Genomic DNA, 55,134 nt, shown 5'->3' with positions numbered 1-55,134 from the left:
CGCCATGGGATTGATGACCAATCTGCTCAATCCCAAGGTGGCCGTTCTCTATCTGTCGCTGCTGCCGCAGTTCATCAGCCCCGGCAAGGGCCATGTCCTGTCGCAGCTTCTGGTGCTGGGCGCGACGCAGATATCGATCAGCCTCAGCGTCAACGCCGTCATCGCGCTGACGGCCGGCTCGATCGCCACCTTCCTCGCCGGACGCCCGCTGTGGCTGGTCATCCAGCGCTGGATGATGGGAACCGTGCTGACGGCGCTGGCGCTGAAGATGGCGACTGACGCGCAGCGCTGAAGCGTCACATCGGCCGGCGCGGCGGCCGGATCTGGGCCGGCTCGACCACCTTGCGGTAGAGATGCCAGGTCGCGTGGCCGAGGATCGGCATGACGACGGCGAGACCGGCAAACAGCGGGATCGAGCCGATCACCAGCAGCACCGCGACGATGAGGCCCCATAGCGCCATCTGCAGCGGATTTGCCATGACCGCGCGCGCCGAGGTCTCTATCGCCGAAACGGCGCCGACATCCCGATCGAGCAGAAGCGGAAAAGCAACGACCGTGGTCGCCAGCACGACCACCGCGAAAACCAGGCCGGCCGCGTTGCCGAGAAGGATCAGCCTCCAGCCCTTGCTGGTCGTCAGCACATCGCGCAGGAAGGCCCCGACCGAAGCCGGCGGCTCGCCGCCGAAAAGGCTGGTGTAGATCGACTGCGCCGTGAACAGCCACAACAGGAACAGCGCGAACAGCATGATTCCGATAACCGCTATCGAGGGCAGCGCCGATGAATGGCGAACATCGAGCGCATGCCGCCAGTTGGTGTTCATGCCGAGCTCGCGCCGGCGGCTGATCTCATAGAGTCCGATCGCGGCGAACGGCCCGACCAGGGCAAAGCCCGACATCAAGGGATAGACGAGCTGGATGGCGTTGGAGCCGGACGTCCACTGCGTCAGGATCAGGCCGGCGACCGGATAGATCAGGCACAGGAACACGTAATGCGAGGGCTTGGCCCAGAAGTCATCGGCGCCAAGTCTGAGCGCGTCCCAGAGGTCCGCCGTGGAAATGCGGCGGACCGCTGGTTGCACATGCATCCCGTACGCGTCCGCCATGACATGAAAGCCGGCCATAACCTTCCTCCGTTTTTCTCGGGGGGCGGTCACCGCCTAGGGTGGCTGCCCGTAGCTGCCACTTCAAGAACGCTGACATAATAGCCGATCTTCCCGGGATTGTCGCCGCGTCTCATAAGGTTTGCTGAGCGGTCATCGTCTGGCGAACCACTGAGTTGATTTTAGAATCCATGCATTTTAGCTATTGCTTAAATTACTCGTAGAGACCCAGAGCGTATCACCTGAGCTTTACAAACGTTGGCGAGGGGCGATGTTCACATTGAAGGGCTTCTGGTCTTGCGAACGCGGCAATTTCGCCATGGCGACCGCCGTAGCCTTGCTGCCGATAATGGCTGTCGTCGCCGGCACCCTCGACCTGACGGGCACGAGCGATGACGCCGCGCAACTGCAGAACTCGCTGGACGCGGCTGGCCTTGCCGTCGGCACCAAATACCTGCCCAGCATGAGCGCGAACGATGTCCAGGGGCTTGGGCTGACATTCTTCGCAGCCAATTTGAGCATTGCCGACCAGCAGGAATATTCAGACAGCGTTTCCGCCTTTTCGGCCACCGCCAGCGGCGATCCGAGCGCCTATTACATCTCGCTGTCGTCCGGCATCAACCGTCCGAGCTTCATCAACGGCGCTGCCCCCTGGCCAGCTCACCGGTCGGCGACGGTCAAGATGCACCCGGGCGCCCAGGCCTGCGTGCTGGCGCTCGATCCGCATGCGTCGGCGGCGGTGAGCCTACAAGGCTCGACCGATGTCGCCATGAGCAACTGCGTGATCGCGGCAAACTCGGACGCGTCCGATGCCGTCAGCAGGGGCGGTTCCGCGCAGGTCTCGGCGGGCTGCGTATCGGCCGTCGGTGGCACTTCCGGGCTTTCTCCGCCCGCTGCCAATCTCACCTGCGGCACGCCGCTCGAACATCAATATGCGTCCTTCGATCCCCTGGCCGACATCGTCCCTCCCCCCTACACACTTTGCCTGCCGGTGCCGAACGGCAAAACCTACACGCTGTCGCCCGGCACCTATTGCGACAAGACATTGTCAGGAAACATCACGTTCAACCCGGGCGTCTACATCTTGCGCGGCGTCACCCTGAAGCCGGGCGGGAATGGCAGCCTGAGCGGCCAGGGCGTAACCATATTCCTCACGGAAGGGGCACAGATCATCATAAATGCCAATGAAAAGGTGAACCTTTCCCCGCCCACCAGCGGACCTTACGCCGGCATCACCATCTTCCAGAGCCGCGGGAACGTTTCGGCCTTGACCCTGAATGGCGGCGCAAATTCCGTGATTAGCGGATTCGTCTATGCGCCTGACGCGGCCGTTTCGTTTGCCGGCAATTCGGACATGAGTGGTCAGGGGGACTGCCTGAGGCTTGTTGGCTTGACCGTGCAGATGACAGGCAACTCTTCCATCAAGACCGACTGCACGGCGGTGTTCGGAAATCGAGAGATGTACTCCAGCCGCCTCATCACGCTTGTGAACTAGGGGCCGCTTCGATCGAGATTTTTCACCGCCTGCCCGGCAAAAGCCATGATCGGGACCGAGTCAGGCACGCATGACCACTTCGAAAATCGATTGCGATCAGATCGCGAACTTGAACAGGCGCACCTGGCTCAAGGCGGCTGGGCTCAAGGCGGCTGGCTTGGCGGCCTTGCTTGGGCTTGCCGCCTGCAGCACCGTCTCGCTGCCGACAGGGCAAGGCGCCGGGGTTTCCTCCTCGGCAACCGGCACGCTGGCAAGCCTGCGCGCCACGGCCGGGCGCGGCCCGCTGACCCCGGACGCGCAGTTGGAGCAAGCAGCATTGCAGCAGGCCGGCTACATGGCGCAGCGTGAAAACATGAGCCACACCACCGGCTGGGGCAAGGATTTCGCTTCGCGCATGAGGGACAATGGCGTGCACGGTGCCGCGGCCGAGAACATCGCGGCCGGCCGTTTCGACCAACAGAAGCTGTTCGATATCTGGATGCATTCGCAGGGACACCGACGCAACATACTCGATCCGGACTTCAACCGCTTCGGACTTGCCTATGTCCGTGACGGCCGCGACCCCAACCTGCGCTACTGGTCGCTGGTGCTCGGCAGGTAGCAAAGACATCGCCGGCAGCGGACATCCGCTGACGAGCAGCCGCTACATCAGTCCATATGAGCGGCGGGCGCACCGCCGCCGGCCGGCGCCGTTTTCGGCTTGCGCAGCAGGAAGACGAACGGGATAGCGGCCAGCGTCATGATCATCAGGATTTTGAAGTCGTTGACGTAGGAAATCATCATCGCCTGCAGATTGACCATGCGGTCGACCTGCGACAGTGCCGTCGGGTCGCCGCCGGCGGCTGCCGGCGAGACCGCCCAGAGATTGGGATTGAACGGGTTGATGAAGGTTGAAAGCTCGGCATGGTTGATCTGCGTGTTGCGCACCAGCAGCACGGTCACGACCGACACGCCGATCGACGAGCCAAGATTTCGCACCAGGCTGAACAGCGAGGTTGCATCGGTGCGGTAGCGGGCGTCGAGCGTGGCGAAGGCAACCGTCGACAGCGGCACGAACACCATGCCCATGCCGAGGCCCTGGATCACGCCGGAGCTGAGGATCAGCCAGTTATCCATCTGCGGGGTGAAGCTTGCCATGGTGTAGAGCGACTGCGCGGTCAGGAGGAAACCGATGACGACGAGAATCCTGGCATCGACCTTGCCCATGATGCGCCCGACGACGAGCATCGAAATCATGGTGCCGACACCGCGCGGCCCGATGACGATGCCGATGGTGACCGTCGGATAGCCGAAGATGGTTGACAGCATCGGCGGCAGCAGCGACATCGAGGCCAGGATCAGCACGCCCATGACGAAGATGAACGCCAGCCCGGTGACGAAATTGCGGTCGAGGAAAATCTTCGGATCGATGAAGGGATGTTCCGATGTCATCGTATGGATGATGAACACCCAGAAGCCAGTGAGCGAAAGACCGAGCTCGATCCAGATCTCGACCGAGGAAAACCAGTCGACCTCGCCACCGCGATCGAGCATCAGCTGCAGGGCGCCGACGCCGAGCGATATCATGGCAAAGCCGAAGAAATCGAAGCTGCGCACCCGCCGGGCGACCGCCGGCAGATAGGCCGCCATGCCAAGAAAGGCGACGATGCCGACCGGCAGGTTGATGAAGAACACCCAGCGCCAGTTGAAATTCTCGGTCAGCCAGCCGCCGAGCGTGGGGCCGAGGATCGGTCCCAGCATGATGCCGGCGCCCCATATGGCCATCGCCTGACCATGGCGCTCCTTGGGGTTGATGTCGAGCAGGAAGGTCTGCGACAGCGGCACGATCGCGGCGCCGAACACACCTTGCATCAGCCGGAAAAGCACGATGGTTTCCAGGCTCCACGCCAGGCCGCACAACATCGAGAAGATGGTGAAGCCGACCACCGCCGTCAGGAACAGTTCCTTGCGGCCGAAACGGTCGGCGAGCCAGCCGGTGACAGGCGTCATGATGGCGGCGGCGACGATGTAGGAGGTCAGCACCCAGTTGATGTTGTCGGGCGAGGCGCCGAGATCGCCGGTCATGGTCGGCAGCGCGACGTTGGCGATGGTGGTGTCGAGCGCCTGCATGACCGTCGCCAGCATGAGCGCAACCGTGATCAGGCCACGATGCGGCACTTCTTTGAATGGTTCGGACGTGCTCATGGCGCAGAACTTCCAGAAGGTAACAGAAACGTGTACAACGGGTTTCCGGGCGGCAAAGCCTTCCGTTGAGAGACCTTCGTCGCGGTGGGACGCGATTATCGATGTGGGGGTTACATCGACTGAAAGTCTCTGATGAGCGGATGCCTGCCGCCCGGAAACCTGAGGACCGACAGGTCCGTGTCGAAGATTTCAGATTTTGGACGGCTGCCACGCGGCTCGGCCCAAACGCTGATCCTTCCCACCCCTCCCGTCAGACCAATCCTTCAACTCGCTTTCACCCGCCTGGTCTCCGCGGGCTTCTGCCGAGACTACTTCGCGGGCTCGCCGGCCGTAGCGTGACCGAAGATCGACGGCCAGCCACGCGCGACGCCCGTATCGACGGTAACAGAGGCGCTCATGCCGGTGCGCAGCGCCATCTTGGCGTCGGGGTCGGCCAGTTCCAGGCGCACCGGGATGCGCTGGGTGACCTTGACCCAGTTGCCGGTGGCGTTCTGGGCGGGCAGCAGCGAGAAGTCCGCGCCGGTGCCGGCACCGATAGCCCTGACCGTCGCCTCGAAGGTCCTGCCCGGATAGGTATCGACCACGATCTCCGCCTTCTGGCCCGGCTTCATGTTGGTCAGTTGGGTTTCCTTGAAATTGGCGTCGACCCAGGTGTCGCCGGTCTCGACCAGCGCAAACAACGGCGTGCCGGAGCCGACATACTGGCCGACCTTGAAGGACGCGGCTTGATAGACGACCCCATCGGCAGGCGCCTTCACGGTGGTCTGCTCCAGATCATAGGCAGCCTTGTCGCGCGCCGCGAGCGCCGACATCACCGTCGGATGCTTGTCGGTTTCGATGTCGGGGTTGCCGCCGAGTGCCGCCTTGGCGCTGATGATGCCTTGCTCGGCAACAGCCAGTTGCTGCCTGGCTTTGTCGAGATCGTTCTTGGCCTGATCCAGCGATGACTTGGCGTTGATGCCCTTCTGGGCAAGATCGGCGGCGCGATCGAATTGAGACTGCGCATAGTCGACCTCGCTGGCAGCGGACTTCTGCTGCGACTGCGCCTGGCTATAGGCCGCGCGCAACTGCTCGACATTGAGACGCGCGGTAGCGACCGCGGCGTCCGCCTGGGCGAGCGCGATCCGGTAGGGCTCGGGGTCGATGGCGAACAGGAGATCGCCCTGCTTGACCGTCTGGTTGTCCGATATGGCGACCTGGACGATACGACCGGCCGTGTCAGAGGCGATCGACACCTTGGCCTGCTGCAGATTGGCGTTTTCCGTTTCCTGGTAGCGGCCGCCCGTCACCCAGACATAGCCGCCGCCGATGATCAATGCCGCCGGCAAGGCGAACATCAAAAAGAAGCGGCCGATGCGGCGCTTCTTCTTCGGCGCCGGCGCGGGTTGCACGGGAGGAGCGACCGCGACCGGGGTTGATGCCGGCTGGACCGGCGCTTCCATCTCCACCTTGGGAGCGTTTTCTTCTACCTTGGCTACCGCGTTCATGCTGCCGCACCTTCCGCACTCTTGATCTTTTCAAGCGACGAAGCTTCGCTGTCCGTCAGATTTTGCACGATTACATCCAGCGCCCGGATCAGGATGCGCCGGTCTTCCGGCGAAACGCCGCTGAGCGATTCCTCATAGACCTCGCCAGCAAGGCTCTTGACGTCCGCATAGGCCGCATTCGCCTTCTCGGTCGGGAAGATCATGCGCACGCGCCGGTCGGTCGCGTCGGAGCGGCGTTCGATCCAGCCGCCCTCCTCCATCCGATCGACCAGGCGTGAAACGCTGATCGGCTCGATTTCGAGCAGTTCGGCGAGCCGCGCCTGTGCAACGCCCGCCTCCTTGGCAACGCGGACCAGAAGCCGCCATTGCGCCGAAGACAGGCCGAGCCCGCTGGCGCGCGCCTCGAAGCGCTTGCGCATCAGGCGTTGCACGTCGTGGATCAAAAATCCCAATCTATCGATGCCATCTGAAACCATGAGCGATACATATAATAAGCGTGCTTACTATTCAAGATGCCACTTCGCTATGAAAGCCGGCAAATGCGGATGGCGGAAACAGGCGTGTGGTCAATCGCTGTCGCGCGCGACCAGTTCCAGCGGCCAGACCTCCCTGATGGTCTGCGGCCCCGTGGGCCCGGCGAAAGCGGGCAGCGAGGCGAGCAGGATTTCGCCGAGCCGCCGTCCCATCGGCTCCAATGCCGGGCGGAAAGCGGTCAGCGCCGGGGAGAAATAGCGGCAGAGCGGCGTATCGACGATGACCATCACCGCGATGCCCTGACCGGGCATGATCCCCATCTCGGCAAGCGCCTTGCAGCCGCCGAGCGCCATCGCGTCATTGTTGAAGATGATCGCTGTCGGCGGATCCTTCGAGCGCATGACTTGCGGCGTCACCGCGTAGCCGCCGGCTTCGTTGATGAAGCCGTCGGCGATCAGCTCGGGATCGATGTGGATGCCGTGCCGCCGCAGCGCCTTGCGATAGCCGTCAAGAAACAGATAGCCGAAGTTGAGGTCGAGTGACGGCCGGATGGCGGCGATGCGGCGGTGGCCGCGTGCAACCAGGCGGTCGACTGCGTCGGCGCCCGCCTTCTCGAAATCGAGGTCGAGCGAGGGATAGGTCTCGTCACCGGACTGGCTTCGGCCAAGCGTCGCAAAGGGAAAGCCGGCCCTGCTGAGATAGTCGATGCGATCGTCCTCACGCCGGGTCCAGGCCAGCAGCACGGCATCGGCGCGGCGTGTCTCGACGACCCGTCGCAGGCGCTCCTGCTGATAGTCGGCGGGCGCACCCATGACGATGATCAGGTCGAGCCCGTGCTCGGCCAGTGCCGCTTGCAGCCCGCTCAGGAACGGAATGAAAAACGGCTCGCCATATTGCTGATCGCCCGGGTGGGGCTGCAGCATGAACGCGACGGCATGGGTGGTGCCCCGGCGCAGGTTCCTGCCCGACTGGTTGGGTGAATAGTTGAGCAGGCGGGCCGCATCGAGCACGCGCTGCCGCGTCTCGGCATTGACATCGGCGCGCCCATTGAGCGCGCGCGACACCGTGCCGATCGAAATATTCAAATGACGCGCAAGATCGTGAATGCTGGATGCCAAGACCAATCCCCTTCCGTTCCCGCTAACATTAGCGGACCTTGCGGCCAAGGCCACTCAGACGAACGGCCCACAAATCCGGTTGACATTCTACGCCTTCGGGTGTGTCATCGTAAACGTTTACGGAAGAACCGTGAATGCCAACCGGGAGGGGTTGGCGGAGGAGCGCCGGATGCTGCATGTCGTCCTGGTCGGGTGCGGAGCCATGAGCAAAACATGGCTCGAGGCCGCCCGTCAGTCCCCTGAAATCAGGATTGCCGGTCTCGTCGACCTCGACGCCGACAGGGCACGCCAGCGAGCCCGCGAATATGACCTTGCCGGGGCCGCGATCGGCACCGATCTCGACGTCATATTGGATCAAACCAAAGCCGATGCGGTGTTCGACGTGGTCGTTCCGGCCGCCCGCGGCGAGGTGGCCAATTTGGCCTTTGCCCATCACTGTCACCTGCTGACGGAAAAGCCCCTCGCCGACAGTCCGGCCAACGCCCGCGCCATCGTCGACGCCGCGCGGCGCGCCGGCCGCGTCCACGCCGTCGTTCAGAACCGCCGCTATGTCGCCAATGTCCGGCGCATCCGCCGCTTTCTGGATTCAGGCGCCATCGGCGCGCCGACCAGCATCCACGCGGATTTTTTCGTGGCGCCGCACTTTGGCGGTTTTCGCGAAGAGATGCGCCACGTGCTGTTGCTCGACATGGCGATCCACACCTTCGATGCCGCTCGCTACATGGTCAACGGCGAACCTGCCGATGTCTATTGCCAGGAATGGGAGCCGGCCAATTCCTGGTATCGGCAGGGGTCGTCGGCAAGCGCCACTTTCGGGCTCGGCCGAAACAGGATGTTCACCTATCGTGGCAGCTGGTGCGCCGACGGCTTTCGCACCAGTTGGGAGGGCAGCTGGCGTATCGTCGGTGAGCGCGGCAGCCTGATCTGGGACGGCCATGACGAGGTGAAGGCGGAAGTCGTGCTGCCGGAGCGCGAAGGCCTGATCGACAAGGTCGGGCCGGTGACAGTGCCTCCCCTCGATCCGTCCGACCGTATCGGCGGGCATCTCGGCGTCATTGCCGACTTCGTGCAAGCCGTGGAAACCGGCACCGAGCCGGAGACACGGGGCTCGGACAACATCAAGAGCCTGGCCATGGTCTTCGCGGCGATCCAGAGCGCCGAGACCGGTCGTCGCGTGAACATCGCATCACAGGAAGGATGACCATGCCGAACCCGCTTCTCGACATCAGGATCGGCACCATGGTGCGGGCCAATCTCGAAGACCCGGCCGCCTATATCAGGCAAATCCTGCCGCTCGGCTTCGAGAGCATCCAGCCCTTTTTCTGGCAGACGCTCGGCGGCAAGGATCTGCCGCGGCTCGCCGGAGAGATTGAAGAGGCGATCGGCGATGCCGACGTCACCGTCAGTTCGATCGGCGTGTTCGGCAATCCGCTCGAGAGCGGCGACACCGACCGCGGCGTGCTCGATGCCTGGAAAACGGTCATCGACAACGCCCATCTGTTCGGCACCACGTTGGTCAGCGGTTTTACCGGCCGCATCCGCGGAAAACCGCTGACCGACAGCCTGCCGCGCTATCGGGAGGTCTGGGGCGAACTGGCCAGACGCGCCGCCGACAAGGGCGTGCGCATCGCCTTCGAGAATTGCGCCATGGACGGCAATTGGGCCGGCGGGGACTGGAACATCGCCCACAACCCGGATGCCTGGGAGCTGATGTTCAACGAATTGCCCAACGATAATCTCGGTCTCGAATGGGAGCCCTGCCACCAACTCGTCTACCTGATCGATCCGATGCCGCAGATCCGCAAATGGGCGCATCGCATCTTTCATGTCCACGGCAAGGACGCCACGGTGCGCTGGGACGTCATCCGCGAGAACGGCGTGTTCGGCCGCCTGCCCTTCGTGCAGATGCGCACGCCCGGCTTCGGCGACAGCGACTGGACCCGGGTGATCAGTGAACTGAGGCTGGCCGGGTACAAGGGCGCCATCGACATCGAAGGCTGGCACGACCCGGTCTATCGCGGCGACCTCGAGATCACGGGGCAGGCACGCGCCCTGGAGTATCTCAAGCTATGCCGGGGAGGTGCGAGCTACCTGCCAAATCCGGCGTGAGGATCGGTCGGCGGGAGGAGCCGGCCGCAAGTGGCATTGCCAAAGCAATCGTTCAAAGGCCCCTCGGATGACGAGGAAAACAATGGGAGGAACGTGCATGAGCATAGCGATCAGGACGACACTTCTGCGCACGGCCGTCGTGGCGGCGGCCACGGCGCTTACCGCCGCAATCTTCACCTTGCCGGCGCAGGCGCTCGACGCCCAATGGTGCAAGGACGTCCACATCCGCTTCTTCGTCGGCGGCGCCGAGGGCGACGCCTTCGGCACCATCGTCTACAATGGCGCCAAGCAGGCGGCGGCAGATCTCGGACCCAAGGTCGACTACATCTTCTCCCAGTGGGACGCGGAGAAGATGGTGCAGCAATTGCGCGAAGCGGTCGCGGTCAAGCCCCAGGGCATCGCCATGATGGGCCATCCGGGCGACGCCGCGATCATGCCGCTCGCCGAAGAGGCGCATAAGGAGGGCATCAAGATGATGTACCAGAACGTGCCGGTGCCGAAGGTGACGGCGGCGTTCGGTGGCGGCTATGTCGGCGCTCAGCAGGAACAGCAGGGCCGCGCACTCGGCGCCGAAGCGTTCAAGCTGGGCAAGCTCAAGGCCGGCGACAAGGCGATCATGATCGGCCCGTTCGAGAACGAGAGCCGCGGCGCGCGCGAGCGCGGCACGGTGGCGGCCTTGAAGGAGGCGGGCGTCGAAGTCATCCAGCTGTCGTCGCCGCCGAGCGGCGAATGGGCTTCCGACCCCAATCTGGCGATACCGGTGCTTACGGCAGCGCTGCTCAACAATCCTGATGTCAAGGCCGTCGGCTATCCCGGCGGACAGATGCTCGGCAATGTCGCTACCTACATGCAGGCAGCTGGCAGAAAGCCCGGCGATATCTTCAACTTCGGCTTCGACACCAGCCCGCAGATCGTCGAGGGCTTCAAGGGCGGCTGGGTGCAACTGACGGCCGACCAGCAGCCATTCCTGCAGGGCTATCTGCCGATCCTCAGCCTGTGCCAGCAGGCGGTGCTGGGTCTGGCGCCGATGAATGTCGACACCGGCGCCGGTTTCGTCACGCCCGAAAATTACGAGATCGTCGCAGAACTCGCCAAGCAGGCGCTGCGCTGATCTCCCAAGCCGCCGGCCGGGATCAGGCCCCGGCCGGCGGGGCCGCTGGCGAGAAGGCTGGCGCCAGACAATCAAGCGAGGATGCGATGGCCGAACGTCTCATAGAACTGCGCGATATCGCTAAGTCCTACGGCCATGTCTACGCACTTGGCGGGGTCAATCTCAGCGTCGATCGCGGCGAGGTGGTCGGCCTCATCGGCGACAACGGCGCCGGCAAGTCGACGCTGATCAAGATCCTCTCCGGTGTGGTCAAGCCGACCAGCGGCGAGATCCTCATCCGCGGCAAGCCGGTGACCGGATGGAATGCGGCACGTTCGCGCGAGGCCGGCATCGAAACGGTGTTCCAGGACCGGGCGCTGGCCGTGCAGCAGACGATCGTCCGCAACATCTTCATGGGCCGCGAACTCACCGGCCCTTTCGGCTGGCTGAAGGTCGGCAAGGAAATCGAGGAAGCGAGCCGGCTGATGCGCGAGATCGGCTTCACCTCGAAAGTGTTCACGCCGCATTCGATCGTCGGCCAGCTTTCGGGCGGTGAACGCCAGGGCGTGGCGATCGCGCGCGCCATCTACAAGCAGGCGGAACTGATCGTCCTCGACGAGCCGACGACGGCGCTGTCTCTGACCGAGACCGCCAAGGTCTTCCATTTCGTGCGCCAGGTGCGGGCGAGCGGCCGCTCGATCCTGTTCATCGGCCATAACATCCATCATGTCTTCGACATCGCCGATCGCTTCGTGGTGCTGGATCGCGGCAAGGTCGCGCTCACCGCCGATCGCAGCGAGGTCAAGTCGGCCGAAGACCTCATCAACTTCATGGAAGACGTCGCGCATCCGGGCGGGTTGGCCGGGCTGCACGACACCGGCGACGCGGAGCAGAGAGCACGATGAGCAAGACCATGGAGCCCGATCTGCACGAGCCGTCGGCCGGCATTTCCCGCCAAGGCAGTTCCCAGAACGAGTGGAAGCACCCGTCCGATCACTGGATGCGCGGCTTCATCCTTGACAACCGCGCGTCGCTTGGCACGCTCGGCGTGTTCGTCGTCATGATGGCGGTCTTCATGATCGCCAACCCGACGGTCTTCACAACCTGGTATCTCTACAGCGCCGTGCTCACCACGCTTCCCGTGGCGCTGTTCGTGGTCGTGCCGCTGGTCTTCGTCGTCACCTGCGGCGAGATCGACCTGTCGTTTCCCGCGACGATGGGTTTTGCCTCCTGGGTCTTCGCGCTGGTGGTGCAGGCGGGCTATGATCCGTTCCTCGGCATTGCGGCGGCGCTGGTCACCGGCACGCTGCTCGGCTTCCTCGTCGGGTCGCTGGTGGTCTATGGCGGGCTGTCGTCACTGATCGCCACGCTCGGCATGAATTTCCTGCTGCGCGGCCTGATTCAGATCATCAATGAGGGCAGATCGACTTCGCTGACCAGCCTTGCCGACAGTTGGGCCTACAGGATCTTCTCCAGCCAGGTCCTTGGAATTCCGGTGCAGATCTTCTGGGCCATCGCCTTCGTCGTCCTTTCGGCGATGCTCTACAACCGCCACCGCTTCGGCGCGCAGGTGAAGGTGGTCGGTGATAACCCCGACAGTGCCCAGCAGATGGGCATCGACGTCAAGCGCGTGCGGGTGAAAGTGTTCGTCTTCGTCGGCATCGGGGCCGCGATCGCCGGCACGTTCTCGGTAATGATCAACTTCACCTGGTGGCCAACCGCCGGCGACGGTTATCTCTTGCCGGTGCTGGCCTCGGTGTTCGTCGGCGGCACGCCGACCTGGGGTGGCATCGGCACCGTGGCCGGCGGCGCGATCGGCGCCGTCACGGTGTCGTTTATCCAAACTGGCGTCGTGGCGGCTGGGCTCAGCGGCTTCTACGTCCAGTTCTTCAACGGGCTGATCATCATCCTTTCGCTGCTTGGCCACAAATGGAATCAGGCGCGCTACCGCTGAACCAGTCGGCCGTTCAACGGCGATTTGCCGGTCATCCGAGCCAACGATAGACGACGGGCCGGGCGGACGACACCGCGCGGGCCCGATCGCCTATTTGCGCGATGCGCAATTTCGATCAAGCTGGCCGGGCAACGAGGCGCCAGAGTGAGGACGCCACATGCGAGGAACACATGAACCCGACCGAGAAGGCGCTATGGTTTGTCGAAAGCCACCTGCCGGAGGCTGTTACGCTCGACGACGTGGCCCAAAGCAGCGGCGTATCGCGCTTTCATGTGACGCGCGCCTTCGGCGCCGCCACCGGCCGCTCCGTCATGGGTTACATGCGCTCGCGCCGGCTGACCGAGGCGGCACGGAGGCTCGCCGGCGGGGCGCCCGACATCCTGTGCGTCGCGCTCGACGCCGGCTACAACTCGCATGAGGCATTCACCCGGGCCTTTCGCGACCAGTTCGGCACCACGCCGGAACTGGTGCGCGCGCAAGGTTCGACTGAGACCCTCGACCTCGTGGAGCCCATCCTGATGGACAATTCGCTTTTGACCACACTTGAACCACCGCGCTTCGAGACCAGCCGGCCATTCCTCATCGCCGGACTGGGCGAGCGCTACAGTTGTGAGTCCAGCGCCGGCATTCCAATGCAATGGCAGCGCTTCGCTCCCCATATCGGCCACATCCCCGGGCAAGTGGCCGGCGTTTTCTACGGCGTCTGCCTCAATGGCGACGATGCCGGCAATTTCGATTATGTCGTCGGCGTCGAGGTGCGCGACTTCGCCGATCTGCCGAAGGAGTTCCAACGGGTGCGGGTGCCGGCGCAGAGATACGCCGTTTTCACGCATCGCGAACACATCTCGACCATCCGGCGAACGATCAATACGATCTGGAACAGCTGGCTGCCGGCATCCGGCCATGAGGTTGCCGATGCGCCGGAATTCGAGCGCTACGGGCCTGAATTCGATGCCCACACCGGCAATGGCGGGCTGGAGATCTGGGTGCCCGTCAAGGCATGACGCGCTGCTACAGCTCCAGTTCCCAGTTCTGGCCGACCAGATCCTTGCCGAAGGAATGGTGAGGCTCTTCCTCGATCAGCCTGAAACCGGCCGCCTGGTAGATGTGCCGGGCGGCGGTCAGAATATCGTTGGTCCATAGGGTCAGCGTCCTGTACCCCCTGGCGCGGGCAAAGCCGATGCATTCCTCGACCAGGCGCTTGCCGATGCCGAGCCCCCGTGCCGAAGGTTCGACATAGAGCAGCCTGAGCTTGGCCACCTGATCCGACTTGCGCACGACGAAGACCGAGCCGACGACCTCGCCTTCGCGCTCGGCGATCCAGCCGCGCTCCCATTTCGGATCGTAGGATTTTACGAACGCCGCGAGGATTTCGGCGACCAGCGCCTCATAGGTTTCGTCCCAGCCATAATCCTGCGCGTAGAGCATGCCTTGCCGGCGGATGATCCAGCCAATGTCGCCGACCTGCGGCGGCCGCAGCAGATAAGGGATTTTGGGCTCTGCACCGGCGTCCAGCAGACGCTGCACGGTCCGCATGGACTTGACCAGCCGGTCCTGCTCCGACGCAGGCAGACGATCGAGCAGCGCCGCGACCTGATCGTGCGAACCCTGGTTCAGCGGCGCGAAGGCGTTCCTGCCCGCCGGCGTCAGCGCGATCGACGATTGCCGAGCGTCCGAAGCCAGCGTGGCCCTGGAGATGAGGTGAAGGCGCTCGAACTTCTTCAGCAAACGGCTGACATAGCCGGCGTCGAGACCGAGATCGCGCCCGAGATCGGTCGCGGTCAGTCCGTCACGATGCGCCAGTTCGTAGAGCACGCGTGCCTCGGTCAGCGAGAAGGCGCTCTTCAGCAGCCCTTCATCGAGCAGTCCGATCTGGCGGGTGTAGAAGCGGTTGAACGCCCGCACCGCATCGATCAGGCCCTTGTTGGGCGCAGCCTTGTCTGGCTGATGGCGGATTGTCATTCGAGTCATCTCCTGCTGGCACAGGATCGATCATTTACTTGACGGAGTCAACTATCAACGAAGGCGCCCGAGATGCTTACATCATCGGCAACACCGGCCAGCGGTCGACGATCCTGCCACCGGAAAGCACCGCGATCGGTCCGAAGTGCTGCAGCACGGCCTCGCTCTGCGTGGGCCGCAGGAACGCATAGTCACCGGGCCTGACGACGGCCTGGGCGGGCAGACCCATGAATTGCTGGTTGGAAGACAGGCCAAGCAGGCCGTTTGTCGTCATGCGTTCGGGAAACACCGGTTCGGCCATCCACTTGCCGCCATAGAGATAGCAGCCCTTGCGCGGAAACCGGCCCAGCGCCTGCAGCAGGCGCGAGACCGCCGGCGGGCCAGGCAGCATCGGCTCGACCACTTTCAGGATTGGCGTCGCGATGAAGGCCGCCGGCTGGAAGCCCTCAAGGCCGGGCGTGTCGAAATCGACGGGCAGCACGAAGGCCGAGCCCATCGACACTTCATTGGCAATGCCGCCATGATGAAGCAGCGCGGTCTTGCTGCCGCCAATGTTCAGGACATGGCGCTGGTCGGCGCCGAGGCGCGCGACGAAAGCGGCGGCCTGTTCGGAGGCTTGCGCCAACGCCTTGGCCGGTCCACCGAACAGGCCGGGTATGTGCGGCGCATGCGCCTCATAGGCCATGACGCCTTCGCAGCGCAGCCCTTTGTGGATAGGCAGCGCATTCAGCGCCCGCGACAGGGCCGCCGGTTCGGCAAAGCCGCCGCGATGCAGTCCGACATCGATTTCGAAAGCGATGCGCAATTCGGCGCCGAGTTCGTCGGCGAGCGCGCCATATTCCGCCAGTCTCTCCTGTGTATCGATCAGCCAGCAGACCCGCGACCAAGCCACGTCGCCTCTGCAAAGCACCGCCCTGGCCGCGCCAACCGGCATCGGTTTGCCGTACAGCAGATCCGCATCCGGGAACGCCTTAAGCACCGCCTCGGTGATCGGCGGATGGAAGGTCATGAGGCGGTGGGTTCCAAGCGCCTTGCCGATATGGGAGAGCAGCGGCAGGCAAGCGAGCGACTTGTCGACCAAACGGACGGCAAGACTGGGGTCAAGCCGCTTCTTCACCAGGGCAATGTTGCCATCCAGCCGATCGAGGTCGAGCAGCAGGCAGGGTTGGAAAATGTCCGCCTCTCTCAGCGCATCCGAAAGCGTGGCGAAATACGCCTTCATGGCTGGATGCCGAAAGAACTGGGTTCGATGCCGAACAGGTCGGCCATATAGGGCGAGACGAAGCGGTTTTGCGGATCGATGTCGCGGCGCACCGCCATCGCATCGTCCCAGCGCGGATAGAGCTTTTTCAGGTCGGCCGCTTTCAGGCTGTGCATCTTGCCCCAGTGCGGCCTGCCGCCATATCCGCGGAAGATCGGCTCGGCCGCGCGCATGAACGGCAACGGATCGTTCGCCGCGTCATGGTGGATGGCGATGGAACAGGTGAGCCTTTTGTGGAAAGGGGAGAGCCAGAATTCATCCGATGCCACCGACCGCACTTCCATCGGGAAATAGACTTCCGGAAAATGCTTCTCGGTCAGTTCGATGATCTCGGCCAGCGCCTTCGGCCCCTCCTCGAACGGAAGGTGATATTCCATCTCGTTGAACCTGGTCTGCCGGTCGCTGACATAGACGTTGAGCCAGTCCTGCACGTAATCCTCGGCCGGCACCTTGGCGACCGCGCCCAGGATCAGCCTGCGGCGCAGCGAGGGCAGCCAGGCAAGCCCGGTGCGCAGGCGGCGCAGCGTGCGCAGCGAGCCCTCGTCATCGTCGGTGGGGCGCGGGGTGGTCGCCTCGGTGCTGAAGTCGCTGGCGATGAACTGCGCGTAGCCTGAAAATGGGATGTAGTAGAATTCGGCCGACCGGTGCTCGCTCATCATCTTTTCGAAATCGCGCAGCATGTCGGCTATCGGCAGCACCCATTTGCGGCGCCGCAGCCGGTAGGTCGCGATGTTGTTCAACGTCACTTCGCTGAGCACACCGAAGGCGCCAAGCGCAACGCCGATCGCATGGATCGTTTCCTGATCCCCTTCCCGCTTGAAGTCGCGGACCTTGCCAAGCCCGTCGACGATCTGCACCGTTTCCAGCTGTGTGTGATACGCGCCCAGCGTAGGCCCCGAGCCATGGGTGGCCGTGCCCAGCGCGCCGCCAATCGCCTGGCGGTCGATGTCGCCCATATTGGGCAGGCCCTGGCCGATGCCTTGCAGCATGTGCATGAGCGGACCAAGCCGCGTCCCCGCCCGCACGCACGCCTGATGTTTTTTCGCGTCATGCGCGACCAGCCCTTCCAGCTTCTCCAGCGACAGGATGGTGCCTTGGGATTTCACCAATGGCGTGAAGGAGTGACCGGCGCCGACGACGCGGACCGGGCCGGGTGCGGTGCGAATGAGATCGCCGAGTTCGCCGGCATCGGCCGGACTGGCAAGCAGCCGCGGCTCGGCGGTGACAAAGCCGGACCAGTTGCTCCAGCTGTTCGACACGGTGCTCACGCAATCGCGCGGCGACGCCGCGCCGCCAGGACAAACAGGCAAAGCAACGCCACGCTGGCGACAGCGCTTGCGGCGGCGAACTCGGGAACCGGGCGAAACTCCTTGCCGTCGATGAGCAGCGACGCCGCGACCGGTCCGATCGCCAGGCCGAAAAGCTGGGCGGCCGGCACCAGCAGCACGGCGGTGCGGGTCTCGTCGGCGGTGATCGCCAGCCGGATCTGGTAGGGCACGATGAACAGCAGGATAAAACCCATGATCAGGGCGACGACCCAGAACATCGTGAGGCCGGGCCCGCTGGCAAGCACGAGCGAGGCGACAAGCGCGACGAGGCCGATCGCCGTGATGGCAAGCCGATAGTCGATGCGCGCCTCGAACACGGTCGCCGTCATCGCGCCCAGCACCTGCGCCGCGAGGCTGGCCGAGACGATCAGCCCGACGGTGCGGCCGTCGATGCCGAATTGGGCGCCAAGCGGCTCCAGAAAGGCCCATACGGCGCCGAAGAACATGAAGTAGCAGAAGACCGACAACAGCGCGGTGATCGAGGGAACCGTCAGCACATTGGCGAGGTTTTCGTCCTTCGGCAGATCGGCATAATCGGCAGGGACAGCAAAGGCGACCACCAGCGACGCGACGCAGACGACGGCAAGAACGAGGAAGCCGCCAGCCGACCCGGCGGCTGGAATGACATAGAGCGCCAGCACCAGGGCAAGTGCGCATTGCGCCAGGGTCTGCATGGTGACGAAATAGCCGCCGATGCGTTCGGCGCGCCGCGAACGGGCAATCAGTTCGGTGGCGACCGCGACAAGGCCGCCTTCGGCAAGGCCGGCCAGCGCGCGGGCCGCCATCAGCGTGTGGGCGCCGGCGGCATAGGCGGTCCACACATTGGCCAGCGCCAAGAGCAGCAGGAGGACGGCACTTTTCCAGCGCATGTTGTGGGCGGAAAGCAGCATCGCGACGATCGCCGAACCAATCGCGATGGCGATCATCTCGGCGGTGGCGACCAACGCCAGTTCGTCGCCGCTGACATGGCCCTCGGTATAGAGGGCGCCGAGCAGGACGGGCTGCAGACCGAGAATGAGCAGGCCGACCGACCCGATCCACAGGGCCGAGGCGAGCTGCCCGCCGCTGGGATTGCCGACCAGCCAGTCGCCTTCGCCCTGAAGATCAGCGCTTGTCGAAGCCATAGGCGCCTCCCAACGTCCTTGCCGCACGGCAAAAAAGCTGACAGTCTGTCAGCATTCCAGAAACTGATACTTGATCATATTTCTTGTCAACCGGAATTTGGGAACTCGTGCGAAAGATCGGTGCATGACGCAAGCCAGTCGAACGATCACCGAGCCCAGGCGCAGGCCCAAGCAGGAGCGCAGCCGCGAGCGCATCGACGCCATCCTGTCGACCACCATGCGGCTGATCGGCGAGAAAGGCATCGACGCCGTCACCATGAAGGAGGTCGGCATGCTGGCGGGCGGGCCGATCGCCACCGTCTACCACTACTTCCCCAACAAGTCGGCGATCCTGGCGATGCTCTATGAGCGGTTCTCGGAGGTCAGCCGTGCCAGGTTGGCGGCGATCGTCGCCGATGTCCGCGAAGCCAAGGACGTCATCGCCGCGTCCGATCGGCTGCTTGACGACTACCTCAGCCGGGTCGCCGGCGATCCGGCCATCCAGGATCTGCAGAACGCCATCCAGGCCGACAAGGCGCTGAAGAATCTCGACATCGCCGAAACCCGGCATCAAGCCAAGATGTTCTGCGACCACGTCATCGCCTTGCTCGAGCCGGAAAAGCACGAGCAGTTCGAACGCATGGTTCTGCTGATCTTCCAGCTCGCCGGCGGCGTTGTGCGCCTGGCGCTTGCGCAAGGCGAAGTGGAAAGCCGCCGGACCATCGAGGATTACCGATCGATCATCCACACCCAGTTGCGGCTGTTTCTTTAGCGACCGGCAACCGGGGGCCTATCTCGCCCGGCGGATGAGGCCTTCGAAACCATCGGCCAGGTCGGAAGCGCCGGCCGCGAACATCTTCACCAGGTTCTGCGGGCGGCCGGGCGTCTTGTTGGCATCGAGGAGAACAGCCCTGCCCTCATGCATGACGAAATCGAATTTCCCATAGTCGAAGCCGAGTTCACGCCGCCGTTCGCGCAGTTCGTCGGGAACAGCGGCGGGCTCGCGCCGGATCGTTTCCGATGCCTTGACCAGGCTGTTTGGCGAGACGTAGCGGGTGCAGCGCTCGCGCTCTCCGCAAAACACCCAGAAGCGCACCGCAAAGCCGTCAGGTTCTTTTTCCGGGATGAACTTTTCCACGACCAGATCATCGCGATCGAGGACGCCATCGGGAACGTCGTCCCGGGATTGGTAGACCTCGTAGGACGGCATGGCTGGCACGTGCGCAAAGGGTGCCGGTTGGCCGGCACGCCTCGACCGCCGATTGAGCCGTGTCTCCGGAATGCCCTGGTTGTTGAGATTGCTTTTGATGATGACCGGGCCCAGCCAGCCGTCGCCCTCGGCCAGAAGCGCTCCGCTTACCCGCCGTTTCGATATGTCGGCGGCCCCGACATTGAGGCATAAGGGAAAACTCCGCGCATATTCGAGATAATCTGCCGGTGTCGTTGTCGCATCGACGTGCAGAACCGCGACATCGGCGCTGGATTGTCCGGAGAGGCCAGGCTGAATCCGGACCGAATGGCCCCGCCTCTTCAGGTCCTCGAGAATATCGAAAAGCATGTAACGGCTATTCCGGCGCAGCAGAAGGCCGCGGCGACCCAGAAACCGGTCATGCTCATGCGTTATGACAATGATGCGCGCCACCAGCTAACCTCTTGGCTTCCATCCCCACTTCCATTAAGCGGCTCTAATCAATCAATGCCAGACTTTCCTGGGCTCCAACGGGTCTGCATGACGAATCATTGGGACAGTTATCATCGGCACTGGAAGCTCCTGGACGCCCCGCTCCGGCCGACGCCGGAAACCGTCGGCATATTCGAGCGCGAACTCGATCTCGGAAATGCCGATGTACTTCTGCTTGGGGTGACACCTGAACTGGCGGTTCTAGGCAGATCGATGTTGGCGATCGATCAATCGGCTGCCATGATTTCCGGCGTATGGGCCGGCGACAACATCTCGCGAAGGGCGATGGCCGGCAACTGGCTTGACCTCCCGGTCGAGCGGGAATGTTTCGACGCGGTCATCGGCGACGGCTGCCTGTCGGCGGTCGATACCAAGGCCGCGCGCGGTTCGCTGTTCGGTGAAATCGCAAGGGTGCTAAAGCCTGGCCGGCGTGCGGCGATCCGCGTGTTTGCTCGGCCGGAAACCGCGGATGACCTGCGCGGCATCGAAGCTCTGGTCCTGGCCGGCGGAATCGAGAATTTCCACGCGCTCAAATGGCGGATAGCCATGGCGTGCACGACCGGCGACTGCGACAGCAGCGTCGATGTGCAAGCAATCCGTGCGGCATTCGACAAGCTGTTTCCGAATCGGGAGGCCCTTGCCGCATGCACCGGATGGAGTATGGCATCCATCAACACGATCGACGTCTATGCGGGCTCCGAAACGAAGTACAGCTTCGCGACGCTGGCCATGCTGGAGGATGAGGCGCGCGGTTGGTTCGACCAGGTGCGCGTCGTGCCAAGCGGCAGTTATCCCCTGGCGGAACGTTGTCCGCTCCTGGTGCTCGGTTCGGCCAAGCTTCGATAAGTCATCGCCATCCTACCAAGAGGCGCTCCGCGCGCCTTGACTCTGGCAGGTCGGCGGCCTATTTCAGCGCCACGTTAGCACTCGCCTTTGGTGAGTGCTAACTATGTGTCCGGCGCCGCCGGACGGAGGAACTGTTTCTCACCGTTCTCATCGAGGAAGAAAAAATGGCAAAGTCGAAGTTCCGCCCGCTTCATGACCGCGTGGTCGTTCGCCGGGTCGAATCCGAATCCAAGACCGCTGGCGGGATCATCATCCCGGATACGGCGAAGGAAAAGCCGCAGGAAGGCGAGATCATCGCCGTCGGCTCCGGCGCTCGTGACGAAGCTGGCAAGCTGGTCCCGCTGGACGTCAAGGCCGGCGACCGCATCCTGTTCGGCAAGTGGTCGGGCACCGAAGTCAAGCTCAATGGCGAAGACCTTCTGATCATGAAGGAATCCGACATCATGGGCATCATCGGCTGATTATCGGCCTCACCCTCAACTTGAATTTTTCGGGCTCTATCCGAGCCCCTGCCAGGAGCTAAAACATGGCTGCCAAAGACGTAAAATTCTCTCGCGATGCCCGTGAGCGCATGCTGCGCGGCGTCAACATCCTCGCCGACGCGGTGAAGGTCACGCTCGGTCCCAAGGGCCGCAACGTCGTCATCGACAAGTCGTTCGGCGCCCCGCGCATCACCAAGGACGGCGTCACCGTCGCCAAGGAAATCGAGCTTGAAGACAAGTTCGAGAACATGGGCGCGCAGATGGTCCGCGAAGTTGCTTCGAAGACCAACGACATCGCCGGCGACGGCACCACGACCGCGACCGTTTTGGCGCAGTCGATCGTCCAGGAAGGCCACAAGTCGGTTGCGGCCGGCATGAACCCGATGGACCTGAAGCGCGGCATCGATCTGGCCGTCACCGAAGTGGTCGCTGCTCTCGGCAAGGCCGCCAAGAAGATCAAGACCTCCGAGGAAGTTGCCCAGGTCGGCACGATCTCGGCCAATGGCGACGAGTCGGTCGGCAAGATGATCGCGGAAGCGATGCAGAAGGTTGGCAACGAAGGCGTCATCACGGTTGAGGAAGCCAAGACCGCCGAGACCGAACTCGAAGTCGTCGAAGGCATGCAGTTCGACCGCGGCTATCTCTCGCCCTATTTCGTGACCAACGCCGACAAGATGGTTGCCGAGCTGGAGGACGTCTACATCCTCCTGCACGAGAAGAAGCTCTCCAACCTGCAGGCGATGCTGCCGGTCCTCGAAGCCGTCGTGCAGACCTCGAAGCCGCTGCTCATCATCTCGGAAGACGTCGAAGGCGAGGCGCTCGCCACGCTGGTCGTCAACAAGCTGCGTGGTGGCCTGAAGATCGCCGCCGTCAAGGCGCCGGGCTTCGGTGATCGCCGCAAGGCCATGCTGGAAGACATCGCCATCCTGACCGGTGGCCAGGTCATTTCGGAAGACCTCGGCATCAAGCTCGAGAATGTCGGCCTCAACATGCTCGGCCGTGCCAAGAAGGTGTCGATCTCCAAGGAGAACACCACGATCGTCGACGGCGCCGGTAAGAAAGCCGAGATCCAGGGCCGCGTCGCCCAGATCAAGCAGCAGATCGAGGAGACCACCTCGGACTACGACAAGGAGAAGCTGCAGGAACGTCTGGCGAAGCTCGCCGGCGGCGTTGCGGTGATCCGCGTCGGCGGTGCGACGGAAGTCGAAGTCAAGGAAAAGAAGGACCGCGTCGATGACGCCCTCAACGCGACCCGCGCGGCCGTGGAAGAAGGCATCGTTGCTGGCGGTGGCGTTGCCCTGCTGCGCGCTTCGGCCAACATCAAGGTGACAGGCGTCAACGCCGACCAGGCCGCCGGCATCAACATCGTTCGTCGTGCGCTGCAGGCTCCGGCCCGCCAGATCGCGGCCAACGCTGGTGCGGAAGCCTCGATCGTTGCCGGCAAGATCCTTGAGAACAAGGGCGCGACCTTCGGCTACAACGCCCAGACCGGCGAATATGGCGACATGATCGTCATGGGTATCGTCGATCCGGTCAAGGTCGTGCGCACGGCCCTCCAGGACGCGGCCTCGGTCGCCGGCCTGCTCGTCACCACCGAAGCCATGATCGCCGAAGCTCCGAAGAAGGATTCGGCTGGCGGCGGCATGCCTGGCGGCATGGGCGGCGGCGGCATGGGCGGCATGGGCGGCATGGACTTCTGATCCAGCCCTTACCAGCCTTCACATACGGAAAGGGCGGCAGCGATGCCGCCCTTTCTATTTTGGTGCAGGTTGAACCGAGCGTAATCTGTCAAGCAAGGCAGCGGCTTCTCTGTAGTATCTGTGCTTCTCACCTGGGTTCTGACGAAGGAGCGGAACTATCGTTTCAAGTTCGGCGACCGCTTCTTGGTCTCGGTTCTGATTATTCAATATCCCGGCTCGCAACCATCGCGTGCGGAGTGTCACAGGATGTTCCGCACCGTGAACACACTGCGAGACAGGCAGCAGGCCATCAACCTCGTTCAGAGCAGCCGCCATCTTACCCGCGTCCTTCAGCAGCGAAGCATGCAGATAGCGTGTCACCAGTGTCGCCGGATGCTCGGCGCCGCGAACCTGTTCCTCGATCGGCAGCAGGGCATCGAGCTCGCCAAGAGCCGCTACTGTCTGGCCAGCGTCCCTCAGCAGGGAAGCGCGCAGAAAGCGCGTCGCCAGTGTCGCTGGATGTTCGGCACCGCGAATCCGTTCCCTGACTGGCAGAAGTGCATTAACCTCATCCAAAGCCGCTACTGTCTCGCCCATGTCCTTCAGCAACGACACGCGCAGATAGCGCGTCGAGAGCGTGTCTGGATGTTCACTGCCGCGAGCCCGTTCTTCAATCACCAGCACGGCGTCAACCTCATCCAGAGCTTCTGCATTCCGGCCTGCATCCTGCAGCAGCGAGGCGCGCAGAGCTCGCGTCGAGAGCGTGTCTGGATGTTCGTCACCTCGAACCCGTCGCTCGACTGGCAGTAGAGCATCAACCTCGTCCAGAGCTTCCGCCGTCCGGCCCGCCTCCTGCAACAGCGAGGCGCGCAGATAGCGCGTCGAGAGCGTGTTTGGATGGTCAACGCCGCGAATCCGTTCGTTAGTTACCAGCAGGGCGTCAACCTCATCCAAAGCCGTTGCCGTTTGGCCAGCATCCTGCAATAGCGAGGCGCGCAGAGCGCGCGTCACTAGCGTCGCGGGATGCTCGACGCCACGAACCCGTTCCTCTTTTGGCAGAAGCGCATCGATCTCGTTTAAAGCAGCGGCCGTCTGGCCCGCATCCTGCAGCAGCGAGGCGCGCAACGCGCGCGTTCGCAGTGTTTCTGGATGCTCGGCGCCGCGAACTCGTTCCTCTACTGGCAGCAGCGCATCGACCTCGTTCAGAGCAGCGGCCGACTGGCCCGCATCTCGCAACAGCGAGGCGCGCAGAGCGCGCGACCTTAGCGTTTCTGGATGCTCGACGCCACGAACCCGAGCCTCGACCGGCAGCATGGCATCAACCTCGTTCAGAGCCGCCATCGTCTCGCCCGCATCCTGCAGCAGCGCAGCACGAAGATGGCGTGTCGAGAGCGTATTTGGATTCTCAAAGCCGCGAACTCGTTCCTCTGTTGGCAGTAGGGCATCAACCTCGTTCAGAGCCGTCGTCGTCTCGCCTATGTCCTGCAACATCGAGGCACGCATATAGCGCGTCCCTAGCGTGGCAGGATGCTCGATGCCAAAAACTCGTGCCTCGACTATCAGCAGGGCATCAATTTCGTTCAGAGCAGCCGCCGTCTGGCCCGCATCCTGCAGCAACGAGGCGCGCAGAGCGCGCGCCTGGAGCACTTCTGGATGGTCGACACCGCGAACCCGTACCTCGATTGGCAACAAGGCATCAATGTCGTTCAGAGCTGCTGCCGTCTCGCCCGCGTCCTTCAGCAATGATATACGCAGACGGCGGGTCAAAAGTGTCGTGGGGTGCTCGGCTCCAAGTACTCGCTCCTCGACCGGCAGTAAGGCATCGACTTCGTTCAGAGCCGTTGTCGTCTCGCCCACGTCCTTCAGTAGCGACACGCGTGTATAGCGATTTGTCAACGTCTCGAGGTCGTCGCGCCCCTTAAGCCTCGTAAACAGATCAATGTTAGGCCCGATCCGACTCAAGGCTTGGCCGATTTGACCAAGATCGGCGAGGGCTACGGCACGGTAGAACTCCGCAACACCTTTGACAAACGAACCTTGCTCCGACCTATTGCTCAATCCTTCTGAAATCGACAGCACTTCCGCGGGCAGGCCGAGGCCCCGCAACGCCGTTAGCCATGGCCACGTCGCACCCGTCGTTTCGGGTGCCAAATCTCCGAAAAACCGCCTGCAGATAACTACCGCGCGACGAAGCAGGCGTTCTGCAACATGGTATTGTCCCAGATCGTAGTTTTGTCTGCCACGAACCAAAAGCGCTTCGGACGCTGCAATCGCATCTTCTTCCGAATCAAGATGCAAGAAAAAGCGTGCGTCGTCCCATTTGGGATCGAGCGGTTCATAGCTTCCTTCCGCGATCGCGTCCGCTGCGTAAACCTCCGATAACTCGGCGTGAATGGCTGCAGCTTTCCCGCCCATGGGTGACAGGGCGATAGCACAGTTCGCCAGTCGCATGGCTTCGTCCAAGTGATGTTCGCCAAAATCAGGGGCGATTGAGACGTGATGCAGCGCCAGATCACCGCAGATGAATGCCACATCGGACCGAAGCGACTCCAGACAATCACGTAGTGCCGCGATCGCTTGCTCTTCATTGCCATCGGCACGAAATTTCTCTGCGTGAGCGAGGACGTGGCTCGGAAGAGTGAGGGACATTTCTTTTATGCGGTTATCTCGATCTTCGAGCCCAGCGAGGAGATGATTCCGCTGTCCCTGCAAACCGGAAATCTGTTGCTCCAACCCGGCTATCTGTTCCCCAAGCGCCTTTTTACTGCTGCGAATTGCCCAGCGAATGCATAGCCCACCGGCTGCAACAAGTGGCGCGAGAAATGCCAATCCATCCGCCAGTTTCTCGACTGGCGATAACAGTAAGAAACTCGTCCACACACCAGGCCAGAAAGCCAGGAATTCGGTGACGACACTCGCTTGCTCAGACATGCCCACCCCAACTGTAAAGCTGACCGAAAATATGGTGTCGCCAATCGAACGAAAAGGGCAGCAAAGCAGAAAGTCGTGCGATCAAAATTCACTTACACTAACTCGATGAGCAGCCAGTGCCGTACATCGTCACGAAATGCCCCTGTGCTGTTTTGAAATTCTGCAATCGATCTAGGCGGTAGTCTCCGCCCGCTGTGCCACCTTGCCGGCGAGCACGGCCTGCTCGATAAGGATGGCCACCTCATCGGCCACTGCGTTGAGCGATGAGCGATCGCGGGTGGCGCGGGCAATCACCATCAAGCCTTCCAGCGAAGACTCGACCAGCAGCGCCAGTGCCTGCGCGCGACGCTCGGGCACTCCTGCCCTGACGAAAGCCTCACGCAGCAAGCCGATCCACTGTTCGAAGGCAGAGCGGCACAGTTCGACAAGGTCGGGCACATCGCCTGGCGAGTCCAGCACGACCGGCGCGACCGGGCAGCCGAGTGAGAACCCATTGTCTTCCAGCATGCGTCCCACCGATTGATAGATGTGATGGACGGCGACCGCAGGGTCGCGTTCGGCGGCCAAAGCCTCGCCCAGACGCTCGGTTACCTCGGCGACGCTGGCGCGCGTCACCTCGATGACCAGCTGATCCTTGCCACCGGGAAAGTGGAAGTAAAGCGAGCCGCGCGGTGCGCCGCTGGCGCTCAGAATGTCGTTGAGCGAAGTGCCGTGATAGCCGCGCCGCCGCAATAGCAGTGCAGTCGCCTCGATCATCCGCGTGCGTGTGTCTGTCGCCATGTCACCCCCTGCCAGGAGCGCGCATTATAGGGCTTGCCTGTAATAGGACAACCGGTCTACATAATATGTAGATCGGTCTATATATTTTGGAGTTGGGGTAGTTTGAGTATCCACGGGAAGGGCGAGACGGAGCCCGGTGCGCGCGGAAGCCGTCGGAGCGCGTGAGCCTTCATTTCATCAACCAGAGGAGAGACAGCAATGACAATTCGCGAAGCATCGGCCGAATGGCACGGCCCGCTCAAGGAAGGTTCCGGACGGCTCAGGCTGGGCAGCGGCGTGTTCGAGGGCGCCTACTCGTTCCCGTCCCGCTTCGAAAACGGCCCCGGCACCAATCCGGAGGAACTGATCGCGGCCGCCCATGCCGGCTGCTTCTCGATGGCGCTCACCGCCGTCCTCGGCAGTGAAGGTCATGTTGCAAGCGACATCCACACGACCGCCAAGGTGCATCTGGGCGCCACCGCGGCCGGGCCGACGATTACCCGCATTGAATTGGAGACGGAGGCGAACGTCCCCAGGCTCCCCGCCGCCGACTTCGAGCGGCTAGCGCAGTCGGCCAAGGCGGGATGCCTCGTGTCGCGGGCGCTGGCCGGCGTCGCCACGATCACGCTGAAAGCGAACCTCATAAGTCACTGAACGGAAGGAGAAATCGCATGACCCAGGAATTGATCATCGACATCACCACGGCCAACCGCTCCGGCGAAACAGCTGAAATCATGCGGCGCTACAACGATGTGTTTCAGCGTCACGATCCCTCGGCTCTCGACGATCTGGTGGCGCAGGACTGCGTGATCGAGAACACCACGCCGGCGCCGCACGGCGCGCGCCGCGCCGGCAAAGCAGCCTGCGTCGAGCTGTGGTCGGCGATCGCCACCGCACCCGGTACGCGCTTCGACCTCGAAGAGACTTTCGTGGCCGGCGACCGCGCCACGATCCGCTGGCGCTACTGGATGGCCGACGGCAATTCGCTGCGCGGCGTCAACCTGATGCGCGTCGCGGACGGGCGGATCGTCGAGGCGATGGGTTATGTCAAGGGCTAGACTAAGCGCCTCGATCACCTATCCGCCAGCGCCAGCTTGGCGCCGAGCATGACGAAGGCGCCGGCAAAAGTCCGGCGCATCCAGGTCAGCACCATTGGCCGCGACACGACATGGCTGCGGATCGACGCCGCGAAGATGCCGTAGCCGACAAAAACCACGAAGGTCAAAAACATGAAGACCGAGCTGAGCTCCAGCATCTTCGACAGTGCGTTGGGTTCGGTGGTGCTGACGAATTGCGGCAGGAAGGCGAAGAAGAAGATCGACAGTTTCGGATTGAGCACGTTGACGAGGATGCCGGTGGCGATCACCTTGCCGGCCGAGCGCGGCGCGACATTGTCCTCGACGCTCAGCCCGCCTTTTTCCTTCAGTGTGTTCCAGGCCATGTAGAGCAGATAGGCGACCCCGAGATATTTCAGCGTCTCGAAAGCGACAGCACTGGTGTGCAGCAGCGCCGCCAGGCCGGTGATGGCGGCCGCCATATGCGGGATGATGCCGAGCGTGCAGCCGAAGGCGGCAATGATCGAGGCCCGCGCACCACGCGAAAGCCCGGCGCTCAGCGTATAGAGTACGCCGGTGCCCGGCGAAGCCACGACGATCAGCGACGTCAACAAAAATTCGATGCTCACGATGATTTCCTCCGGCGCCCTACCCTGACGCAGCCTAGCCAGCAAGCGGGGTGCGCACAAGCGACAGTCATTACAGCATGTCGCGCCGACAGGATTCGCCGACCCGCTGTAAGCTTCTGATTTTATGCATGTCGTTGTGCCGGAACCGAGGACACTTCCGGGCGACATGCATTCGCCGCCAGCAAGCCGCCGCTAAGAGGTGGAAAATCCGAGCGCCCGGCGTGCCATCAGGCACTCGTCGTCGCCAGGCATGCAGGCGCGGCAGACATCCGGGCGCAGGTCATAGATGGTGCAGGCGGTCGACTTGCCGACCTCGCCAGACAGGGCCGAACAGCGCACGCCGTCACAGCGCATGCCCGACAGGTCGGCCGCCACGTATTTTTCCGGGATGCGGTCGAGCTGCGCATCGTCCTCTGTCGAAAAGCGCGGCCACTCGGCTGAATAGGAACAGCACGCGCCGCAGCTCTGGCAATCGAACATAGGAGCGATGCCTGGTTGTGCCGACGGCAGGCTGGTCGTGGCTGCCTGGGCAAACGGCCCCGGCGCGGCGAGATTGCGATCGGCGTCCCGCGGCAAGGCGCTACTTCTTCTTGCCGGTCTTGCCCTTCGGTGCGTCCGCTGGCGACTTGAACAGATCGGTCGCTGCCTGGTCGGCGGCGGCGGCCTTCGACGCGGCAACCGGCTTGGCCGGCTTTGCGGCGGGAGCCGGCGCTGCCGGCTGATCCTTGGCGGAGAATTTTATGGCCATTTCAATCCTCGTCGGCGAAACGCGATGATGGTGCGCGCGGATTGCGCAAGCGGCCGATCAACGCGGAAACCGCCGTGATGTTCATTTCCTCGGGCGACCAGTTCCTGACTTCCGCGATGTGGTGCGCGGCCAGCTCACGATGCGTGCTGCCGCTATAGGCGGCATCCTGATAAGTGACCCGCTCATGGGTCTTGGCGTCTTCGCGGACATATTCGATGAGGTAGTTCGGGCACTCGGCCCGGCCGCGCACGCCGACGCGCACCTGGGCATCGCCATGGGCGCGCTTGCAGCGTTCGAGCTTTTCCAGCACGCGCCGGACATATTCGACCGGCTTGTCCAGGGTCTCGACCATGTCGGCGATAGTCGCATCGGCCGCGATTGGCGTTTGCGGTACGCGCTTGGTGGCCATCAGCGTTTTCCGGCTCGTTTCGGCAGCGCCGCGAGTGCCGCCGCTGCCGCCATCTCGTCGGCCTCCTTCTCCAGCCGCAGCTCGCGCAGGCGCGCGGTCTTGGCTTCCCGCGCTTCGCTGACGGCATCGCGCTCGGAAATGATGCGGTTAAGCGACATCGACTGGGTTTGCGTCTTGCTGAACAGCGACACGGCCGGATCGACGGCTGTCTTCGAATGGGCGGTCAAAATCTTTCTCCTGTCAGGAGCCTGGTGCCGATAGGACGAGACCGGGTCTTCGGTCGGGACCATGCACAAAGCGATGCGGCAGCGGATTCAAGATGCTGGAGCGTCCCTTAGCACGTTCAGCTCAATGCGCAGCGCATTTTCGGCGGCAACAAGCGTAAAATGAAAAAGGCCAGGCACCGCCTGACCTTCCCTGGGAGCGCCGCGCATCCAACTGGATGCGCAAGGCTAGCTCCTGATGGGCAGCACAGGCCGTGGAAACTCAGGTTCCCGTGGCCATGCGCCCCAATTCGCCGTTCACCAGTGCCAGTACATCCGTGGTCACCGGGACGGCTGAATTCTTTCTTCAGGCCGCCTTCAACTGGTCGGCGGACATCTTGCCCGACTTGTTGTCGCGGACCATCTCGTAGCCGAGCTTCTGGCCCTCGACGATGTCGCGCATACCGGCGCGTTCCACGGCCGAGATGTGGACAAAAACGTCGGCGGAGCCGTCGTCAGGCTGAATAAAACCAAAACCCTTGGTGGCGTTGAACCACTTGACTGTGCCGGTGCTCATGACGAACCCTTTCCATGGCAAATATTCGTTCGCCGTCATGCGGATGCACAACGCCGTTTGTCTCGATTTTTGATGTGGGAAGTTCGTCAAAGGCGCGCCCGGAAGCGCGGATAACAAAAGTCAGTCAAACAAATATCGACGACTTTCTTCTACGCGTGTTTCAGACGCCTGTCAAATGTTGCGCCATCGATCCGAGAATTCGACGCCTGAAAGGACGTCATCTGGCCAACATCCATGGTGAACAAGCGCCCGCACCTGAGCGTTGCCGGCGGCCGCTCAGCGTTCCTGGTCGGTCGGTCTGATGACGATCTCGTTGACGTTGACGCGCGCCGGCTGGCCGACGGCATAGAGGATGGCGGCGGCGACATCCTCGGCGGTCAGCGCTTCCATCGTGGCGAGGCGCTGGTCCAGCCCCGCCTTCGAGGCAGCGTTGGTGATATGGTCGCCAAGCTCTGTGCGCACCAGGCCGGGCTCGATCACGGTGACGCGAACCTTGTCGGCATAGACTTCGCGCCGCAGTGATTCCGAAAAACCGACAACACCAAATTTGGTCGCCGCGTAACCGCTGGCGCCGGGATTGGCGACGCGGCCGGCGACCGACGAGACATTGACGATATGGCCCTTGGCAGCCTTGAGATGCGGCAGCGCCGCCTTCGTGACGCCCATCAGCGCCAGCAGGTTGAGTTCCACCATATGGCGCCAGTCATCGAGCGTTGCCTCCGCTGCCGGCGAGAGCAGCATCACGCCGGCATTGTTGACGAGGATGTCTAGCCGACCCCATTCTGCCACCACCTTCCCGACCATGGCCGCGACATCGTCATTGCTGGTGACGTCGGCCTCGATGCGCAAAGCCGTTCCGCCGATTTTTTCGATGCGGGCGGCCAGAGCTTCGAGCCTATCGACCCGACGGGCGGCGACCGCCACCCTTGCCCCGGCAGCAGCCAGTGCCGCAGCCGTCGCCTCGCCAATGCCCGAGGAAGCGCCGGTGACGAGAGCAACCTTGCCGGCAAGCATGGAAGAAACGGTCATTGCAACATCTCCAAAGCGCGCCGCGCCAATGCTCCTAGATAGGCCATCCCGATAAACGGGGAAGGCCACTTCGCAGATGGGTCCTATTCATCCGGCCCCGGCTCCGGCCACGGCTCCTTCGCCGCTTCCGCATACCATTGGCGCATGGCCGGCAGCGCGAGGATGGCGTCGACATAGGCCTTGGTGTCGGGCGCCAGATCCCCACCATAGGTGTCGAAGCGGGTGACGACAGGCGCATACATGGCGTCGGCCGCGGTGAAATGACCGAACAGAAACGGGCCGCCCTTGCCGTGTTTCTCGCGGCACTCGCGCCACAGCACCTCGATGCGGGCGCGTTGCGCCTCGCCCTCGGCGTCGAGTGGCTTATGGCCCTTTGGCCGCCGCAAATTCATCGGCCAGCCATAGCGGACTTCGCGAAAACCGGAATGCATCTCGGTCGCCGCCGAACGCGCCAGCGCCCGGGCGCCGATATCGGCCGGCCAGAGCTTTTTCTCCGGAAAGAGATCGGCGAGGTATTCAAGGATGGCAAGGGTTTCCCAGACCATTCCGCCAGTGTGGTCCAAGGGCTTGTGAACCAAGACAGGGACTTGACCTGTCGGCGACACGTTCGCCAGGTTGGCGGCGGTCTCGGGGGTGCGCAGCCGCACCAAGACCTCTTCGAACGGTATCTCCAGGTGCCGCATCGCCACCCAAGGCCTGAGCGACCAGGACGAGAAGCACTTGTTGCCGATATAGAGCGTGAATTCCGACATTTGTCCCCCTTGGCGGTTTGCTCCTTGCGGAGTGCGCTGGCCGGCACCCTAGCCTGCCGCCGCGGCGCCCGAAAGACACCCTGTTTCGCCGACATAAGCGGCGGCTGTCGGAACCGAAACCGTGCCGGCTCGTTTGCCAAGGCGAACCAAACCCGGGAGATGCGAAAATGGTGAACAAGGATCAGGTCGCCGGTGCGGCCAAGCAGGTAAAAGGCTCGGTCAAGCAAGCCGCCGGCAAAGTGACCGGCGATAGGCAGACGCAGGCAGAAGGCATGGCCGACAAGGCCACCGGCAAGGTGCAGAAGGCCTATGGCGACGCGAAGGACAAGGTCAAGAAATCGCTTGACCGCTGAGGAAAGGGCCGCGTCGAGCGGCCCTTTTCACGTCAGCCACAAAGTGGGCCCAGCGATCCACCTGCCTCAAGTGATGCCATGCCGGCGCAGCACCCTACGACGTCGCCGCGCCACCGGCTCGCCCTGCAATGATGCCGCTTGCGAGGCGCTCTGCTCCAGCGCCGCCAGGCAATCGCGCAACGGGCCGGCGTCCTGTGCTGTCTTGGCCATCGACATGGCGCCGGAATAGGCGGCGACCGCAAACACCGCAAAATGCTCGGGATCCGTGCCTTGCTCCCTGCCCGCCCGCTGGTCGGCCCTGATCTTGTCGGCGATCGCTTGGCGCCATGCCGAAAAGACGCCAACAAGGGCATTCCGAAATTCGAGATCGGCCAGCGACAGTTCATGCGCCAGATTGTTGAGGGGGCAGCCGCGCACGAAACCTTGCCGTTCCAGTTCCGCCGCCACGGCGTCGAACACTTGACGCACGCCCTCGCGGGCCGAAGCAGCCTGCCGCACCGGCGCGATCCACGTCTCCTCGACCGCCGCCGCCACGCGCTCCTCGATGACCGCCAGCGCCAGCGCCTTCTTGGTCGGGAAGTGATGATGCAACGCGCCACCGCTGACGCCTGCCGCCGCCATCAGGTCGCCGAGGCTGGAAGCATGATAGCCGCGTGCCTGAAACGCTGCCTCGGCGACATCGAGCACTTTGCGGCGCATGCCTTCGGGGTCGTTGATGCGTTTGCCTCGGACTCGCCCTGGCCGGATGTTGAGATCTGCTGACATTGCCGAAGGATAGCATGTTGACAAAACAGGGCAACCGGTCTGTTTATAAACAGGACGATCAACCTGTTTTGGAGAACCCGCGGATGAGCCCAATCCCGAATGCCACGCCTAAGCCGGCGGTACTCGCCTCGCCGATCGTCGAATTGCGGCAGTACACGTTGAAGCCTGGCCGGCGCGAAACGTTGATCGATATCTTCGACACGCAGTTCATCGAAAGCCAGGAAGACGCGGGGATGACCATCATCGGCCAGTTCCGCGACCTGGACCGCCCCGATATGTTCGTCTGGATGCGTGGTTTCGAGAGCATGGATGCGCGCAAGGATGCTCTGAGCGCGTTCTATGACGGCCCGGTATGGGCGGCGCACCGCGACGCGGCCAATGCGACGATGATCGATTCCGACGATGTGTTGCTGCTGCGGCCGGCGTGGCCGGATGCCGGCTTCGATCTGTCGGGATTGCGCCGGCCAATGGCCGACATGGCCAAAAGCACAAGCGAACGAAGCGGGTTGCCCGGCCTGGTTGAGATTTCGATTCATCATTTGCGGCCGGGCATCGGCGCCGACTTCGCCGGGCGCTTCCAGGCGGAGATGGTTGCGCGGCTTGCCCAGACCGGCGCGCGCCTGCTTGGCGCCTTCCTGACGGAGCCGGCCGCAAACACCTTCCCGCGGCTACCCGTGCGCGCCGGCGAAAACGTCTTTATCACCGTTGCCGGCTTCCCCGACGGCGATGCCCACGCCAGCCATCGCCTCGCCACTTCGCCGGCGTGGCAGGCACTTGGCCAGAACATTCAGGGCATTAGCACTAAGCCGGCCGAGACGTTGCGGCTGGTGCCCACGGCCCGATCGCTGTTGCGGTGATCAGCGGCCGGAGAGCAGTCCCGCCATCGCGGAGGCGACGAAGGCCGGGTCCTCCCAATGGGGATTGTGACCGCAGTTTTGCGCCCAGACGAGACGGGATCCGGTCAGCGCGTCGGCCAAGGCCTGCTGGTGCGGCTTGTCGAAAAGCGGATCGCAAGCGCCGGCGATGATCAGTGCCTTGGCCCGCACGGCCCGTGCCTCGGCGGTCAGGTCGGTGATGCGGACTTCCTCTAGAATGGCACGCCAGCGGGCCGCCGGCATGGCGGAAGCTTCCGTCGCCAGGCCCGCGAGGAACGTCCGCGGCACCGAGGTCTGGCAGGCATGCCACCAGGCAAAGAACGGGTCGGCCGGCGATATCGGATCGTGCAAGACCAGGATGCCGACCGGCAACGCATGGTCCGGCGTGAAGCCGGGCTTCAGCGTGCTGGCCAGCACGACCAGGCCTCCGATCAAGTCCGGCTGCCGGGCGGTCAATGCAATTGCCACCATGCCGCCCAGCGAGTGACCGACGACGACAGGCCGGTCCAGCCGCAGGTGCCGGATCAACCCGGCAATATCCTCGGCGAAATCAGTGATGCGGTAGCCGCCGCCCGCCTGCGAGGCACCATGGCCGCGCAGATCGGGCATGATCAGCCGGCGGCCAGCCAGATGCGGCGCCAGCAGCGAAAAGCTGCGGCTGGTGTCGGTGAAACCATGGATCAGCAACAGCGGCGGCCCGGCGCCGGCGATCTCGACATAAGCGATGTCGAGATCGCCGATACCGACCCATTGCTTGCGACCAGCCCAGGCGTTCTGTTCCACACAGGCGATGGGCAAGGCGTCCGGCGGTCTCACAGGCCAAGCTTTTCCTTGACGGCGGCAAGACCAGGCTTGCCATCGAAAGTAGTCACACCGGCAAGCCACGCATCGAGACGGCTCTTGTTCAGCGTGATCGCCTTCAGCGCGCCGTCCTCCGGCTTCATGCCGTCATTGATGAGGTAGCCCATGCCGACATTCTCGAAGTCGATGTCGAAGACGAGATTCCTGAGGAACTGCGCCACGTTAGGACATTCCTGCAGGTAGCCCTTGCGGACCTGCGTCGTCACCGTCGCGGCGCCGAAATTCGGGCCAAAGAACTTGTCGCCGCCGGTCAGATACTTGAAGTCGTACATGGTATTCATCGGATGCGGCGCCCAGCCCTGGAAGACGATGAACTGCTTCTCCTTGATCTCGTAACCGACCTCCGACAGCATGCCGGCTTCGCTGGACTCGACCACGTGCCAGCCATCGAGGCCGAAGGTCGGATCGGCGATGGCGTCCATCATCAGCTGGTTGGAGCCGGGCTCGATGCCATACATCTTCTTGCCGAACTTGTCGGCGAACTTGTGCAGGTCGGAGACGTCCTTGACCCCTGCCTCCCAGACATAGGTCGGTACGGCGAACGTGTATTTGGCGCCGACGAGATTGACACGCACATTCTCGATCGAGCCGTCCTTCTTGTAGGGTTCGTAATAGGTGACCATCGCCGGGTCCCAGTAGCCCAGGAACAGGTCGAGATCCCGGTTCTTCATGCCTTCGTAGATGACGTTGATGCCCAGCACCTCGCTCTGTGGCTGATAGCCGAGCGCTTGCAGGAGCACATTGCCCACACCCGTGGTGAAAGCGAGATCGTTCCAGCCGGGCTCGGCCATGCGGACCACACGGCATTGCTCGGCGTCGGCCGCCTGGGCAGCCTGCGAGGCCAAGGCCAGCGCGGCCAGACAGCTTGCAAGGATACGCACCATTTCCGTTCTCCTCATTGTATTGACCCATCGGTCTTTTTATTGCCCCATTGGTCAATGATTGATCTCGCGGGGCGAAAATGTCAACGTGGATTCGTGAGGCATGGAACAATCCCGTGAAACTGAAACGCCTTGGCGACATACGCCGCAAGGAATTGCGCCAGGCGGCCTTCGCGGTTCTGGAGCGCGAAGGCATTGCGGGGGCGACGCTGGAAAAAGTCGCCGCCCATGCAGGCGCCTCCAAAGGCATCGTGCTGCACTATTTCCGCAACAAGCAGGAATTGTTCGAGCACGCCATGCGCGAGGCCAACGCAGTCCTATGCAACGCGGTGGTCGCAAGGCTTCGCCGGGCGCGGACTTCGATGGAACGCCTGGACGCGGTGATCGAGGGCAATTTCGAGGAGCATCTCTTCCTGCCGCCTCTATGCCATGCCTGGCTTTCGCTCTGCGCCGAGGTGCCGCGCGATGAAAAGCTGGCGCGCATCCAGAAGGTGATCCATGGGCGCATGCGCTCGAATCTGTTGTCCGGCCTGCGCGGCCTCGCCTCACCCAACGAGGCCGACGACATCGCGCTTGGCGTCACGGCCTTGATCGACGGACTCTGGCTTCGGCTCGGCCTGCAGCCGGGCAGCGTCTCGCGCGAACAGGCGATCCGGCAGGTCAAGGGCTATGTCGCCGCGCGGCTGGCTACTCAGGAGCGCTCCACCGCCAGCGCGTGAAACCGACCCGCACGTCATCCGGTTTTCGCGCTGCGACGGGTCTCAGGCCAGCCGTCGGGCGCTCGCGCCGGACGCCGGCCGAAGTTCATACCCTGGGATAGCCTGATGACTTGACCCCGTCACGGACATGCGGTGCGATCCCTCTGTTTGATGGCAAACGCATGGTGATGTGCGTGATGAGGCTTCAGGGCAAGCGGACGTTGATCACCGGCGGATCGGACGGCATCGGCCTGGCGATCGCCGAGGCATTCCTGAACGAGGGTGCCGATGTCCTGATCGTCGGCCGCGACGCGGGCAAACTCGACACCGCTCGCCAGAAGCTGACGGCCCTCGGCTCGACAGGCATGGTGGCGACATTGTCGGCCGACCTCGCCACCAGCCCCGGCCTCGCAGCGGTCGTCGAGCAGGCGAAAGAATCCGGCCGGCCACTCGACGTTCTCGTCAACAATGCCGGTGTCGCCTATCTCGTGCCGTTCGAGAGTGTCAGCGAGGCACAGTTCCAGCAATCTTTCGCGCTCAATGTGACGGCGGCGTTCTTCCTCACCCAGGGGCTGCTGCCGCATCTCGGTGCAGATGCATCCGTCATCAACATCTCCTCCTATTTCGCCAACAAGATGATCCCGAAACGGCCATCAAGCCTCTACTCCCTGTCCAAAGGCGCGTTGAACTCGCTGACCAAATCGCTGGCCTTCGAACTCGGTCCGCGCGGCATCCGCGTCAACGCAATCGCACCCGGTACGGTGGATACGGCAATGCGGCGCAAGACCGTCGACAACCTGCCGGCCGAGGCACAGGCGGAACTGAAAGCCTATGTCGAGCGCAGCTATCCTCTCGGCCGCATCGGCCGGCCTGACGACCTCGCCGGGATGGCGGTCTATCTCGCCAGCGACGAGGCTGGCTGGACCAGTGGCGGCATCTTTGCCGTCGACGGCGGCTACACGGCGGGGTGAACTGCCTGGCCGCTATGGCGCGGCAACTTCACCAGCGGCGCTTTCCACAAATCCAAGAGCGCCCACAACGTCCAGGATCTGAAGGCGAATCCAGCGATGAGGGGGCTCGTCGTCTCGGCGTGCGTGCCAGTACATCCTGATTTCAGGAACGGCAATGGGAAGTGGCGGCTCGAAGATGGCGAGAGGCAGGGTTTTGGCTGCCCAAACCGCGAACTGCCTGGGAACCGCGGAAAGGTAGTTTCCGTTTGCGACGGCCAACGCGACAGCCTGAAAGTGAGGCAGTGCCAGGCTTACACGGCGGCTTCGCCCGATTTTGCGGAGCGCCTCGTCGGTGGAGCCCGACATCGAGCCGTCGATAGAGCGAAGAACGTGCGGCAGTTCGCAAAAAAGCTCAAGCGGAATAGGCTCGCCCCCTGCGATCCCCGCCATTCTGATTGCAGCATTGTTTTGCGCCGCAATGATTGCGAATGGCGAATGGAACAGCGGTACGCTGGAGACCCAATCCAAGACCTCCAGCGGACCTTCGAGAGCCACATCGATTTCATCGTCCTGGAGCAGACGCGAAACATCGCCTCGCGCGCTATCGAGAAACCGTAACGACGCATGCGGCGCGATAGCCGCGACGCGCACCGCCAGTGTCGGCATCAGTAGCATGGAAAAGAAGTCCGCCCCCATGAGCGTGAAGGTTCGCTCAAGTTCCGCCGGATTGAACGAATGCGCCGAATGAAAGGCGCGTTCGATCTCGCGCAGTGCCGCGCGCACCGGCTCCGTCAGGCTTTCGGCGCGCGGGGTCGGCACCATGTCGTTGCCGCGCCGCACGAACAACTGGTCGTTGAGGACATGACGCAGGCGATTGAGCGCGGCGCTCACGGCGGGCTGGCTCAGCCCGATCTGCTCGCCGGCGCGCGTCACGCTTCGTTCGCGCAAAAGCGCATCGAGCACCCTGACCAGATTGAGGTCGAGCGCATTTAAATTCATGGCATCAATCCGCCTCATATGATCATTGGATTTCCATCGGCGGCATGCACCTGATCAGATCCTTCCGACCGCGACCCGTCCGAGGGCAACAAAGGAGGAAGAACCATGACAATGACCGTCGGGACCATTACAGGCAAGGAACTCTTCTGGTTCAACAACACACTGGTTGCCATTCGGATATCGTCGGCGGAGGGCGAGGACGGCATCTGTGTCGTCGAGCACCGCATGCCCCATGGCGATTCTCCGCCGCTGCATGTGCATCGGCACGAAGACGAGGTGTTTCATATCCTAGAAGGACAGCTGCGCGTTCGGATCGACGGACAGGAGCGGGTCGCTGGTACCGGCGAGACCCTCATTGCGCCGAAAGGCCTGCCGCACACATACAGGGTCGAATCTCCAGAAGGTGCGCGCGCTCTGACCGTCACGCGCGGCCGCGGGTTCGAGACGATGCTGCGTCAGGCGAGCCGCCCCGCCGGACAGCCGGAATTGCCGCCGCTGTCCGAGCCGACGCCCGAGATGATCGAGGCTCTGGTGCGGATCTGCGCGGAAAATGGCATCGATATTGTCGGTTCGCCCTTGAGTTGAGAACGCGAAGCCGCCGATCTCTGCTCCAAGGGTTCCAGTGGGGAGATCGGAAGCATCTTCAACCGATTTGCATCCGCAGCCGCGTTATTCTCCGCTTGAAGCCATTTGTGCAACGCGATACGCCGTTGCCCAAATCGACAGACCGGAGCCTTGCCGTGAGCACGCCAAAGACGAGAACCGAAACCGACACGTTCGGCCCCATCGAGGTCGCCGCCGACCGTTATTGGGGCGCCCAGGCGCAGCGTTCCCTCGGCAATTTCAAGATCGGTTGGGAGAAGCAGCCGGCTTCGATCGTGCGCGCGCTGGGCATCGTCAAGCGGGCGGCGGCGGAAGCCAACATGGAGCTCAAGCGGCTCGATCCGGCCATCGGCAAGGCGATCATCGAGGCCTCGCAAGAGGTCATCGACGGCAAGCTCAACGACCACTTTCCGCTGGTGGTCTGGCAGACCGGCTCGGGCACGCAGTCCAACATGAACGCCAACGAGGTGATCTCGAACCGCGCGATCGAGATGCTGGGCGGCGTCATGGGCTCGAAGAAGCCGGTGCACCCCAACGACCACGTCAATATGAGCCAGTCCTCCAACGACACCTATCCGACGGCCATGCACATCGCCTGCGCCGAGCGGATCGAGCATGACCTGATTCCCGCTCTGCACCACCTGCACAAGGCGCTCGCCGCCAAGAGCCGGGACTTCAACCACATCATCAAGATCGGCCGCACCCACACGCAGGATGCCACGCCGCTGACGCTGGGCCAGGAATTCTCCGGCTATGCCGCGCAGGTCGCCTCCTCGATCAAGCGCATCGAGCAGACGCTGCCCGGCCTGCAGGAACTGGCGCAGGGCGGCACCGCCGTCGGCACCGGCCTCAATGCGCCGGTCGGTTTCGCCGAGCGGGTGGCCGATCGCATCGCCGCCATTACCGGCATCGCCTTCGTCACCGCGCCGAACAAATTCGAGGCGCTCGCCGCCCATGATTCCATGGTGTTCTCGCACGGTGCCATCAATGCCGCGGCCGCGGCACTGTTCAAGATCGCCAACGACATCCGTTTCCTTGGCTCCGGCCCGCGCTCGGGCCTCGGCGAATTGTCGCTACCGGAAAACGAACCCGGCTCCTCGATCATGCCGGGCAAGGTCAACCCTACCCAGTGCGAGGCGATGACGCAGGTCTGCGTGCAGGTGTTCGGCAACAATGCGGCGCTTACCTTCGCCGGCAGCCAAGGCCATTTCGAGCTCAACGTCTACAATCCGCTGATGGCGTACAATTTCCTGCAGTCGGTGCAGTTGCTCGCCGACGCTTCGGTCTCCTTCACCGACAATTGCGTCGTCGGCATCGAGGCGCGAGAGGACAACATCAAGGCGGCACTCGACCGTTCGCTGATGCTGGTGACCGCGCTTGCGCCCACCATCGGCTACGACAACGCCGCCAAGATCGCCAAGACCGCGCACAAGAAAGGCACGACGTTGCGCGAGGAAGCGTTGGCAACCGGACTGGTCAGCGAGGCCGACTATGACCGCCTGGTGCGGCCGCAGGACATGACACATCCGGGGTGAAGGCATTTTTCGGCGGGAGAATATCCTCACGCCAGCGCATCGACCGACATGAATTTCCGCTTTTCACCGGTTCACAGAAACGTATTCCTGTGAACAATGTGTCGCCGGATAGGCGGCTTTGGTGAACAGTTGGCATGCTCTATCTGACGGGGCATCAACCCCATTCGGAGAGCCACCATGTCCACAAACACTTCCTTCGCCGGCAGCGGCACCGCGTCCAACAGCTCTGTCACCATCCTCATCGGCCGCATCCTGCTCGCGGTCATTTTCCTGCTTTCTGGATTCGGCAAGCTCACAGCCATTTCCGGCACCGCCGCCTATTTCGGCGGCCTCGGCCTGCCGGCGCCGACGGCGACGGCCGTCATCGTCGGACTGATCGAGCTGCTTGGCGGCCTTGCCGTCCTCGTCGGTTTCCAGACCAGGATCGCCGCCTGGGTGCTCGCGATCTTTACGATCGCGACCGGGCTGGTCGCCCACACCGGCTGGGCCGACCAGATGCAGATGATCCAGTTCCTCAAGAACGTCGCCATCACCGGCGGTTTCCTGCTGCTGGCCTCCTCGGGTCCCGGCGCGTATTCGATCGACGCCAAGCGCGGCTGAGGTTTTTTCCTCCCAAGGATCTGAAACGAGCGGCGCGGAATTTTCCGCGCCGCTTTTTTCGTTATGTGATCACAGGGGTACAGCACGTCGCGGCAAATAGATTCGTCCGAGCTGCTGTAAGCTTCTGGTTTTATGCATGTCGTTGTCCCGGAACCAAGGACACTCCCGGGCGACATGCATTAGACTGCAATGGTCGCCGGCGACCGTGCCGGCAAGGGAGGGAGCCATGGGTCGCAGTGCATTGCTTCTGGTTTCGCGGCTGCTGTTTGCCGTGCTGTTCGTGCCGTCCGGCTTCCAGGCGCTCGCCAACATCGCCGGCACCACCAGCTATTTCGCCGGCCTCGGCCTGCCGCTGCCGGCGCTCGCCGCCTGGGGCACCGGCCTTTTCGAGCTGATCGCGGGACTGCTGATCCTCGTTGGTTTGCAGACGCGGATCGTCGCACTGCTGCTGGCCGGCTTCTGCATCGCGGCCGGCTATATCGGCCATTATGGCCAAGGCGCCGGTGACGCGACGCTCGCCTTCTTGCACCAGCAGATGCTGATGAAGGACATCGCGATATCGGGCGGTTTCCTGGCGCTTGCCATGACCGGCGCCGGCGCATGGTCGGCCGATGGGCGCGGCTTCGGCATAGGCGCCGACGCGACTTGACTACTTCGCCGACACGCTCTGCCCGCCCTCGACCGCCAGCACCAGGCGGCGGTTGGTGATGCGCCCCAGTTGCGCCAGCCGGCCGGCCGGGCGCTCGCCGTATAGGTCGGAGAGCGAGGCCGGCAGCACCAGCGCCAGCGCCCCGTTGGGGCGGCTTTCCCATTTCAGCCTCGGCATGATGCCAGGCATCGCGGCCGTCAGCAGATAGACGACGCGCATCATCGCTGCCAGTACGCGGGCGCGCTCCAGCAGGCGCGGCGGCGCCAGCGCCCTGATTTCGGGCGCCACCAATTCATTGAAAACGCCATCATGACGGTAGGCGTTGGTCAGCGCCAGGTAGGCGCGGCCGGGATGATCGACACCGATGAACGAGGCATGCGCAATGATGTTGAGCGACTGCTTGCCGCGGTATTCCGGATGAGCGCGCCAGCCGATATCGGCGAGCAGGCAGGCGGCATGGCGATAGCGCGCTTCGTCTTCCGTCTCGTCGATGCCGAACGCCTTGAAGGCCTTGCCGGTCCATTCGACAAGGTCATGCGCGTGATGGACCGAACGCGAGCGCAGAAGCGCAAGCTCCTCGGCGGCCGAGATCAGCGGATCGGCCTTCTGCTCGGCCGCGTCGAGCAGCGAATAGAGGAACCCCTCACGCACGCCTTGCGCCGAAACGACGATTCTGGACGGCTGCATCGCCGTCATGATCTCCTGCAGCACGAGAGCGCCATAGGGCAGCAGCGAGCGGCGGTTCTTGGAGACACCCTCGATGCCCCTCACCTTTTCGACTTCGCCCCTGGCCACCTGCTTGAGGAAGTTCTGCGCGCTTTCGGCCGATATTTCGTAGTGATGCATGACGCCGAGCGGGTAGTTGTTCATCTCCATATGCAGCCTGGCGAGGTTTCGCCAGGTGCCGCCAACAGCGTAGAAAGTCCTGCCTTGTCCGCCCTTCAAAAGCTTGGCCCGGGCCAGTTCCTGGCGCGCGATCTTCTGCGCCTGGACGAGCGAGTTCTTCGCCATGTCCTGCAGGCGCAGGCCGCCGAGCGGCAGCGTGATGCCGTCGCCGATCGCCTCGCCATCAATGTCTATAAGCTCCAGGCTGCCGCCGCCAAGGTCGCCGGCAATGCCGTTGGCCGGGTGGAAGCCTGAGATGACGCCGAGCGCGGAATAATGCGCTTCCTGGCGGCCGGAGAGCACACGGATTTCGGTCTTGAGCACATCCTCGGCACGATGGATGAAATCGGGACCGTTGATCGCCTCGCGGGCGGCGGCGGTTGCCAGCACGTACATGTGTTCGGCGCCTGCCTGGTCGGAGAGCGCGCGGAAACGGCGAAACTCCTCCATCGAGCGCGCCACCCCCTCGGGGTCCAGCTTCCCCGTCGACACGATGCCGCGGCCGAGGCCGGCCAGCATCTTTTCGTTGAACAGCATGGTCGGCGAGCGCGCCAGCCCCTCATAGACGACGAGACGGATCGAATTGGAGCCGATGTCGATGATGGACAGCGGTCGGCGGTCCTGCAGCCGGCCCTGGGAATTGGACAGCATCAGGTGGCGGCGTTCTTCTTGCGGCGCTTGAACTGGGCGATTCGCTTGGGCGCATGCGATTTCAGCGCGTCACCCCGTCCCGACAGGCTCGGATTGGTCATGAAATATTCCTGCGCGTTGAACGGTTCCTCACCCTCCTCCAGCACCACGCGCCGGGAGGTTCCATCTGCCAATACGTCGAAACTTTGCTGATTGTCCATGATGTTGCCCAGCATGATCTGGCCCAGAATCTGTTCATGCACAGTTGGATTGGTGATCGGCACCATGGTCTCGACGCGGCGGTCGAGATTGCGCGGCATGAGGTCGGCCGAGGAGATGTAGACGATCGCCTCGTCCGAAGGAAGGCCATGACCGTTGCCGAAGCAATAGATGCGGCTGTGCTCCAGGAACCGGCCGACGATCGACTTGACCCTGATGTTTTCCGACAGGCCCGGCACCTGCGGCCGCAGGCAGCATATGCCGCGCACGACGAGGTCGATCTCCACTCCGGCGCGGCTGGCATCGTAGAGCGCGTCGATGATGATGGGATCGACGAGCGCGTTCATCTTCATCCAGATACGCGCCGGCCGTCCCTCCAACGCATGGGTGACCTCGTCCGAAATGTGCTGAAGGATGCGGTTCCTCAGCGTGAACGGCGAGATCGCCAGCCGCATCTCCGCGGTCGGCTCGGCATAGCCGGTGATGAAATTGAACAATTGGGCGACGTCGCGGGCGATCGTCGGATCGGTGGTGAAGAAGGACAGGTCGGTGTAGATGCGCGCGGTGACCGGGTGGTAGTTGCCGGTGCCGAGATGGACGTAATTGCGCAGCTTGCCGTCCTCGCGCCGCACCACCAGCGACATCTTGGCGTGGGTCTTGAGTTCCAGGAACCCGAACACGACCTGCACGCCGGCGCGTTCGAGATCGCGCGCCCAGCGAATGTTGGCCTCCTCATCGAAACGCGCCTTGAGCTCGACCAGCGCCGTTACTGACTTGCCGGCTTCGGCCGCGTCGACCAGAGCACGCACGATTGGGCTGTCGTTGGAGGTGCGATAGAGCGTCTGCTTGATCGCCACCACTTCGGGGTCGGCCATCGCCTGGCGCAGGAACTGCACCACCACGTCGAACGACTCATAGGGGTGATGGACGACGATGTCCTTCTCGCGAATGGCGGCGAAACAGTCGCCGCCATGCTCGCGGATACGCTCGGGAAAGCGTGGGTTGTAGGGGATGAATTTCAGGTCGTCGCGGGGAACGGAGACGATCTCGGAGATCTGGCTGAGTGCCAGCGGCCCGGTGAGCACGCTGATGCGGCTCGACGAGACGCCAAGCTCGCCGGCGACGAAATCGCGCAATTCCCCAGGCATCAGCTTGTCGAATTCGATGCGGATGACGGAGCCGCGGCGGCGGCGCTTCAGCGCCGTTTCGAACAGGCGCACGAGATCTTCCGATTCCTCTTCGACCTCGATGTCGCTGTCACGAATGATGCGGAACGTGCCGGAGCCCTTGACCTCGTAGCCGGGGAAGAGCTTGCCGATGTAGAGGCCGACCGCCTCCTCCAGCGGAATGAAGCGGACATGGTGCTTGCGGTCCGGCAGGCGGATGAAGCGCTTCAGCGCCACCGGCAGGCGCAAGAGCGCGCTCATCTCCTCGCCATTCTTGCGATGGCGAAGTTGCAGCGCCATCGAGAAGCCGAGATTGGGAATGAACGGGAACGGATGCGCCGGGTCGATCGACAGCGGGGTCAGCACGGGAAACACCTGCTCCTGGAAATGGTCTTCCAGCCAGACCTTCTCGTCCTTGGTCAGCGCGTCGCGGGTGATGGTTTCGATGCCTTCCTTGTTGAGCAGCACCGTGAGGGCCGACAGGCTCTTCTGCTGGTCCTCCTGCAGCCGCTCGACCTCACGCAGCAATTGTTCGAGCTGCTGTTCGGGAGTGCGTCCGTCCGGGCTCTTCAGCACGATCCCCTCGCGCACCTGGCCGGCAAGGCCGGCGACGCGCACCATGAAGAACTCGTCGAGATTGGCGGCCGAGATCGACAGGAAGCGGACGCGCTCCAGCAGCGGGTGATGGGTGTTCAGCGATTCCTCGAGAACGCGGCGATTGAACTGCAGCCAGGAGAATTCGCGGTTGACGAAGCGGTCCGGATTGCCTTCCGGGCTCGCTGCCGCGACATTGTTGAATTCGCTCTGTACCGGCTTCAGTTCGTTCATGATTCCTGCTCTTCCGCGCGCCTCAGCCGGTTAACCGGCTTAACTTATCCTGTGGCAGGCTTTTGCGACAGTTCTCTGACAGGCTTTTGCGACAGTTTGATTTCATCGAACTTGCAAACAGACTTGATATGATCCAGATGCAGAGAGACTGCGTTAAGGAGACGACGATGGCAGGCGGTTCCATTCCCCATTTCCAGAACGATGCGGGCCACCCGGCGATCGACATCGGAGTCAAGGAATTCATGTGCACGGGCGCCAACCCGCCTTTCGACCATCCGCATGTTTTTCTAGACATGGGCGACGACAATGAGAAAGTCTGCCCCTACTGCTCGACCCTCTATCGCTATTCGCCGAAGCTGAAGGCGACCGAAACGCTGCCGGCGGGCTGCCTCTACATCGACCAGGCCGCCTGACCTTCCGATCATGAGCGAGACGCGGTCCCGGCAGGTCATGATCGCCGGGGCTGGCATCGCCGGGCTGACAGCGGCGATTGCCTTTGCCGAACGCGGCTATTCCGTGAGGGTGTTCGAACAGGCGCAGCGTCTCGAAGCGGCGGGCGCCGGCATCCAGCTCTCTCCTAACGCGACCCGCATCCTTCGCCAGCTTGGCGTGCTCGACACGCTTCTTGCCAATGCCGTCCAGCCGGAAGCCGTGGTGCTGAAGGACGCCGCGAGCCTGCGCCAACTGGCACGCGTGCCGCTTGGCGGAGCCGGCGAGGAACGCTGGGGGGCGCCCTATCTCGTGGCGCACCGGGCGGATCTGCAAGACGCCCTGATGGCGCGCGTTGCGCAACTGCCCGACATCCATCTCACCACCGGCGCGCAGATCAGCAGCGTGGCCTCCGGTTCATTCGTTATCACCACGACAGACGGGGTCGGCCGCAAGGTCATCGATACCCAAGGATCTCTGCTGGTCGGCGCCGATGGCGTCTGGTCAGCGGTGCGGAGGTTTGCCAGTCCAGGCAGCGGAGCCGGCTTGGCGAACAGCCATTTCTCCGGCGAACTGGCTTGGCGGGCGACGGTGAGCGCAGACAACGAGGCGGGGCGAGCCTTCACCGCGATCGGCTCCCCTGACTGCGTCACCACCTTCCTGCATCCCGGCTTTCATTTGGTCGCCTACCCCGTGAGCAGGGGTAGCGCCTTCAACCTTGCCGCCTTCACCCGGGGCGAGCGCATCGCCGACGGGTGGTCACGCCACGCCGATCCCGCCATCCTTTCAGGCGCCATGCGCCGCTCCGCGCCGGCGCTGGCGCGTTTGGTGGAACTCGCTGGCCCGTGGACCGCCTTTCCTATCCACACGGTCGAACAGCGACGCTGGACCATGCCCGAAGGCATCGCGCTAATCGGCGACGCCGCGCATGCCATGACGCCGTTCGCGGCGCAAGGTGCTGCCATGGCGATCGAGGACGCGGCTACGCTTGCCGATTTGATCGCCGACTTCCCTGGCGACCTGACGCAAAGCCTCGTCATCTGGGAGAACCTGCGGCGGTCGCGCATCGCCAAGGTCATCCGTCGCGGCGCGCTCAACCGGCTTGCCTGGCATGCCCGAGGCCCGGTGGCGTTGGCCCGCAATCTGTTTCTGGCGGCACGACCGGGAGAGAAGCTCGCAGCCGATCTGGACTGGCTTTACGGGTGGGAGCAGCAGCGGATCACCCGTCGCTGAAAGGAGCCAGCGGCAAAGCTAATTATACAGCCGCATCGACAGCCCAAGCGAAACCGGCAGCGGGTTCCACCAACCGGTGCGCAGGCCGGCGGTGCGCAGTGCCGCCGCCGTCCAGGTATTGCAGCCGATCAGCGCATTGAAATGGCCATTGGCCTCATAAAAGCGATCGAAATTGGAGTAGGCGGCATCATCGATGACGATCGGACCGTTCGGCCCCTCCTGAAAGCTCGCTTCGACGAAATCGAGCAATGCGGCAAAACGGTCTTCGCCCACGTCGAAGCCCGCGACATCGGGGTGCGGCTCGGGAATGTTGCCGGCGACGTCGACATGCATCACGGACGCATCGAGCGTCAAAGCCTTGATTGCGGGCAGCGCCTTCAATTGCGACCATGTCGGCGTTTCCAGGTAGAAGGCGCGCCCACCCCAGCCGAAGACGAGGTAGCGCACTTCGGGCGCGTCCGAAGGCAGGCCGGCATCGGCAAGGAAACGGAAGCGCCGGCGCACCTCGTCGTCCACGGGAATGGCGATGTCGGTGTGGATCGGATTTTTCAGCACCAATATGTGCCGGATGCCCTCGCCCGCTGCGGCTGCCGGCCAGAGCGGCCGCGGCACCAGCGTGCCGAGCGACACGGCGAGCACCAGTGCTGCAACCAGCATGGCCAGGAAACGCAGGAGTTTTCTCATCGGTGCGGCTTCGCGATTCCGTCGCGGCTCAATGAAGAAGATCATTATCCGACGGCCAGACACTAAAAAGCCCGGCCGTGGCGCGACCGGGCTTTCTCGACTTGGCGTCAGTCCGCTCAGTGCAGGATCTGCGACAGGAACAGCTTCGTGCGTTCGTGGCGGGGATGGTCGAAGAACTCGGCCGGCGTGTTCTGCTCGACGATCTGGCCCTGATCCATGAAGATCACCCGGTTGGCGACTTTCCTGGCAAAGCCCATCTCGTGGGTGACGCACAGCATGGTCATGCCTTCCTCGGCCAGCCCCACCATCGTCTCCAGGACTTCCTTGATCATTTCCGGGTCGAGCGCCGAGGTCGGCTCGTCGAACAGCATGATGCGCGGGTTCATGCACAGCGAGCGGGCGATCGCCACGCGCTGCTGCTGGCCGCCGGAAAGCTGGCCCGGATATTTGTTGGCCTGCTCGGGGATCTTCACGCGCTTGAGGAAATGCATGGCGATTTCCTCGGCCTGCTTCTTCGGCGTCTTGCGCACCCAGATCGGCGCCAGCGTGCAATTCTCGAGGATGGTCAGATGCGGGAACAGGTTGAAGTGCTGGAACACCATGCCGACCTCGCGGCGCACCTCGTCGATCTTTTTCAGATCGTTGGTGAGTTCCTTGCCGTCGACGATGATCTTGCCCTTCTGGTGCTCTTCCAGCCGGTTGATGCAGCGAATCATGGTCGACTTGCCGGACCCGGACGGTCCGCAAATGACGATGCGCTCGCCGCGCATCACCTTCAGATTGATGTCCTTCAGCACATGGAACTCGCCGTACCATTTATGCATGGCGATGATGTCGATGGCGACATCGGTGGTCGAGATATGCATCTTGGCGGCGTTGACCTTGATCTCTTCCGCGCTGACGGCATTTTCGGTGGCCATGGCTGGGGTCCCCTTGTTCTTTTGTTTAGCGTTTGTAGCCGGTGTCGAGCCGGCGTTCCGTGTACATTGAATAGCGCGACATGCCGAAGCAGAACAGCCAGAAGACGAAGGCGGCGAACACAAGACCGGATTTCGCGGTCTGCGCCGTGGCCCAGTTGGCGTCGGAGAAGTTCTGCTTGACGATGCCGAGCAGGTCGAACATCGAAATGATGAGGACCAGGCTGGTGTCCTTGAACATGCCGATGAAGGTGTTGACGATGCCGGGTATGACCAGCTTCAGCGCCTGCGGCAACACGATCAAGCTCATCTTCTGCCAGTAGCCGAGGCCGAGCGAATCGGCGCCTTCATACTGGCCCTTGGGGATCGCCTGCAGGCCGCCGCGCACCACTTCGGCCATGTAGGCCGCGGCAAACAGCGACACGCCGATCAGCGCCCTCAGATACTTGTCGAAAGTGACGCCGGCCGGCAGGAACAGCGGCAGCATGACGCTGACGAAAAACAGGACGGTGATCAGCGGTATGCCGCGCACGGCTTCGATGAAGATAATGCACAGCATCTTGATGATCGGCATCTTCGAGCGCCGCCCGAGCGCAAGCACGGTGCCCAGCGGCAGCGATACGGCGATGCCGACGAAGGACAGGCTCAGCGTGATCAGCAGCCCGCCCCAGCGCGAGGTTTCGACATGCGGCAGGCCGAATACGCCGCCGACCAGCAGGAAGAAGGAAACGATCGGCAGCACCAGGAAAAGCAGGATCGCGTTCAACCCCTTGCGCGGCACACGCGGCATCAGCATCGGCACCAGCAGCGCCACGAACAGGATGGCGACCAGGATCGGCCGCCAGCGCTCCTCGACCGGATAGGTGCCGAACATGAACTGGCCGAACTTGGCGTTGACGAAAGCCCAGCAGGCTCCGCTCCAGCCATCGGGCTGAATGCCGCCTTGCGCGACGGTCGCGCAGACCGTGCGGTCCGGTCCGGTCCACTGTGCGTTAATGAACGCCCAGTTGATGACCTGCGGCAGAACCCAGGCGACGATGACGATGCCGAGGATGGTGAGGATGGTGTCGCCGACCGAGCCGATCAGGTTCTTGCGCACCCAGGCGACGGGGCCGCTGACGCTCGCCGGCGCGGGCTGCGCCAGCGCCATTTCGGTGCGCACCCAGGACAGATCGTGTTCCTGCATGGTCCTACCTCTCCACCAGCGCCATCCTGGCGTTGACCACGTTCATGACGGCCGAGGTCACCAGGCTGAGTATGAGATAGGCGATCATCATGATCAGCACGCCCTCGACCGCTTGTCCGGTCTGGTTCAGAACCGTGCCGGCCGTTGCCGTCAAATCGGGATAACCGATGGCGATCGCCAGCGAGGAGTTCTTGGTCAGGTTGAGATACTGGCTGGTCAGCGGCGGGATGACGATGCGCATGGCCTGCGGCACCACGACCAGCCGCAGGATCGAACCGGATCGCAGCCCAAGTGCGGCCGCCGCCTCGGTCTGGCCCTTGCTGACACCCCTGATGCCGGCGCGCACGATTTCGGCGATGAAGGCCGCCGTGTAGCAGGACAGCGCCAGATAGAGCGAAAGGAACTCCGGTTTGACCTGGAAGCCGCCGGTCAGGTTGAAGGTCGATTGTTTGGGCAAGTCAAAGCTCAGCGGAAAGCCGCTCAGCACGTAAGCCAGCAGCGGCAGGCCGATGATCAGCGCGGCGGAGGTCCAGAACACCGGAAATTGCTGGCCCGTCGCCATCTGCCGCTGACGCGCCCTGCGGGCGACGAACCATGACATTGCGATGCCCACGACAAGGGCGACCAGGATCAGCCAGGAGCCGTCGCCCCAGACCGGGCGCGGAAAATAGAAGCCGCGCTGGTTGAGGAACGAGCCGAAGGGCAGATGATAGGAATCGCGCGGCGCCGGCAGCACGGCGAGCACGCCGGAATACCAGAAGAAGATGACCAGCAGCGGTGGGATGTTGCGGAAGATCTCGACATAGACCGTGCAGATCTTCTGGATCAGCCAGTTCTGCGACAGGCGGCCGATGCCGATGACGAAGCCGATGATGGTGGCGGTGATGATGCCGGCGACGGCAACGATGATGGTGTTGATCAGGCCGACGACGATGGCGCGGCCATAGGTCGAGTCCGACGTATAGGCAATCGGCGTGTCCGAGATATCGAAGCCGGCGCGCCCCTTGAGGAAGCCGAAGCCGGAGGCGATGTGCAGGCGCTGCAGATTGTCGATGACGTTCTGCACGATCCACCAGATGGACCCGAACAGAACGATGACGACCAGCGTCTGAAAGAAGAGACTGCGAATTCTCGGGTCATTGACGAAGGAGCCGCGGCTCGGCTCCTCGCGTAGGATTTCCTGCGATGCCATGTCACGTCCCCTGTGAAAGAGAAACCGGAAGGCAGGAGCCTGCCTTCCGGATCACATTTCGATCAGCGGATCGGCGGCGCGTATTGCAGGCCGCCCTTGGTCCATAGCGCATTGATGCCACGCGCAATCTTGAGCGGGCTGCCGGAGCCGACATTGCGGTCGAACATTTCGCCGTAGTTGCCGGTCGCCTTGACGATGTTGACGACCCAGTCGTTGGAGACGCCGAGGTCGGTGCCGATCTTGGTGTCTGCTTCCTGGCCGAGCACACGCTTGATCTCCGGGCTGGCGGAGTTTTTCATCTCGTCGACATTGGCCTTGGTGATGCCGAGCTCCTCGGCGTCGAGCAGAGCGAAATAGGTCCACTTGACGATGTGGTACCACTGGTCGTCGCCCTGGCGAACGGCGGGTCCGAGCGGCTCTTTCGAGATGATCTCGGGCAGCACGACGTGATCGGCCGGCGAGCCGAGCGTCAAGCGAATGCCGTAAAGGCCCGACTGGTCGGTGGTGTAGACGTCGCAGCGGCCGGCATCATAAGCGGCATTGACCTCTTCGAGCTTCTCGAAGACGACCGGATTGTACTCCATCTTGTTCGCCTTGAAGTAGTCGGCGAGGTTGAGCTCGGTGGTCGTGCCGCTCTGCACGCAGACGGCGGCGCCCGAAAGCTGCAGCGCCGAATTGACGCCCGGCAGCTTCTTGGCGTTGATCATGAAGCCCTGGCCGTCATAGTAGGTCGTGCCGATGAAATTCAGGCCGAGCGCGGTATCGCGGTTGATCGTCCAGGTGGTGTTGCGCGAGAGGATGTCGACCTCGCCGGACTGCAGCGCGGTGAAGCGTTCCTTGGCGCTGAGCGGCGTGAACTTGACCTTGGTGCCATCACCGAAGACGGCGGCGGCAACCGCACGACAGAAATCAGCGTCGATGCCTTGCCAGTCGCCCTTGTCGTCCGGCGCGGAGAAGCCGGCCAGACCGGTCGAGACGCCGCACTGGATGAAGCCCTTCGCCTTGACGGTGTCGAGCGTGCCGGCCGACGCGGCCGACGCCATCAGTCCGAGCGTGGCGGCGCCAAGAATGCCGATAGCAATGTGTTTCATAACCCACAGACCCTTTTCTGTTTTTCAGGCAAACCCTGATTTTTTTCCCTTGTGAACGCAGCTCCTATCCCGGCCCATTCCCGAAACCCCGCATCGCAAACCGACGCGCCGCCTCCCATTCACGAACAGCATCGAAGGCGATAATTCCCGTGAGGTCAAGGAAAATGACCGAATCCGACCGGGTTTGAAAATCGATTGCCTGAAATGCCTGAATTGCAGACAAACGTGCACGCGATCTCGTCAGAAGCGCGACTTGAATCGGCAAAGCTCATTTGACGCAGATGTGAGCCGGCGCTGTAAAATCCGTTCCGGGCAATAGCTCGGCGTTACTGCCCCCGGGCACGAAATGCATTGACGTTACGGAATACCTTCGGCCGACGATTACCCATGATTGGCGGTCGACATTGCTGGTGGACAAAATCGGCGCGCGGTCTCAAAGCGTGGAAAGGCCCAGCCAGATGCCGACCGCGACCATCAATGCACCGGAGATGCGCGGGATCAATTGCCCGGCCGGGACCACCTTCTCCAGGAGAACAAGGATGGCGATGCCGGCGATCCACAGCACGTTCATGACACCACCGACAAACAGCAGGGCCATCAGTGCCCAGCAGCAGCCGAGACAATAGGCGCCGTGATCCATGCCAAGCCGAAATGCGCCGAGCGCGGTGGTGCGGAACCCGCCATGGCTGGCCAGGAACGCGATCGGCGCCTGGCATTGGCGCAGGCAGACGCCCTTGATCGGTGTCCATTGGTAGAGGCCGGCGGCGATCAGAATGACACCGCCGAGCACCGCGCTGTGCGCCGCCATCGCGGGATCAAGCAAGGCGAAACGAGTGAGCAGCCATTGCGCACCCGTCGCCACGATGCTGAAGACGACCCAGACGACGAGATAGCCGGTAAAAAACCATGCCGTCGAAGCGATAGGCCGGCTGTCCGCCAGCGCCTTGCGGCCAACGCCGGCATAGAGCAGCAACATCGGCGCGACCGACGGCGTCATCATGCCGACCATCATCACGGCCCACATCGTGAAGGTGAAGACGAAATCGGCCGATGCCCAGGGCCGGAAGCCCGGCGCCACGGCGGCGCCCATATCCATGCCGCCCATGTTCATGCTCGCCATGTCCATCCCGGCCATGTCGCCTGCCTCGCCGCCCGGCACCGGGCTGCCAGGCATGGCCATGTCGGCGGCCAGCCAAAGAACATAGGCCCAGGCGAACACGGCAATGACGGCGAGCGCGGCCGTCACGACCGCGCGGTCGCGCCGCAGCACCGCCTCGAGAGCCGTGTCGCCCATTGGATCAGGTCAATGCACGATGCCGCTCTGCGTGAGATGCAGGTTGGCGAAATGACTATGCGTGTCCGCCACCTCGAACTTGATCGGGCTTGTCGTCTTGGTCCAGCCGCGCCCGACCTCGGCGATGGCGTATTCGAAGCCGTGCGGCAGGTCGATGCGCGCCCGGTGCTCGGCGCCGGTGACCGGGTTCTTGATCGGCTCACCACGGCCGTCGGTTACGCCCTTGACGTGCAGCCGGCCGGTTCGCCCATCGACGTCGACCTCGAAATCGATCGCGGCGAAAATCGGATCGTGGAACTTCTCCAGGGTGGTCGAAAAGACCTGGAATATTGTCGCGCCTGGCTCGGTGTCCTGACCGCCCAGTATGCGGAGCAGGGCTTCGCGTTGGGCTTCGCTGGCCCTCTCGTCGATAACCACCGCGGCCTCGCCCCTGCCCTGGTGTATCGCGCCGGGCCAGCTGAAGATGCCGACGAAGCGCAGCCCGTCGAGCTTGGTGTCGCCGTGGTGGCCGGTCTCGATCTCCATGCCGGCGACGGCTTGGCAGAATCCGTATGTCGGCATGGCATTGAACTGGCACGGGCAGCCATAGGCACAATTGCAGTTGATGAATTCGCGCGCCTTCATCGTCCATTTGACGTCAGGCATGACATTCCTCCCCTTTCCGCTCGCTGAGCGGGATACCCGGATGGGGATCAGGAGATAACCGGCAAGAACCATCCGGCAGCATCTGATTGAAGCATCCGGCGATTAACATTAGAAATTTATCATATACCTTTCACAGCCGGCTACAATAGGTTCACCAGCTGACGACCAAGCTTCCGACAGGGCACCGCCGCGCGTGGTTGGTCCGATTCCGGATCAGATCGCGGGCTGTCTTCCGGACCAGGAATTGGCATATTCGAAGTCCATTCCTGGCGAACGGTGGGCTGTTGCACGGTCCACGACGCCGCATTATGGCTAGCGCCTTGTTAAACAAGGCGACCAAGAATGGCGAAAGACGGCAGCGAGCAGGGTTCCGGCACGATGGGCATCAACACGCGGCTCGCCCATTCGGGCAACAACCCGCATGACTATTTCGGCTTCGTCAACCCGCCGGTCGTGCATGCCTCGACCGTGCTGTTCCCAAATGCCGCCGCGATGGCCGCACGCAGCCAGAAGTACACTTA

General features: G+C 63.1%; 59 protein-coding genes (2 of these 59 only partly in view). 26 read left to right on the top strand and 33 right to left on the bottom strand.

Going from position 1 to position 55,134, the window contains the following annotated elements:
- On the top strand, positions 1-292 hold the 3' end of the coding sequence (locus LB571_RS09980; protein WP_015318367.1) for a LysE family translocator. Its footprint begins 341 nt before the window's first position; the window shows 292 of its 633 coding nt (coding positions 342-633); its start codon lies beyond the left edge, outside the window; the stop codon is at positions 290-292.
- Between the two features lie 4 nt (positions 293-296).
- Here LB571_RS09980 and LB571_RS09975 read toward each other — a convergent pair whose 3' ends face one another.
- Positions 297-1,121 (bottom strand): DUF2189 domain-containing protein, encoded by an 825-nt coding sequence (locus tag LB571_RS09975; protein ID WP_140617139.1) that lies wholly within the window; start codon positions 1,119-1,121, stop codon positions 297-299.
- 250 nt (positions 1,122-1,371) lie between these two features.
- Between LB571_RS09975 and LB571_RS09970 the strand changes: the two genes are divergently transcribed.
- Positions 1,372-2,595 (top strand): TadE/TadG family type IV pilus assembly protein, encoded by a 1,224-nt coding sequence (locus LB571_RS09970; protein ID WP_140617257.1) that lies wholly within the window; start codon positions 1,372-1,374, stop codon positions 2,593-2,595.
- A gap of 70 nt (positions 2,596-2,665) precedes the next feature.
- On the top strand, positions 2,666-3,196 hold the full coding sequence (locus tag LB571_RS09965) for a CAP domain-containing protein (protein WP_181171209.1): 531 nt from the start codon (positions 2,666-2,668) through the stop codon (positions 3,194-3,196).
- Between the two features lie 47 nt (positions 3,197-3,243).
- Here the strand turns inward: LB571_RS09965 and LB571_RS09960 are convergent, their stop codons facing one another.
- The 4 genes from LB571_RS09960 to LB571_RS09945 form a co-directional block, all read right to left on the bottom strand.
- Complete coding sequence (locus LB571_RS09960) at positions 3,244-4,779, bottom strand: DHA2 family efflux MFS transporter permease subunit (RefSeq protein WP_140717629.1); 1,536 nt, start codon at positions 4,777-4,779, stop codon at positions 3,244-3,246.
- A 308-nt stretch (positions 4,780-5,087) separates the two neighbouring features.
- Positions 5,088-6,266 (bottom strand): HlyD family secretion protein, encoded by a 1,179-nt coding sequence (locus tag LB571_RS09955; RefSeq protein WP_140824527.1) that lies wholly within the window; start codon positions 6,264-6,266, stop codon positions 5,088-5,090.
- Positions 6,263-6,742, bottom strand: a complete 480-nt coding sequence (locus LB571_RS09950) for a MarR family winged helix-turn-helix transcriptional regulator (RefSeq protein WP_015318373.1) — start codon at positions 6,740-6,742, stop codon at positions 6,263-6,265. The genes LB571_RS09955 and LB571_RS09950 overlap by 4 nt, the downstream gene beginning before the upstream one ends.
- Positions 6,743-6,832: 90 nt before the next feature.
- Positions 6,833-7,858, bottom strand: coding sequence for a LacI family DNA-binding transcriptional regulator (locus LB571_RS09945; protein WP_140661873.1), 1,026 nt, complete (start codon positions 7,856-7,858; stop codon positions 6,833-6,835).
- 169 nt (positions 7,859-8,027) lie between these two features.
- Here LB571_RS09945 and LB571_RS09940 point away from each other — a divergent pair, with 169 nt between their 5' ends.
- The 6 genes from LB571_RS09940 (at position 8,028) to LB571_RS09915 (ending at position 14,015) form a co-directional block, all read left to right on the top strand.
- Positions 8,028-9,059: a Gfo/Idh/MocA family protein gene (locus tag LB571_RS09940; protein WP_015318375.1), complete on the top strand. Its 1,032-nt coding sequence runs from the start codon at positions 8,028-8,030 to the stop codon at positions 9,057-9,059.
- A gap of 2 nt (positions 9,060-9,061) precedes the next feature.
- Complete coding sequence (locus LB571_RS09935) at positions 9,062-9,967, top strand: sugar phosphate isomerase/epimerase family protein (protein WP_210241324.1); 906 nt, start codon at positions 9,062-9,064, stop codon at positions 9,965-9,967.
- A 97-nt stretch (positions 9,968-10,064) separates the two neighbouring features.
- Positions 10,065-11,078: a substrate-binding domain-containing protein gene (locus tag LB571_RS09930; protein ID WP_224594136.1), complete on the top strand. Its 1,014-nt coding sequence runs from the start codon at positions 10,065-10,067 to the stop codon at positions 11,076-11,078.
- Between the two features lie 86 nt (positions 11,079-11,164).
- Positions 11,165-11,962 carry an ATP-binding cassette domain-containing protein gene (locus LB571_RS09925; RefSeq protein ID WP_015318378.1) on the top strand — a complete coding sequence of 266 codons (798 nt, stop codon included), beginning with the start codon at positions 11,165-11,167 and terminating at the stop codon, positions 11,960-11,962.
- Entirely contained in the window at positions 11,959-13,011 is a 1,053-nt protein-coding gene (locus tag LB571_RS09920) for an ABC transporter permease (RefSeq protein WP_140661869.1), read from the top strand. Before LB571_RS09925 ends, LB571_RS09920 begins: the two co-directional genes overlap by 4 nt.
- 170 nt (positions 13,012-13,181) lie before the next feature.
- Positions 13,182-14,015 carry an AraC family transcriptional regulator gene (locus LB571_RS09915; RefSeq protein ID WP_140661868.1) on the top strand — a complete coding sequence of 278 codons (834 nt, stop codon included), beginning with the start codon at positions 13,182-13,184 and terminating at the stop codon, positions 14,013-14,015.
- Between the two features lie 7 nt (positions 14,016-14,022).
- Here the strand turns inward: LB571_RS09915 and LB571_RS09910 are convergent, their stop codons facing one another.
- The 4 genes from LB571_RS09910 to LB571_RS09895 all read right to left on the bottom strand — a co-directional run bounded on the left by LB571_RS09910 (position 14,023) and on the right by LB571_RS09895 (position 18,686).
- Positions 14,023-14,973, bottom strand: coding sequence for a helix-turn-helix domain-containing GNAT family N-acetyltransferase (locus LB571_RS09910; RefSeq protein ID WP_224594131.1), 951 nt, complete (start codon positions 14,971-14,973; stop codon positions 14,023-14,025).
- 76 nt (positions 14,974-15,049) lie between these two features.
- The gene (locus tag LB571_RS09905) at positions 15,050-16,195 is read right to left on the bottom strand and encodes an alanine racemase (RefSeq protein ID WP_224594128.1); all 1,146 of its coding nucleotides are present in this window, start codon (positions 16,193-16,195) and stop codon (positions 15,050-15,052) included.
- Positions 16,192-17,493, bottom strand: coding sequence for a D-arabinono-1,4-lactone oxidase (locus LB571_RS09900; RefSeq protein ID WP_224594619.1), 1,302 nt, complete (start codon positions 17,491-17,493; stop codon positions 16,192-16,194). The genes LB571_RS09905 and LB571_RS09900 overlap by 4 nt, the downstream gene beginning before the upstream one ends.
- 5 nt (positions 17,494-17,498) lie before the next feature.
- On the bottom strand, positions 17,499-18,686 hold the full coding sequence (locus LB571_RS09895) for an MFS transporter (protein ID WP_224594126.1): 1,188 nt from the start codon (positions 18,684-18,686) through the stop codon (positions 17,499-17,501).
- Positions 18,687-18,810: 124 nt separating this feature from the next.
- Between LB571_RS09895 and LB571_RS09890 the strand changes: the two genes are divergently transcribed.
- A complete protein-coding gene (locus LB571_RS09890; RefSeq protein WP_015318385.1) occupies positions 18,811-19,437 on the top strand; it encodes a TetR family transcriptional regulator in 627 nt (208 codons plus the stop codon).
- A gap of 18 nt (positions 19,438-19,455) precedes the next feature.
- On the opposite strand, the gene LB571_RS09885 is transcribed toward LB571_RS09890, so the two are convergent.
- Positions 19,456-20,223 (bottom strand): hypothetical protein, encoded by a 768-nt coding sequence (locus LB571_RS09885; protein ID WP_224530089.1) that lies wholly within the window; start codon positions 20,221-20,223, stop codon positions 19,456-19,458.
- Here LB571_RS09885 and LB571_RS09880 point away from each other — a divergent pair.
- The 3 genes from LB571_RS09880 (at position 20,182) to groL (ending at position 23,374) form a co-directional block, all read left to right on the top strand.
- Entirely contained in the window at positions 20,182-21,192 is a 1,011-nt protein-coding gene (locus LB571_RS09880; protein WP_224594115.1) for a class I SAM-dependent methyltransferase, read from the top strand. The genes LB571_RS09885 and LB571_RS09880 overlap by 42 nt on opposite strands.
- A gap of 164 nt (positions 21,193-21,356) precedes the next feature.
- A complete protein-coding gene (gene groES / locus LB571_RS09875) occupies positions 21,357-21,653 on the top strand; it encodes a co-chaperone GroES (RefSeq protein ID WP_006203049.1) in 297 nt (98 codons plus the stop codon).
- Positions 21,654-21,718: 65 nt separating this feature from the next.
- Complete coding sequence (gene groL / locus LB571_RS09870) at positions 21,719-23,374, top strand: chaperonin GroEL (protein ID WP_015318388.1); 1,656 nt, start codon at positions 21,719-21,721, stop codon at positions 23,372-23,374.
- A gap of 54 nt (positions 23,375-23,428) precedes the next feature.
- Here groL and LB571_RS09865 read toward each other — a convergent pair whose 3' ends face one another.
- Entirely contained in the window at positions 23,429-26,284 is a 2,856-nt protein-coding gene (locus LB571_RS09865) for a tetratricopeptide repeat protein (RefSeq protein WP_224594113.1), read from the bottom strand.
- A gap of 171 nt (positions 26,285-26,455) precedes the next feature.
- Positions 26,456-27,064, bottom strand: a complete 609-nt coding sequence (locus LB571_RS09860; RefSeq protein ID WP_224594102.1) for a TetR/AcrR family transcriptional regulator — start codon at positions 27,062-27,064, stop codon at positions 26,456-26,458.
- A 198-nt stretch (positions 27,065-27,262) separates the two neighbouring features.
- Between LB571_RS09860 and LB571_RS09855 the strand changes: the two genes are divergently transcribed.
- A complete protein-coding gene (locus LB571_RS09855) occupies positions 27,263-27,697 on the top strand; it encodes an OsmC family protein (protein WP_140717607.1) in 435 nt (144 codons plus the stop codon).
- A 17-nt stretch (positions 27,698-27,714) separates the two neighbouring features.
- Positions 27,715-28,101 (top strand): nuclear transport factor 2 family protein, encoded by a 387-nt coding sequence (locus LB571_RS09850; protein WP_224594100.1) that lies wholly within the window; start codon positions 27,715-27,717, stop codon positions 28,099-28,101.
- 14 nt (positions 28,102-28,115) lie between these two features.
- Here LB571_RS09850 and LB571_RS09845 read toward each other — a convergent pair whose 3' ends face one another.
- The 8 genes from LB571_RS09845 to LB571_RS09810 all read right to left on the bottom strand — a co-directional run bounded on the left by LB571_RS09845 (position 28,116) and on the right by LB571_RS09810 (position 32,445).
- On the bottom strand, positions 28,116-28,727 hold the full coding sequence (locus LB571_RS09845; RefSeq protein ID WP_015318392.1) for a LysE family translocator: 612 nt from the start codon (positions 28,725-28,727) through the stop codon (positions 28,116-28,118).
- A gap of 192 nt (positions 28,728-28,919) precedes the next feature.
- Entirely contained in the window at positions 28,920-29,207 is a 288-nt protein-coding gene (locus LB571_RS09840; protein ID WP_015318393.1) for a YkgJ family cysteine cluster protein, read from the bottom strand.
- A 100-nt stretch (positions 29,208-29,307) separates the two neighbouring features.
- Complete coding sequence (locus LB571_RS09835) at positions 29,308-29,475, bottom strand: hypothetical protein (RefSeq protein ID WP_224594098.1); 168 nt, start codon at positions 29,473-29,475, stop codon at positions 29,308-29,310.
- Between the two features lies 1 nt (position 29,476).
- Positions 29,477-29,884, bottom strand: a complete 408-nt coding sequence (locus tag LB571_RS09830) for a hypothetical protein (protein ID WP_224594095.1) — start codon at positions 29,882-29,884, stop codon at positions 29,477-29,479.
- A complete protein-coding gene (locus LB571_RS09825) occupies positions 29,884-30,111 on the bottom strand; it encodes a hypothetical protein (RefSeq protein WP_015318396.1) in 228 nt (75 codons plus the stop codon). Before LB571_RS09825 ends, LB571_RS09830 begins: the two co-directional genes overlap by 1 nt.
- 343 nt (positions 30,112-30,454) lie before the next feature.
- On the bottom strand, positions 30,455-30,664 hold the full coding sequence (locus tag LB571_RS09820; protein WP_010915421.1) for a cold-shock protein: 210 nt from the start codon (positions 30,662-30,664) through the stop codon (positions 30,455-30,457).
- 276 nt (positions 30,665-30,940) lie between these two features.
- Positions 30,941-31,693 carry an SDR family NAD(P)-dependent oxidoreductase gene (locus LB571_RS09815; protein WP_015318397.1) on the bottom strand — a complete coding sequence of 251 codons (753 nt, stop codon included), beginning with the start codon at positions 31,691-31,693 and terminating at the stop codon, positions 30,941-30,943.
- 83 nt (positions 31,694-31,776) lie between these two features.
- The gene (locus LB571_RS09810) at positions 31,777-32,445 is read right to left on the bottom strand and encodes a glutathione S-transferase family protein (protein WP_224594093.1); all 669 of its coding nucleotides are present in this window, start codon (positions 32,443-32,445) and stop codon (positions 31,777-31,779) included.
- A gap of 167 nt (positions 32,446-32,612) precedes the next feature.
- On the opposite strand from LB571_RS09810, the gene LB571_RS09805 reads away from it, so the two are divergent.
- The gene (locus LB571_RS09805) at positions 32,613-32,798 is read left to right on the top strand and encodes a CsbD family protein (RefSeq protein ID WP_015318399.1); all 186 of its coding nucleotides are present in this window, start codon (positions 32,613-32,615) and stop codon (positions 32,796-32,798) included.
- Between the two features lie 66 nt (positions 32,799-32,864).
- Here LB571_RS09805 and LB571_RS09800 read toward each other — a convergent pair whose 3' ends face one another.
- Entirely contained in the window at positions 32,865-33,497 is a 633-nt protein-coding gene (locus LB571_RS09800; RefSeq protein ID WP_224594091.1) for a TetR/AcrR family transcriptional regulator, read from the bottom strand.
- A gap of 83 nt (positions 33,498-33,580) precedes the next feature.
- Between LB571_RS09800 and LB571_RS09795 the strand changes: the two genes are divergently transcribed.
- Positions 33,581-34,420 carry an NIPSNAP family protein gene (locus tag LB571_RS09795; protein WP_318012388.1) on the top strand — a complete coding sequence of 280 codons (840 nt, stop codon included), beginning with the start codon at positions 33,581-33,583 and terminating at the stop codon, positions 34,418-34,420.
- On the opposite strand, the gene LB571_RS09790 is transcribed toward LB571_RS09795, so the two are convergent.
- On the bottom strand, positions 34,421-35,254 hold the full coding sequence (locus LB571_RS09790) for an alpha/beta fold hydrolase (RefSeq protein WP_224594089.1): 834 nt from the start codon (positions 35,252-35,254) through the stop codon (positions 34,421-34,423).
- A complete protein-coding gene (gene choX / locus LB571_RS09785; RefSeq protein ID WP_224594087.1) occupies positions 35,251-36,183 on the bottom strand; it encodes a choline ABC transporter substrate-binding protein in 933 nt (310 codons plus the stop codon). The genes LB571_RS09790 and choX overlap by 4 nt, the downstream gene beginning before the upstream one ends.
- A 77-nt stretch (positions 36,184-36,260) precedes the next feature.
- Here choX and betI point away from each other — a divergent pair, with 77 nt between their 5' ends.
- Positions 36,261-36,899, top strand: a complete 639-nt coding sequence (betI, locus tag LB571_RS09780; RefSeq protein WP_224594063.1) for a choline-responsive transcriptional repressor BetI — start codon at positions 36,261-36,263, stop codon at positions 36,897-36,899.
- 176 nt (positions 36,900-37,075) lie between these two features.
- Positions 37,076-37,849: an SDR family NAD(P)-dependent oxidoreductase gene (locus LB571_RS09775; RefSeq protein WP_140790606.1), complete on the top strand. Its 774-nt coding sequence runs from the start codon at positions 37,076-37,078 to the stop codon at positions 37,847-37,849.
- 12 nt (positions 37,850-37,861) lie between these two features.
- Here LB571_RS09775 and LB571_RS09770 read toward each other — a convergent pair whose 3' ends face one another.
- Positions 37,862-38,827, bottom strand: coding sequence for a LysR family transcriptional regulator (locus LB571_RS09770; protein ID WP_224594059.1), 966 nt, complete (start codon positions 38,825-38,827; stop codon positions 37,862-37,864).
- Positions 38,828-38,932: 105 nt separating this feature from the next.
- Here LB571_RS09770 and LB571_RS09765 point away from each other — a divergent pair, with 105 nt between their 5' ends.
- From LB571_RS09765 to LB571_RS09750, 4 genes are all read left to right on the top strand, one after another.
- Positions 38,933-39,412: a cupin domain-containing protein gene (locus tag LB571_RS09765; RefSeq protein WP_140617162.1), complete on the top strand. Its 480-nt coding sequence runs from the start codon at positions 38,933-38,935 to the stop codon at positions 39,410-39,412.
- Positions 39,413-39,567: 155 nt separating this feature from the next.
- Complete coding sequence (gene fumC, locus LB571_RS09760; RefSeq protein WP_140617163.1) at positions 39,568-40,965, top strand: class II fumarate hydratase; 1,398 nt, start codon at positions 39,568-39,570, stop codon at positions 40,963-40,965.
- A gap of 177 nt (positions 40,966-41,142) precedes the next feature.
- Complete coding sequence (locus LB571_RS09755) at positions 41,143-41,565, top strand: DoxX family protein (RefSeq protein ID WP_140790525.1); 423 nt, start codon at positions 41,143-41,145, stop codon at positions 41,563-41,565.
- A 226-nt stretch (positions 41,566-41,791) separates the two neighbouring features.
- Positions 41,792-42,214: a DoxX family protein gene (locus LB571_RS09750; RefSeq protein ID WP_224594056.1), complete on the top strand. Its 423-nt coding sequence runs from the start codon at positions 41,792-41,794 to the stop codon at positions 42,212-42,214.
- Here LB571_RS09750 and ppx read toward each other — a convergent pair whose 3' ends face one another.
- Together ppx and LB571_RS09740 are read right to left on the bottom strand one after the other, a co-directional pair.
- Positions 42,215-43,750 (bottom strand): exopolyphosphatase, encoded by a 1,536-nt coding sequence (ppx, locus tag LB571_RS09745; RefSeq protein WP_224594053.1) that lies wholly within the window; start codon positions 43,748-43,750, stop codon positions 42,215-42,217.
- Positions 43,750-45,942: an RNA degradosome polyphosphate kinase gene (locus tag LB571_RS09740; protein ID WP_140726247.1), complete on the bottom strand. Its 2,193-nt coding sequence runs from the start codon at positions 45,940-45,942 to the stop codon at positions 43,750-43,752. Before LB571_RS09740 ends, ppx begins: the two co-directional genes overlap by 1 nt.
- A gap of 167 nt (positions 45,943-46,109) precedes the next feature.
- On the opposite strand from LB571_RS09740, the gene LB571_RS09735 reads away from it, so the two are divergent.
- Both LB571_RS09735 and LB571_RS09730 read left to right on the top strand, forming a co-directional pair.
- A complete protein-coding gene (locus tag LB571_RS09735) occupies positions 46,110-46,355 on the top strand; it encodes a zinc-finger domain-containing protein (RefSeq protein ID WP_015318409.1) in 246 nt (81 codons plus the stop codon).
- Positions 46,356-46,365: 10 nt separating this feature from the next.
- The gene (locus LB571_RS09730) at positions 46,366-47,604 is read left to right on the top strand and encodes an FAD-dependent monooxygenase (protein ID WP_224594049.1); all 1,239 of its coding nucleotides are present in this window, start codon (positions 46,366-46,368) and stop codon (positions 47,602-47,604) included.
- An 18-nt stretch (positions 47,605-47,622) separates the two neighbouring features.
- On the opposite strand, the gene LB571_RS09725 is transcribed toward LB571_RS09730, so the two are convergent.
- The 7 genes from LB571_RS09725 to LB571_RS09695 form a co-directional block, all read right to left on the bottom strand.
- Positions 47,623-48,288, bottom strand: a complete 666-nt coding sequence (locus LB571_RS09725) for a TIGR02117 family protein (protein ID WP_224583178.1) — start codon at positions 48,286-48,288, stop codon at positions 47,623-47,625.
- Positions 48,289-48,404: 116 nt separating this feature from the next.
- Positions 48,405-49,154: an amino acid ABC transporter ATP-binding protein gene (locus LB571_RS09720; protein ID WP_031240865.1), complete on the bottom strand. Its 750-nt coding sequence runs from the start codon at positions 49,152-49,154 to the stop codon at positions 48,405-48,407.
- Positions 49,155-49,233: 79 nt separating this feature from the next.
- Positions 49,234-50,391, bottom strand: a complete 1,158-nt coding sequence (locus LB571_RS09715) for an amino acid ABC transporter permease (protein WP_140824685.1) — start codon at positions 50,389-50,391, stop codon at positions 49,234-49,236.
- 4 nt (positions 50,392-50,395) lie between these two features.
- On the bottom strand, positions 50,396-51,583 hold the full coding sequence (locus LB571_RS09710) for an amino acid ABC transporter permease (protein ID WP_140726254.1): 1,188 nt from the start codon (positions 51,581-51,583) through the stop codon (positions 50,396-50,398).
- Positions 51,584-51,645: 62 nt separating this feature from the next.
- Complete coding sequence (locus LB571_RS09705; RefSeq protein ID WP_015318414.1) at positions 51,646-52,674, bottom strand: amino acid ABC transporter substrate-binding protein; 1,029 nt, start codon at positions 52,672-52,674, stop codon at positions 51,646-51,648.
- 433 nt (positions 52,675-53,107) lie between these two features.
- A complete protein-coding gene (locus LB571_RS09700) occupies positions 53,108-53,968 on the bottom strand; it encodes a DUF2182 domain-containing protein (protein ID WP_224594045.1) in 861 nt (286 codons plus the stop codon).
- 9 nt (positions 53,969-53,977) lie between these two features.
- Positions 53,978-54,613 carry a DUF1326 domain-containing protein gene (locus LB571_RS09695; RefSeq protein WP_023773469.1) on the bottom strand — a complete coding sequence of 212 codons (636 nt, stop codon included), beginning with the start codon at positions 54,611-54,613 and terminating at the stop codon, positions 53,978-53,980.
- Between the two features lie 342 nt (positions 54,614-54,955).
- On the opposite strand from LB571_RS09695, the gene LB571_RS09690 reads away from it, so the two are divergent.
- Positions 54,956-55,134, top strand: the 5' portion of a protein-coding gene (locus tag LB571_RS09690; RefSeq protein WP_015318417.1) for a cystathionine beta-lyase. Its footprint extends 1,009 nt past the window's final position; only the first 179 of its 1,188 coding nucleotides appear in the window; it begins with the start codon at positions 54,956-54,958; its stop codon lies beyond the right edge, outside the window.

The sequence above is a fragment of the Mesorhizobium sp. BR1-1-4 genome (assembly GCF_020165375.1).
Taxonomy (GTDB): domain Bacteria; phylum Pseudomonadota; class Alphaproteobacteria; order Rhizobiales; family Rhizobiaceae; genus Mesorhizobium; species Mesorhizobium australicum.
The sequence above is the reverse complement of the archived record's forward strand: the minus strand, read 5'-3'. Positions and strand labels throughout refer to the sequence as shown.

What these genes read in the sequence shown, in the direction of transcription:
- LB571_RS09735 (WP_015318409.1), top strand. Translation starts at nt 46,110, where the DNA reads ATGGCAGGCGGTTCCATTCCCCATTTCCAGAACGATGCGGGCCACCCG.
- LB571_RS09925 (WP_015318378.1), top strand. Translation starts at nt 11,165, where the DNA reads ATGGCCGAACGTCTCATAGAACTGCGCGATATCGCTAAGTCCTACGGC.
- LB571_RS09715 (WP_140824685.1), bottom strand. Translation starts at nt 50,391, where the DNA reads ATGCAGGAACACGATCTGTCCTGGGTGCGCACCGAAATGGCGCTGGCG.
- LB571_RS09815 (WP_015318397.1), bottom strand. Translation starts at nt 31,693, where the DNA reads ATGACCGTTTCTTCCATGCTTGCCGGCAAGGTTGCTCTCGTCACCGGC.
- ppx (WP_224594053.1), bottom strand. Translation starts at nt 43,750, where the DNA reads ATGCTGTCCAATTCCCAGGGCCGGCTGCAGGACCGCCGACCGCTGTCC.
- LB571_RS09720 (WP_031240865.1), bottom strand. Translation starts at nt 49,154, where the DNA reads ATGCATATCTCGACCACCGATGTCGCCATCGACATCATCGCCATGCAT.
- LB571_RS09880 (WP_224594115.1), top strand. Translation starts at nt 20,182, where the DNA reads ATGGCCCCGCCTCTTCAGGTCCTCGAGAATATCGAAAAGCATGTAACG.
- LB571_RS09705 (WP_015318414.1), bottom strand. Translation starts at nt 52,674, where the DNA reads ATGAAACACATTGCTATCGGCATTCTTGGCGCCGCCACGCTCGGACTG.
- LB571_RS09755 (WP_140790525.1), top strand. Translation starts at nt 41,143, where the DNA reads ATGTCCACAAACACTTCCTTCGCCGGCAGCGGCACCGCGTCCAACAGC.
- LB571_RS09890 (WP_015318385.1), top strand. Translation starts at nt 18,811, where the DNA reads ATGACGCAAGCCAGTCGAACGATCACCGAGCCCAGGCGCAGGCCCAAG.
- LB571_RS09915 (WP_140661868.1), top strand. Translation starts at nt 13,182, where the DNA reads ATGAACCCGACCGAGAAGGCGCTATGGTTTGTCGAAAGCCACCTGCCG.
- LB571_RS09955 (WP_140824527.1), bottom strand. Translation starts at nt 6,266, where the DNA reads ATGAACGCGGTAGCCAAGGTAGAAGAAAACGCTCCCAAGGTGGAGATG.
- LB571_RS09895 (WP_224594126.1), bottom strand. Translation starts at nt 18,686, where the DNA reads ATGGCTTCGACAAGCGCTGATCTTCAGGGCGAAGGCGACTGGCTGGTC.
- LB571_RS09750 (WP_224594056.1), top strand. Translation starts at nt 41,792, where the DNA reads ATGGGTCGCAGTGCATTGCTTCTGGTTTCGCGGCTGCTGTTTGCCGTG.
- choX (WP_224594087.1), bottom strand. Translation starts at nt 36,183, where the DNA reads ATGGTGCGTATCCTTGCAAGCTGTCTGGCCGCGCTGGCCTTGGCCTCG.
- groES (WP_006203049.1), top strand. Translation starts at nt 21,357, where the DNA reads ATGGCAAAGTCGAAGTTCCGCCCGCTTCATGACCGCGTGGTCGTTCGC.
- betI (WP_224594063.1), top strand. Translation starts at nt 36,261, where the DNA reads ATGTCAACGTGGATTCGTGAGGCATGGAACAATCCCGTGAAACTGAAA.
- LB571_RS09920 (WP_140661869.1), top strand. Translation starts at nt 11,959, where the DNA reads ATGAGCAAGACCATGGAGCCCGATCTGCACGAGCCGTCGGCCGGCATT.
- LB571_RS09765 (WP_140617162.1), top strand. Translation starts at nt 38,933, where the DNA reads ATGACAATGACCGTCGGGACCATTACAGGCAAGGAACTCTTCTGGTTC.
- LB571_RS09970 (WP_140617257.1), top strand. Translation starts at nt 1,372, where the DNA reads ATGTTCACATTGAAGGGCTTCTGGTCTTGCGAACGCGGCAATTTCGCC.
- LB571_RS09905 (WP_224594128.1), bottom strand. Translation starts at nt 16,195, where the DNA reads ATGAAGGCGTATTTCGCCACGCTTTCGGATGCGCTGAGAGAGGCGGAC.
- LB571_RS09725 (WP_224583178.1), bottom strand. Translation starts at nt 48,288, where the DNA reads ATGAGAAAACTCCTGCGTTTCCTGGCCATGCTGGTTGCAGCACTGGTG.
- LB571_RS09885 (WP_224530089.1), bottom strand. Translation starts at nt 20,223, where the DNA reads ATGCTTTTCGATATTCTCGAGGACCTGAAGAGGCGGGGCCATTCGGTC.
- LB571_RS09965 (WP_181171209.1), top strand. Translation starts at nt 2,666, where the DNA reads ATGACCACTTCGAAAATCGATTGCGATCAGATCGCGAACTTGAACAGG.
- LB571_RS09950 (WP_015318373.1), bottom strand. Translation starts at nt 6,742, where the DNA reads ATGGTTTCAGATGGCATCGATAGATTGGGATTTTTGATCCACGACGTG.
- LB571_RS09805 (WP_015318399.1), top strand. Translation starts at nt 32,613, where the DNA reads ATGGTGAACAAGGATCAGGTCGCCGGTGCGGCCAAGCAGGTAAAAGGC.
- LB571_RS09730 (WP_224594049.1), top strand. Translation starts at nt 46,366, where the DNA reads ATGAGCGAGACGCGGTCCCGGCAGGTCATGATCGCCGGGGCTGGCATC.
- LB571_RS09860 (WP_224594102.1), bottom strand. Translation starts at nt 27,064, where the DNA reads ATGGCGACAGACACACGCACGCGGATGATCGAGGCGACTGCACTGCTA.
- LB571_RS09835 (WP_224594098.1), bottom strand. Translation starts at nt 29,475, where the DNA reads ATGGCCATAAAATTCTCCGCCAAGGATCAGCCGGCAGCGCCGGCTCCC.
- LB571_RS09820 (WP_010915421.1), bottom strand. Translation starts at nt 30,664, where the DNA reads ATGAGCACCGGCACAGTCAAGTGGTTCAACGCCACCAAGGGTTTTGGT.
- LB571_RS09770 (WP_224594059.1), bottom strand. Translation starts at nt 38,827, where the DNA reads ATGAATTTAAATGCGCTCGACCTCAATCTGGTCAGGGTGCTCGATGCG.
- LB571_RS09850 (WP_224594100.1), top strand. Translation starts at nt 27,715, where the DNA reads ATGACCCAGGAATTGATCATCGACATCACCACGGCCAACCGCTCCGGC.
- LB571_RS09830 (WP_224594095.1), bottom strand. Translation starts at nt 29,884, where the DNA reads ATGGCCACCAAGCGCGTACCGCAAACGCCAATCGCGGCCGATGCGACT.
- LB571_RS09935 (WP_210241324.1), top strand. Translation starts at nt 9,062, where the DNA reads ATGCCGAACCCGCTTCTCGACATCAGGATCGGCACCATGGTGCGGGCC.
- LB571_RS09740 (WP_140726247.1), bottom strand. Translation starts at nt 45,942, where the DNA reads ATGAACGAACTGAAGCCGGTACAGAGCGAATTCAACAATGTCGCGGCA.
- LB571_RS09940 (WP_015318375.1), top strand. Translation starts at nt 8,028, where the DNA reads ATGCTGCATGTCGTCCTGGTCGGGTGCGGAGCCATGAGCAAAACATGG.
- LB571_RS09910 (WP_224594131.1), bottom strand. Translation starts at nt 14,973, where the DNA reads ATGACAATCCGCCATCAGCCAGACAAGGCTGCGCCCAACAAGGGCCTG.
- LB571_RS09710 (WP_140726254.1), bottom strand. Translation starts at nt 51,583, where the DNA reads ATGGCATCGCAGGAAATCCTACGCGAGGAGCCGAGCCGCGGCTCCTTC.
- LB571_RS09800 (WP_224594091.1), bottom strand. Translation starts at nt 33,497, where the DNA reads ATGCGCCGCAAAGTGCTCGATGTCGCCGAGGCAGCGTTTCAGGCACGC.
- groL (WP_015318388.1), top strand. Translation starts at nt 21,719, where the DNA reads ATGGCTGCCAAAGACGTAAAATTCTCTCGCGATGCCCGTGAGCGCATG.
- LB571_RS09930 (WP_224594136.1), top strand. Translation starts at nt 10,065, where the DNA reads ATGAGCATAGCGATCAGGACGACACTTCTGCGCACGGCCGTCGTGGCG.
- LB571_RS09975 (WP_140617139.1), bottom strand. Translation starts at nt 1,121, where the DNA reads ATGGCCGGCTTTCATGTCATGGCGGACGCGTACGGGATGCATGTGCAA.
- LB571_RS09810 (WP_224594093.1), bottom strand. Translation starts at nt 32,445, where the DNA reads ATGTCGGAATTCACGCTCTATATCGGCAACAAGTGCTTCTCGTCCTGG.
- LB571_RS09700 (WP_224594045.1), bottom strand. Translation starts at nt 53,968, where the DNA reads ATGGGCGACACGGCTCTCGAGGCGGTGCTGCGGCGCGACCGCGCGGTC.
- LB571_RS09865 (WP_224594113.1), bottom strand. Translation starts at nt 26,284, where the DNA reads ATGTCTGAGCAAGCGAGTGTCGTCACCGAATTCCTGGCTTTCTGGCCT.
- LB571_RS09695 (WP_023773469.1), bottom strand. Translation starts at nt 54,613, where the DNA reads ATGCCTGACGTCAAATGGACGATGAAGGCGCGCGAATTCATCAACTGC.
- LB571_RS09960 (WP_140717629.1), bottom strand. Translation starts at nt 4,779, where the DNA reads ATGAGCACGTCCGAACCATTCAAAGAAGTGCCGCATCGTGGCCTGATC.
- LB571_RS09855 (WP_140717607.1), top strand. Translation starts at nt 27,263, where the DNA reads ATGACAATTCGCGAAGCATCGGCCGAATGGCACGGCCCGCTCAAGGAA.
- LB571_RS09840 (WP_015318393.1), bottom strand. Translation starts at nt 29,207, where the DNA reads ATGTTCGATTGCCAGAGCTGCGGCGCGTGCTGTTCCTATTCAGCCGAG.
- LB571_RS09775 (WP_140790606.1), top strand. Translation starts at nt 37,076, where the DNA reads ATGAGGCTTCAGGGCAAGCGGACGTTGATCACCGGCGGATCGGACGGC.